This is a genomic window from Herbaspirillum sp., assembly GCF_035644555.1.
Lineage (GTDB): Bacteria > Pseudomonadota > Gammaproteobacteria > Burkholderiales > Burkholderiaceae_D > Herbaspirillum.
Window position 1 is genome coordinate 1 of sequence record NZ_DASQOH010000041.1, and the last position, 46,142, is coordinate 46,142.

Genomic DNA, 46,142 nt, shown 5'->3' on the forward strand with positions numbered 1-46,142 from the left:
GAAGGCCTGGGACTGGGTCTCTTCATTGCCCAGCAGATCGTCAAGGCACATGGCGGCAGCATCAGCATGTCCTCCGATGACCAGGTGCAGACCATGGTGACGGTGCGCTTGCCGCGTCGTTGAGCCGTACCGATATTTTCCAATCGAGACGGGGCAGACTTGGAAGAACCGGCATTGGCTTCGGGGCGCCAATGCCGTTCAACTGGCAGGGTTTTTCGTTTTCGCTACTCGAAATATCCGGATCACGCAAAGGTCAACATTTGGGTGGTACATCTTTTGCCCAAAGCAAGGCATTCAGCGCGGGGTCAGCTTCGCCTTTCCAATCTTTGATTTCCATTTTCGGATCGTCAGGATAATCGCCTCGCTGCGTGGCAAGCACGGTGTCGCCCCAGCCAATTGGAGTATTCCCGCGGGGCTCATCGTAGGGGTCGTCAGGTTCAATGAGGCTGACGTCCTTTACTGCCTGTGGCCAGACCGGATCGCGACAAGTCCATAGCGCCATCAAGCGGTAGCCTGTCATGATCAAGATGTGCGGCATCAATGCGATGCGATAAGCAACGGGGGCGCGCGTGCCAATGTCGTAAAGGCAGAATAGGAAGCTTTCCAGCGCGTTTTCATGTTCTTTAAAGAAAAGTGGCGGCTTGGGTAATTCGGCTGGTCCATGATTCATGTAACTGCACCAATAGTTCCACTGGGCCAGAAGATCCTGAATATTTTCTTTGGAAACCCATTTACGACCAATGGAAAAGGCGCGTATGACATTTCCTGCCTCGTCGACTTCGTAGTGCCGGATGTGATAGGTGTACTTGGCGGCGCCTGCGGCCTGGGGCGCGTCTTCGATGCGGAAATTGCCGGATAGCCCCGGTACGCCGTCCGCGCCATAGGGACTGGCAACGGCGTAGCGGACCGGGTAGATCAGCAGGCCTTTCTTGTGGCAGAAATTACAGTTGGTCATCGTGCAGTTCCTCTGGAAGGGGACATGAGACGGTGCAGCTCTTCCATCTGCCGGTAATCGACGTGGTCGAGCCGGGCAAGGAGCGCGCTCCAGTTGGTTGCGCCGCTGGACAGCGCGGTCCATGCGTCGCTTGATGCGGGATGCTCAGGAAAGGCTGCGCCGTGGGGCAGACGAGAATTGCAGGATGCGGTGGGGCTGTGGCTGAGGGGCGGCGATGGCCCAGCCGATGTGGCGTCGATGCATGCGAGTCTTTCTACGGGAGGGGATGGTTTCCCGTGGAAAGCGGATGCGGTTCAAGCAGGGCCAGATCGGGAAAGCGCAGATGGTTGCATGGCGCCAGCACGACGTCTGTTGAAATGCTTCGATAAATGATGTGTTTTTGCCGTGGCAGAAGCCATCGAAGCACAGTGCAATAAAGAAGACGGCGATGCGCACGTCAAGCGCGCATCGCCGTCTTTGTGGAATTGAATGTGGACCTTAGCGTGGCACCAGTTTCATTGAACTGCCTTTTTGCCGGCCGCGACCTGGCCTATTGCCAGCCATACCGCCGCGCATACCAGCCCTTCATCACCTGGATCAGCACCGCATAGGCCACCAGGATCGCCACCAGCCACGGGAAGTAGGACAGCGGCAACGCTTCCAGCTTGAAGTAGTGCGCCAGCAGCGTCATCGGGATGGCGATGCCGATGGCCATGATCACCAGCGTCATTCCCATCAGCGGCCAGGAGGCGTGGCTCTGGAAGAAGGGGATGCGACGGGTGCGGATCATGTGCACGATCAGGGTCTGCGAGAGCAGGCCTTCGATGAACCAGCCGGACTGGAACAGGGTCTGGTGTTCCGGCGAGCTGGCGCCGAAGACGAACCACATCAGTGCGAAGGTGCTGATGTCGAAGATCGAGCTGATCGGACCGAAGAAGACCATGAAGCGGCCGATGTCGCCGGCATCCCAGCGTTGCGGTTTTTCCAGGAACTCCTTGTCGACGTTGTCGAAGGGGATCGAGATCTGCGAGACGTCGTACAGCAGGTTCTGCACCAGCAGATGCAGGGGCAGCATCGGCAGGAAGGGCAGGAAGGCACTGGCGATCAATACCGAGAAGACATTGCCGAAGTTGGAGCTGGCCGTCATCTTGATGTACTTGAGCATGTTGGCGAAGGTCTTGCGGCCTTCCAGCACGCCTTCTTCGAGCACCATCAGGCTCTTTTCCAGCAGGATCAGGTCGGCCGCTTCCTTGGCGATATCGACGGCGGTATCGACCGAGATGCCGATGTCGGCCGCGCGCAGGGCCGGGGCGTCGTTGATGCCGTCGCCCATGAAACCGACCACGTGACCACGGTCATGCAGCACGCGCACGATGCGCTCCTTGTGGGCCGGCGAGAGCTTGGCGAAGACGGTCACGGTTTCCACCGCTTCGGACAATTCGGCGTCGCTCATCTTTTCCACATAGGAACCGAGCAGCATGCCCTTGACCTCCAGCCCGACCTCGCGGCAGATCTTGGCAGTCACCAGTTCGTTGTCGCCGGTGAGGATCTTGACCTTCACGCCATGGGCGCGCAGGGCGGCCAGCGCCGGTGCGGTGGATTCCTTGGGCGGGTCGAGGAAGGCGATGTAGCCGATCAGGACCAGCTCCGATTCATCGGCCAGGCTATAGACCTCCTTGGTCGGCGGCAGATCGCGGGCGGCCACGCCGACCACGCGCAGGCCTTCGGCGTTGAGGCTGCCGGTGGTGGCGCGGATTTCCTCCAGCAGTTCGGCGGTGAGCGGTACGATCTGGCCGTTCACGCGGGCGTGCGAGCAGACCGAGACGATCTCTTCCACCGCGCCCTTGCAGATCAGCTCATGGTGGTCTTCGCGCTCGGAGACCACTACCGACATGCGGCGGCGCTGGAAGTCGAAGGGAATCTCATCGACCTTGCGATAGGCCGAGGCGATCGACATCTCGCGCTGCAGTTCTGCGTGTTCCAGCACGGCCACGTCCAGCAGGTTCTTCAGGCCGGTCTGGTAGTAGCTGTTGAGGTAGGCGTACTGCAGCACTTCGTCATCGGGCTCGCCGTGGATGTCGGTGTGGCGTTCCAGGAAGATCTTGTCCTGGGTCAGGGTGCCGGTCTTGTCGGTACACAGTACGTCCATGGCGCCGAAGTTCTGGATCGCATCGAGCCGCTTGACGATCACCTTCTTGCGCGACAGCGCCACCGCGCCCTTGGCCAGGGTCGAGGTCACGATCATGGGCAGCATTTCGGGCGTCAGTCCCACCGCCACCGACAGGCCGAACAGGAAGGCCTCGACCCAGTCACCCTTGGTGAAACCGTTGATGAAGAACACCACCGGGGTCATCACCAGCATGAAGCGGATCAGCAGCCAACTGACCTTGTTCACGCCCGCCTGGAAGGCAGTGGGTGTGCGGTCGGTGGCGGTGACGCGCTCGGCCAGGGCACCGAAATAGGTGCGTTTGCCGGTGGTCAGGACCACGCCGCTGGCCGAACCACTGACCACGTTGCTGCCCATGAAGCACAGGTTGTCCAGCTCCAGCGGGCTGCTGGTGTTGAGGTTGCTGGGAGTGACGAACTTTTCCACCGGCAGCGATTCACCGGTCATCGCCGCCTGGCTGACGAACAGGTCCTTGGCCGACAGCAGGCGCAGGTCGGCCGGGATCATGTCGCCGGCCGAGAGCAGCACGATGTCGCCCGGCACCAGGTCGCGGATCGGTACTTCGACGCGCCGCGCGCCCTTCGGATGCAGGGTTACGTCGAAGTAGCGCTGGGCTTCGGCGGCGATCTCCTCGACCTGGTCGTGACGCATCACCGTGGCGGTGTTGCTGACCATGGCCTTGAGCTTGTCGGCGGCGGTGTTGGAGCGGGCTTCCTGGACGAAGCGCAGCAGCGTGGAGACCACCACCATGGTGCCAATCACGATGGCCGCCTTCATGTCCTCGGTATAGAAGGACACCGCCGCCAGCAGGGTCAGCAGCAGGTTGAAGGGGTTCTTGTAGCAGTGCCACAGGTGGACTGGCCAGGTCAGCGGCTTTTCGTGTTCGACTTCATTGGGGCCGCTGTGGACGCGGATGGCGTCGGCTTCGGCCTCGGTGAGCCCATCCGGGCGCGATTGCAGGCGCTGCAACAGGGCCTGTGCCTCGCTGCGGGAGGCCTCGCTCAGTTGTTCGGCCAGGGTCTGCGGGACTTCGCGGGTGACCGGGGCGCTGCGGAACATGTCCATGCCCAGGCGGCGGAAGTGACGATCCATGCCGCGTGCGCGGATGAAGCTGGCAAAGGTTTCTTTCAGCAGGTTCAGATTCATGACGTGCTTCTTTTCTTGTTGGTCTTCGTCCCGGGGACGAAGGATGTGCATCGCACCGGCAAGCGCTTGGACTTGCCGGCCTCGGATCAGCGCCGTGGCCGGTCCCCGCCCGCAAGGGCGCGGGCGAACGGGCAGGGCGCGCTGGGTCTTCGCGTGTTCATGGAATGTGCATAGCCTCCGCCTGGTTGAGCGGAGCCCCTGTCATCGGCGCCTGATGGCGCAAGCAGAGCAGGCCGCGCATGGCGATGAGCCAGGCGGGCATGCATGCGGCAGGCGGCAGGCAAAAGCCATCCAGGCACTGCGCAGGGCAGGCAAGGCGTGGTGATGCATGCGTTGTGCCGCCGTGTCTGTGGCGGTCGATCGTCGATCTGTCGTTGTGAGGGAATATCGCTGTCGCCAGGGCGCGGGGAAACCCGTCAAACAGGCTGCGCGCTACCGACATGAGATGCCGTCATCTGCCTTGTGCAAGATGACGACAGGAAGAAGTCCTGCTGAAATCCTTGCTGAGGCTTAACCCGGAATTAACCGGCAACAACTGTCACCCGAACAAGTGCCCATGAGAGGGACTCCAGAAAATGAGAACGGGCGAATTCTACGCCCGGGCAGAAAACAGGGTCAAGGCAAATCGCCCGATATTGGCGACAATTTGTGCACGTGCAACACGTGACGGTCTGACTGTCAGCTCCTTGTCAGGGCCGCCCGGCGCGACGTTGCGCCGGGTACCTGCGCTGCTGTGCAACAACGATTGTTGGCGACCACGCCTTGTCTTCCCCTATGGGCGACCTATACTCCAGACGTGGCAAGCCCCATCAAGAGTACGCGCGCAGCACAGGCGCAAGACCAATAAACTCGACCAGGAGACGCATCATGCCCAACCTCATCATGAACAACCTCATGTTCTTCATCCCGATGGCCCTGGCGGGCTTGTTGTTGTGCGGGGAGGTCCCGGTGGCGTCACGGATGGTCCGTACCAGTTTGAGGGCAGTGGGCGCGGTCTTTGGCGCACTGCTCGCGCTTTTAGTACTGGAGGCACTGCCAGTGCTAATTTAGCGGGCTTTCTGCGGCCCGCTTTGCCGCTCGTTGCGGCAATGGCCGGGGCATCGGCGCAGGCACTTTCCAGGAAATCCGCCTATCGTTGAGTTTGCCGATCGCCCCGCCTTGATTTCCCTAGGTCGATGTTTTCACAGTGGTCTCGTGGCGGCCCCGAAAACATCGGCCTTTTTTGCGTCCGTCTTCCTCTCCCTGGCGGATCGTCTTTTTCCTCTTTCCCGATCCCATCCGTCTGCGCTCACGCGGCAGTGTTCCTGCGCGCCAGGCTGGCTTCCCAGACCACCAGCCGGTCACGTCCGCTTTCCTTGGCACAGTACATGGCATGGTCGGCGCGCTGCAGCCAGACGAAATGCGCTTCCATGTCGCGCGAGAAGGGCACCAGGCCGGCGCTGACGGTACAACCGTATAAATTGTTTTTGTCATCGGCAGCGCGGGCGGTCTCGACCAGGCGCTGCGACAGCCGCAGCGCTTCGTCCTGGGTGATGTCGCGCAGGATCACCACGAATTCCTCGCCTCCGTAGCGGCCGATGAGATCAGCTGCACGTAGTGCGCCGCGCAGCAGGCGCGCGAAGTTGCGCAGCACTTCGTCGCCGATCAGGTGGCCATGGGTATCGTTGATGCTCTTGAAGTGGTCCAGGTCCAGCAACAGCAGGAAGGCCTGCTGCGGCCCGGCATCGCCCTGGCTGCGCCGTGCGAATTCGGCCATGAGCAGGCTTTCCCAGTAGCGCCGGTTGAACAGCCGGGTGAGACCATCGGTCTGGCTGACGATCTCGAACTGGCGTGAACGCTCGGCCAGTTTCTTGGACATCTCGTAGGTCGACTTGCCCAGCGCCAGCGGATACAACGCCATCATCGGCAGGCAGGCGAGGATGGTAGCCAGGTCGGACTGCGGCAGGAAATGTGCATCCAGCAGCCACCAGCCCAGCGCGCAGGCGATCAGGCTGGCATACAGACCGCGCATGAACAGACGCAGGCCACCGGCGGCGATATTGTCCATCGACAGCATCGAGAGGATCACTGCGCTGGGGACCAGATTGCCGTTGAGGGCTGCGATCCAGAACCCGCCGACGGCGGCGTCGATGATCAGGTTGCGACGTTCGGCGCGATAGGGGATGGCGCTTCGCAGGGCCCAGTAGCGCGCCAGATGCGGCCAGACGTAACCATGCGCGAACAGGCCCAGCCACAGCGGCCAGGCTACCGGATGCTGCAGGAAACCGGCCGCCACGCAAAAAAAGCCGATACCCAGGCCGATCACGCGCAGGCGATAGATGCGCTGCACGAAGCGCACGCCCTTGCCGATCAGCGCCTCCGGCGGGACGTCGTCGGCGCGCCCCGGACGCCGGCGATAGAGCATTACCGGGTCCAGCAGCTCGCGCAGCGCGCGCAGCCTGGCCGGCCACGAGCGCGGTCGGGCCGCCTCGCCGTCGTCTGGGTGGTCGGCAGGATCGGCGTGATCGGGATGATCGACGTGGTCGGCATTGCGGCGGCCCTGGCTGTCATGGTCGCCATTGGCGTGTCGGGAACGACTGAAACGGGATGACATGATGTGCTGTTATTCTTTCTGTCCGCTCCGCTCGGAGGTGGCCGGGCGGGGCCGTTGCCTGCCCTGGGCCATCGGGCAGGGCTGGGTCCAACGAAGCAGTGCGCAAGCGTACGCCGCCGATACGCACCAGGCAAGCCGGAAACCCGCCACCCTGCGCAAGCCTTGATCTGGCGCAGCCGGGGAACCCCCGGCAATGCCGCATTGTCACTGGAGCGGCATTGTCGCACAGCGGCGTGACGCCCTGATGTCCCGCAGTTGACGGCGACATGCGCGGCTCAAGCGGCCATGCCCATCCCCTATAATGCCTGCTTGCTCCCGATACCTTGACCATGTTCCGCCTTTCCTGCCTGGCACTGCGCCACCGTTCCCTGTCTTCCCTCTCCCTGGCCGTGGCGCTGCTGGCCACCGGACCCGCCGCGCTGGCGCAGGGCCTGCCGCCACCGGTGGTGGGCGCGCTGCGCGTGGCGCATATTCCGCAGCAGAACACCGGCGTGGTGGTGGTCGATGCCGAGAGCGGCAAGCGCCTGCTGGCCGCCAACAATACCGGCCAGCCCTTCAACCCGGCCTCGGTGATGAAGCTGGTGACCACCGATGCCGCGCTGGAGATGCTGGGTCCCACCTACACGTGGAAGACCCAGGCCTACATCGATGGCAGCCTGGCCGGCGGTGTACTCAATGGCGACCTGATCCTCAAGGGCGGCGGCGATCCCAAGCTGGTGCTGGAAAATTTCTGGCTGTTCCTGCGCCAGCTGCGGGCGCGCGGCATCAAGGATATCCGCGGCAATCTGGTGCTGGACCGCAGCTATTTCGCCGAGTCCAGTTATGACCCGGCGCAGTTCGACGGCGATCCGCAGAAGCCCTACAACGCCGGCCCCGACGCTTTGTTGCTGAATTACCGCACCCAGGCCTTCCGCTTCGAGCCGGATGCCGCCGCCGGAGTGGTCAATGTCAGCATGGACCCGCCCATGGCCGGTTTCACCATCGCTCCCCCGCGCCTGTCGCAGGAGCCTTGCGGTGACTGGCAGGGCAAGCTGATGCTCAACAACGACATCAATGGTGCCAGCTTCGGTGGCACCTACGCTGCCGATTGCGGGCCGCGGGTGTGGTACGTGCACCCCTACCGCATGAACAATGCGCAGTATGTCGGCGCCAGTTTTGTCCAGATGTGGGCCGAGATGGGGGGCAGTTTTTCCGGGCGCGTGGTCAACGGAGTGGTCACGCCCTCGGCGCGGCTGATGGTGGAGGTGCAATCGCCGGCGCTACCGGAAGTCATCCGCGACATCAACAAGTACAGCAACAACGTGATGGCGCGCCAGGTGCTGCTCACGCTGGGCGCCGAGATGACCGGGCAGCCGGGCGACACGGTCAATGCCGCACGCGTCGTGCGCGGCTGGCTCAACGACAAGGGCATCGATACCAATGGACTGGCCATCGAGAACGGTGCCGGCCTGTCGCGGGTGGAACGGGTCACGCCCGCACTGCTGGCCAGTGTGCTGGTGCAGGCCTACCGCTCGCCGCTGATGCCGGAGTTCGTTTCCTCGCTGCCGCTGGTGGGCTATGACGGCACTATGCGTCGTCGTCTGAAGACGCAGAGCGTGGCCGGCCAGGCCCACATCAAGACCGGTACGCTGAACGACGTGCGCTCGATCGCCGGCTACGTGCAGGCGGCCTCGGGCAAGACCTATGTGGTGGTGTTCCTGATCAACCATCCTGCGGCGCCCAACGGTCAGAGGGCGCAGGATGCCTTGCTGCAGTGGGTGTACGAGAACGGCTGAGGCGTCAGCCCCAACGCCGCTTGTCTACAGCAGCAGGGGTTTGTCGGAGAGTTCGTTGTGGTCGCGGTCGTCATCCTGGCGCGGCATTGCCGTCTGTAGCAGCGCATGCAGGGTGGCCAGCGCTTGCAGGGTACTGGCTTCGTAATCACCCCTGGCATAACCCGCCGTCATCAGGCGGCACACCTCTTGCCACTGCTCGCGGGTGACATGCCGATTGATGCCGCGATCGGCGACGATTTCCACCTTGCGGTCGGCCAGGTTGATGTAGACCAGCACGCCGCAGTTTTCTTCGGTATCCCAGATGCGGTAGTGCGAAAACAGTTCGTGGGCGCGCTGCCTGGCGCTTTCGCCGCGTCGCACGGCGCCCGGTGACAATGCCGCTTCGACAATCACGCGGACCTGCCCCCGGTGCCGTTGCTCTCCTTCGCCGATGCTGGCCTGGATGGCCTTGAGCGTGGTCGAGGGGAAGGCACGCCGCGCCGTGGTACGGGTGCTGCGCAGATGACGCAGCAGGCGCACCGGCAGGGAAGGGGATGGGGTGTTGTGAGGCATGTCACCAGTCTCCTGAAGCGCCGCCACCATCGAAGCTGCCACCACCGCCGGAGAACCCGCCCCCGCCGGAGGAGCCGCCAAAGCCACCACCACCGCCACCTCCCGAGCGCGGCCAGCCGCGTCCGGCGGCGGCCTGGCGTGCCGCTTCGTCGAGGATGCTGCCGATGATGACGCCAGCCGTGGTGGCGCGTCCCCGGCCTCGGCCCCAGTCGTTGTTGTCCAGTGTGTTGCGGGCGCCGCGGCGCGACTTCAGCAGCATGGCAAAGAACACCACCAGGAACAGCAAGATCACCATCAGCGTCAACCAGCCACCACCGTCATCGGTCTGCACAGGCCCGGTGTGGCGCTGAGCGGCGGGCAGTTTTTCCTGTTCCAGCAAGGTGGTGATGGCGGTCACGCCGGCGGCCAGGCCGCCGTAGAAATCGTTCTGGCGGAAATGCGGTGCGATCACGTCTTCCAGGATGCGCTTGGATTGGGCATCGGTGAGGCTGCCCTGCACGCCGCGTCCGGCTTCGATGCGCAGGCGCCGCAGCGACTTGGGATTGTCGCGGGCGACGATGAGCAGCACACCGTCATCCACGCCCTTGCGGCCGAGTTGCCAGGCATCGGCCACGCGGATGCTGTATTGCTCGATGGCTTCCGGCGCGGTGGAGGACATCAGCAGTACCGCAATCTGGCTGCCGGTGCGCTGCTCGATCTCGGCCAGCACGCCTTCCAGGGCCTGTTGCTGTTGCGGCTGCAGCAGGTGGATCTGGTCGATGACGTGGGACGACAAGGGCGGCACGGCCACCAGGCCGTCATCGGCCCGGGCCAGACCAGCCAGGGGCAGGAGGATCAACAGCCAGCAGGTGATGAGCAGCTTGCGCATGGGCGGACCGGGGTGGGCAGATTACTTGCCGAAGTTGACCGCAGGGGCGGTGGAGATGGCTTTTTCGTTATCCACCGTGAAGGACGGCTTGACTTCATAGCTGAACAGCTTGGCGGTGATGTTGGTGGGGAAGCTGCGCGCCAGGATGTTGTAGTCCTTGACCGCCGCGATATAGCGCTGGCGGGCTACGGTGATGCGGTTCTCGGTGCCCTCCAGTTGCGATTGCAGGTCGCGGAAGCTGGCGTCGGCCTTCAGTTGCGGGTAGTTCTCCGACACCACCATCAGGCGCGACAGCGCCGAGGACAGCTCGCCCTGCACCTGCTGGAACTTGGCGAAGGCCTGCGGATCGTTGAGCACCTCCGGCGTGATCTGGAAGCTGGTGGCAGCGGCGCGGGCGCGGGTGACGGCTTCCAGCGTGTCCTTCTCGTGCGAGGCGTAGCCCTTGACGGTGTTGACCAGGTTGGGGATCAGGTCGGCGCGGCGCTGGTACTGGTTGACCACTTCGCCCCACGCGGCCTTGGTGGCCTCGTCCTTGGCCTGGAACTCGTTGTAGCCGCAGCCGGAGAGGGTCAGTGCCGTCATGGCGACGGCCAGCCAGGCGAAGAGTTTTTTCATGTTGTCTTTCCTCGTAGCAAAAGTGAAGCAATGAGAGCGCATGGGACCGGAAAATCCACGCCAAGTGCCCGATGTTCCGGGAAAACCGCTGAACATCAGTCAAATATGGAGATCGGGCCATGCCGGCGCGCTACAATAGCGCATCTTTCAGCTAAAGGCACCACCGTGACATTCATCCAGAAACTTAATGCAGCATGGACTTCGCGCAATTCCCTGCTGTGCGTGGGCCTGGACCCCGACCTCAAGAAATTCCCGGCCGAGCTGCAAGGCCGCCCGGACGCGATCTTCGAATTCTGTCGCGCCATCATCGATGCCACCGCCGAGGCCGCCTGCGCCTTCAAGCCGCAGATCGCCTATTTCGCCGCGCTGGGCGCGGAAGAACAGCTGGAGCGCATCTGCGCCTACCTGCGCAGCCATTATCCAGAGATTCCCCTGGTGTTGGATGCCAAGCGCGGCGATATCGGCGCTACTGCCGAACAATACGCCCGCGAAGCCTTCGAGCGCTATGACGCCGATGTCGTCACCGTCAGCCCCTACATGGGCTGGGACTCGGTCTCGCCCTACCTGGAGTGGAAGGATCGCGGCGTGATCGTGCTGTGCCGCACCTCCAACGCCGGTGGTTCGGACCTGCAGTTCCTGGAAGTCGATGGCAAGCCGCTGTACCAGCACGTGGCGCGCCTGGTGGCCGAGAAGTGGAATACTAATGGCCAGTGCGGCCTGGTGGTAGGCGCGACCTTCCCGCACGAGCTGGCGCAGGTGCGCGCCATCATCGGTGACATGCCGCTGCTGGTCCCGGGCGTGGGCGCCCAGGGCGGGGACGTCGAAGCCACCGTGAAATCCGGCAGGACCGCCGCCGGCACCGGCATGATGATCAATTCCTCGCGCGCCATCCTGTACGCCAAGCCGCAGGAAGGTGAAGACTTCGCCGCGGCCGCGCGCCGCGTGGCCATTGAAACGCGTGATGCGATCAACCGCTTCCGCTGATCCTGAAGCGACGGTGCAATGAAAAAGGCGGCGACTCCGTTGGAGTGCCGCCTTTGTCTTGATGGGGCTGAATTCAGTCCGACCGCATTCAGTCTGCCAGCAACTTGAGCAAGCCCTTCAGCGCATGGTCCACCGTCTGCGCGCGCACCTGCTGGCGGTCGCCCTTGAAGACCAGGCGCTCGGTATAGGTCTTGTCGCCCACCCGCCAGCCGAAGCAGACGGTACCCACCGGCTTGCCCGGCACCGCGCCACCGGGGCCGGCGATGCCGGTGGTGGAGACGGCCAGGTCCGAACTGCTGTTGGCCACCGCGCCCTCGGCCATGGCGCCGGCGATCTCCTCGCTGACGGCGCCATGCTGGGCGATCAGGGCTTCGGAAATGTCCAGCAGTTCATTCTTGGAAGCGTTCGAATAGGTGACGAAACCGCAGTCGAACCATTCCGACGATCCGGCGATCTCCGTGATGGCGTGGGCAATGCCGCCGCCGGTACACGATTCTGCAGTGGCGAGCAGCAGGCCCTTGGCTTTGAGAGTCTGGCCCACGCGGGTGGCTAGGTCTATCGTGCTGTCCATGAGTGTCATCCTCGGCTGTGCCGCAGTCTCGGCCCGTCGTGCGGGGCGGACCACGGTCGGTTGATCAACTTGCGCGAACTAGCATACTCCGATGTCGGCCCTTGTTGTATCGGACAAGCGCTGATTGTTCACTTACCAGTAGGCGCGCCAGAACGCAAAGACCAGCAGGGTATAGAAGGCGGCCAGGATGTCGTCCCACATCACGCCGAAGCCGCCCTTGAAGCGGCGGTCGAACCAGGCGATCGGCGGCGGCTTGACCATGTCGAAGAAGCGGAACACCACGAAGGCCGCGAACTGCGTCTTCAGGCTGGCCGGCGTCACCAGTACCAGCACCAGCCAGAAGGCGATGATCTCGTCCCACACCATGCTGCCGTCGTCAGGCGAGTTCAGCGCCTGGCCGGTGCGATGGCAGGCCCAGATACCGATGATGAAGCCGGCCACGATGATGGCCAGCCAGTTGCTGGCCGTGAAGACATGCGGCCAGCGCGTCGAGAGCACCGCAAAGGAGAGCCAGGCGAACAGCGTGCCGGCGGTACCCGGCATGATGGGCGAGAGGCCGCTGCCGAAACCCTGGGCAATCCAGTGGGCCGGGTGGGCCAGCATGAAATGCGCGGTCGCTTTGCGTTTCTTGGGGGCGGGTGGGGGCGGCGGGGGGAAGGGCGTGGCAGCTTGGTTCATGAACGGAAATGGTCGAAGGAATCCGGCGTGTCCTGCAGGGGTTCGCCTGCCGCATCCAGCAGGCGCAGGCCGAGGGCAGCATCGATGCTGCCGATGCGGGTGACCGGCGTGCCGGCGGCCTGGGCGGCCTTGTAGACGGCGTCGCGCTGGCGTACCGGAGCGGTGAAGCAGAGTTCGTAATCGTCACCACCGGAAAGCGTGAAGCGGCGGCGCAGGTGCAGCTCGCGCTGCTGCAGCGCCGGGCCGGGCGGCAGGGCGTCCACGTCCAGCGTCGCGCCGACGCGGGAGCGCGTCAGGATGTGGCCGAGGTCGCCAGCCAGACCATCCGAGATATCGATGGCGGCGTGGGCGATGCCGCGCAGGGCCAGGCCCAGTGCCACGCGTGGCGTGGGTGCATGCATGCGGGGCGCGGCTAGGGCCAGTTCTTCCGCATTGACGGCCAGGTCTTCGCTGAATTCGCGGCGATAGCCGGCCAGTGCCAGGCGCGCATCGCCCAGGCTGCCGGAGACCCAGATATCGTCACCGACGCGCGCGGCGTCGCGGCGCAGCGCCTTGTGCGGCGGCACTTCGCCGAACACGGTGATGCTGATGGTCAGCGGCCCCTTGGTGGTGTCGCCGCCGATCAGTTCGCAGCCATGTGCGTCTGCCAGCGCCAGCATGCCCTGGGAAAATGGGGCCAGCCATTCGGCGCGGGCTTCCGGCAGGGCCAGCGCCAGCGTGAAGGCGATCGGCTGCGCACCCATGGCGGCCAGGTCGGACAGGTTCACGGCCAGGCACTTGTGGCCCAGCATGGTGGGATCGGCATCGGGGAAGAAATGGCGACCGGCGACCAGCATGTCGCTGGAAATGGCCAGTTGCATGCCCGGTGCCGGTGTCATCAGCGCGCAGTCGTCCCCCACGCCGAGCGCCGTGCGGCTGTCGGGCGCGGGTGGGCGGCTGAAATAGCGCGCAATGAGTTCGAATTCGGAAAGCATGGCGCGATTGTAACCAATCCCTCGTCGCCGCTGGCGCACAATCTCCGGCTGCCAGCAGCTTTGCTGCGATGCAGCGCAAACCGGCTGCGCGGCCGGCTGGCGGGCGCCGTGGCGGTATCGGCCGCTGTCTAGGGGTTTTCCCCAATACCAGCCATGCGAGGGCGGTGGCAGCCTGTCGGGCGCGCTGATGGCGCTGATGGCGCTGTACGCAAATGCGCACATCACACGGTAACCGGACGTCATCTGCCCGCTGAAAGCCCATGTTCGCGCGCATCATGTGCCATGGGTGAAACGCCGCAAAGCCAGTCCCGAAAAGGCTTTGCGCGGAGCAGCATAAGGCCGTCGGCCTATGATTGAGGGCCGACCTCTGCTAGAATCGACCCCCTTCGCAAGTCAACTAGAGAATACAGAGTTATGGATTCGATGATCAGTAAGAAAGAAGAAGTGCGTCAGCAACTTCGTCAGGCAGCGCTGGATTACCACGAGTTTCCGACCCCGGGCAAGATCGCGGTCACGCCCACCAAGCTGCTGACCAACCAGCGTGATCTCTCCCTCGCGTATTCTCCCGGCGTGGCCGCGGCCTGCGAAGAAATCGTGGCCGACCCGCTCAACGCCTTCCGCTACACCGCCCGTGGCAACCTGGTGGCCGTCATCAGCAACGGCACCGCCGTGCTGGGCCTGGGCAACATCGGTGCGCTGGCCTCCAAGCCGGTGATGGAAGGCAAGGGCGTGCTGTTCAAGAAGTTCGCCGGCATCGACGTCTTCGACATCGAAATCAACGAAACCGACCCGGACAAGCTGATCGACGTCATCGCGGCCCTGGAGCCGACTTTCGGCGGCATCAACCTGGAAGACATCAAGGCTCCCGAGTGCTTCTACATCGAGCGCAAGCTGCGCGAGAAGATGAAGATCCCGGTCTTCCACGATGACCAGCACGGCACCGCCATCATCGTCGGCGCCGCCATCCTGAATGGCCTGAAAGTGGTCGGCAAGGACATCAAGAACGTCAAGCTGGTGGTCTCCGGCGCGGGCGCGGCAGCGCTGGCCTGCCTGGACCTGATCGTCGACCTCGGCTTCCCGATCGAGAACATCTACGTCACCGACCTGGCCGGCGTGGTCTACAAGGGTCGCAAGGAACTGATGGACCCGGACAAGGAACGCTTCGCCCGCGATACCGAGGCGCGCACCCTGGCCGAAGTGATCCCCGAGGCCGACATCTTCCTGGGCCTGTCGGCCGCAGGCGTGCTGAAGCCCGAGATGGTCAAGCAGATGGCGGCCCGTCCGCTGGTGCTGGCCCTGGCCAACCCGACCCCGGAAATCCTGCCCGAGGAAGTCATGGCCGTGCGCGACGACGCCATCATCGCCACCGGCCGTTCGGACTATCCGAACCAGGTCAACAACGTCCTGTGCTTCCCCTACATCTTCCGTGGTGCGCTCGATTCGGGCGCCACCACCATCACCCGCGAGATGGAGATCGCCACCGTCCACGCCATCGCCGAGCTGGCCCAGGCCGAGCAGTCCGATATCGTGGCCGCCACCTATGGCATCGCCAACCTGTCCTTCGGCCCGGAATACATCATTCCCAAGCCCTTCGACCCGCGCCTGATGATCAAGATCGCGCCGGCCGTGGCGCGTGCCGCCGAAAGCTCCGGCGTGGCCGCCCGTCCGATCCAGGACATGGACGCCTACATCGAGAAGCTGGAACAGTTCGTCTACCACAGCGGCACCTTCATGCGCCCGATCTTCCAGGTCGCCAAGAAGGCCGCCGAAGCCAACAAGCGCATCGTCTACGCCGAAGGTGAAGAAGAGCGCGTGCTGCGCGCGGTGCAGGTGATCGTCGATGAAAACCTGGCCAAGCCCATCCTGGTGGGCCGTCCGGAAGTGCTGGAACAGCGCATCAAGAAGTTCGGCCTGCGCCTGCGCCCCGGCACCGACTTCGAGGTCATCAACCCCAACTTCGACAACCGCTACCGCGACTACTGGCAGACCTTCCTGGAAATGTCCCGTCGCAAGGGCGTCACCGAGCAGTACGCCAAGCTGGAAATGCGTCGCCGCCACACCCTGATCGGCTCCATGGCGATCCACAAGGGCGATGCCGACGGCATGATCTGCGGCACCTACGGCACCACCCAGCTGCACCTGCACTACATCGACCAGGTCCTGGGCAAGCGCGAAGGTGTCAATGTCTATGCCGCGATGAATGCGGTGATCCTGCCCAATCGCCAGCTGGTGATGGTGGACACCCACGTCAACGAAAACCCCAACGCCCGCGAGCTGGCCGAGATCACCATGCTGGCCGCCGAGGAAATGCGTCGCTTCGGCCTGCACCCGCGTGCCGCCCTGCTGTCGCACTCGAACTTCGGTTCCAGCAACAGCGAATCGGCCCGCAAGATGCGCGAAGCGCTGGGCATCCTGCGCGAGATTGCACCGGACCTGGAAGTGGATGGCGAAATGCACGGCGACACCGCGCTCGAATCCAAGCTGCTGCATGCAGTGATTCCGGATTCGCCGTTGAAGGGTGACGCCAACCTGCTGGTCATGCCCAACATCGATGCCGCCAACATCGCCTACAACCTGCTCAAGACCGCATCGGGCAACGGTGTGGCAATCGGCCCCATCCTGCTGGGTTGTGCCAAGCCGGTGCATATCCTGACGCCGTCGGCCACCGTCCGCCGCATCATCAACATGACCGCCCTGTGCGTCATGGATGCGCTGTCGGAGCGTTGATAGCGCGTTGATGGCACATTGATGGCGCATTGATTCAAGCGCAAGACCGCGAAAGCGGCGCATGTCGAACAGACATGCGCCGCTTTTTTTCGTCCCGTGCCGGCGGGTGGTCTGGATGGATTCCCGGACATGCGGCGCGGCAGCATTCCGGGAATCCGCCCGGACTTCTGCGCGTTTTTCCCTGTCCTGGAAATGAAAATTAAATTAAATCAATGACTTATAAATTTTCGGGGTCTTGCCTGGATGTTGGCACGAAGTCTGCAATAAGAGCCGCAAAACAAAAGCAAAAACGGAGACAGACCTCTGATGCGGGCCAGCATCGTCCACACCCTGACGGCTGCTTGCGTCGCTCTCCTGATTGCCTTGTTCCAGTTCCACCAAAAGCAAGATGACCCGCCGCACGACCGACGCGCCAGCGCCGGAAGGAGCGGCCCACACAGGAGATATCCATGAGCGACAACGTCAAACTGAGCGCGGCAGAGTACCGCAAGCGCATCTTCGCCATCCTCGGCGCATCCTCGGGCAACCTGGTCGAATGGTTCGACTTCTATGTCTATTCCTTCTGCGCGATCTACTTCGCCCCGGCCTTCTTCCCCAAGGGCGACGCCACCAGCCAGTTGCTCAACACGGCGGGCGTGTTCGCCGCCGGCTTCCTGATGCGTCCCATCGGCGGCTGGCTGTTCGGCCGCATCGCCGACAAGCATGGCCGCAAGACCTCCATGCTGATCTCGGTGCTGATGATGTGCGGCGGCTCGCTGGCCGTGGCCGTGATGCCGACCTACGCCACCATCGGCGCCTGGGCCCCGGCCCTGCTGCTGCTGGCACGCCTGTTCCAGGGCCTGTCGGTGGGCGGTGAATACGGCACCTCGGCTACCTACATGAGTGAAGTGGCGCCCAATGGTCGTCGCGGCTTCTTCGCCTCCTTCCAGTACGTGACCCTGATCGGCGGCCAGTTGCTGGCGGTGCTGGTGCTGTTCGGCATGCAGCAATGGCTGACCAAGGCCGAGCTGATGGCCTGGGGCTGGCGCGTGCCCTTCGTGCTGGGCGCGGTCGGTGCGCTGGTGGCGATGTACCTGCGTAGCTCGCTGGCCGAGACCTCGTCAGCCGGTGCCCGCAAGAAGAAGGATGCCGGCACCTTGAAGGGCTTGCTGCAGCACAAGCGCGCCTTCCTGAACGTGGTCGGCTTCACCGCCGGTGGGTCGCTGATGTTCTACACCTTCACCACCTACATGCAGAAATACCTGGTCAACACCGCCGGCATGGACCCCAAGGTCGCCAACGGCGTCATGACCGGCGCACTGTTCGTCTACATGATCCTGCAACCGATCTTCGGCGCCATCTCGGACAAGATCGGCCGTCGCAATTCCATGCTCTGCTTCGCTTTCTTCGGCATGGTCGGCACCTTCCCCATCCTGCACTTCCTGAAGGACGTGAGCAGCCCGGGTGTGGCCATGGCGCTGGCCATCCTGGCCCTGACCATCGTCAGTTTCTACACCTCCATCAGCGGCCTGATCAAGGCCGAGATGTTCCCGCCCGAAGTGCGCGCCCTGGGCGTGGGCCTGTCCTATGCGGTGGGTAACGCCATCTTCGGCGGTTCGGCCGAGTTCGTGGCGCTGTCGCTGAAGTCGGCCGGTGTCGAATCGGCCTTCTACTGGTATGTCAGCGCCCTGTGTCTGGTGGCCCTGATCATCAGCCTGCGCATGCCCGACCCGCAACGCCACGGCCACCTCAAGGGGGATGTCGCCATGAATCCGGACCAGCACGACGCCGTCGACGAGACCGGCAAGCTGCACAAGCCGGCCTGATCCAGCTGGACACGCGGCAGCCAACGGCTGTCGCGTTATCATGTGGTCTTCAACGCGGCGCCCAGCGGGCGCCGCGCTGCTTTTATCGCTCCCGACCGATTTCTCCGAACGCATGCGAGCCAGACGCAATCTGCTGATCCTGATCCTGTTCCTCGCCACCACGCTGCTGGTGTGCGGGATCACCTATCGCGTGGCCCTGCGCAAAGCCGAGATGGATCAGCGCAACATGGGCGCGGCGCAGTTGCAGATCGCCGCGCTGGACCTGGAATCGATCCTGCAGAAGTACGAGGCCTTGCCCTTCGCCCTGGGCTTCCAGAGCGATGTGCGCCAGGTCTTGCAGCATCCCGAGGACGCCCTGGCGGTGGATCGTCTGAACCGCGCCTTCAAGACCATCCAGCAGCAATCCCGGGCAGTCAATATCTTCATGCTGGACCGCCGTGGACTGACGCTGGCTTCCAGCAACTGGGACGATGAATTCAGCTTCGTCGGGCGCGACTTCGGCTTTCGCCCTTATTTCCGCGAGGCGGTACAGGGGCGGGCAGGGCGCTTCTACGGCATCGGTAACATCTCCAGCGAGCCGGGCTATTTCATCGCGCAACCGATCTACCGGCGCCAGGACCAGGCCGAGGGTGACCTGCCCATCGGCGTCATGGTGGTCAAGGTGGACCTGGCCGAATTCGAACATACCTGGCGCAGCAGCAGCGATCCGATCACGCTGACCGATGCCGGCGGCGTGGTCTTCCTCTCCAATCGGCCGGAATGGAAATACCACAGCCTGCAGGCCCTGAGCGCGCCGGTGCAGCAGGAGCTGGCCGGCACCCACCAATATGCGGACCTGCCCATCACCCCGGTGACGGCGCTGCCACCGGCCCTGCAGCGCGGCTTCGGCACCCACGTCTCGCGCACGGTGGGGCGGCTGGGCTGGCAGCTGATGCTGTTCCCTTCGCAGGCGCGCATGCAGCGCACGGCCATGCTCTCCACCATGGCCGCCGCCCTGTTCATGCTGGCGCTGGCCATTTCGCTGCTGGCCTGGTACCAGCACCGGCGCCGCCTGCAGGAGCGGCTGGAGTCCCGCGATGCCCTGCGTCGCGCCGCCGAGGAACTGGACCAGCGCATCGCCCAGCGCACCGAAGAACTGACCGCCGCCAACCAGGCCATCGCCACCAAGTACGCCAAGCTGCAGCAGACCGAAAGCCTCTTGCGCAGCACCCAGGACGAGCTGGTCCAGGCCGGCAAGCTGGCCATGCTGGGCCAGATGGCCGCTGGCGTCACGCACGAGCTGAACCAGCCGCTGGCGGCGATCCGCGCCTTTGCCGACAATTCGGTGAAGTTCCTGGCCCGTGGCCAGCAGGCCCAGGTGGCGGAAAACCTGCAACACATCAGCAGCGCCAGCGCCCACATGGGTCGCATCATCGGCCAGTTGAAGGGCTTTGCGCGCAAGAGCGGCGATGCGCCGGTGGCGGTCGATCTGCGCCAGGCCATCGAGGCCTCGGTGCTGCTGCTGTCGGGCGACTTCGAGAAGCAGGGCGTCGAGGTGCGCATCGAACTGCGCGAAGCCGTCCACGTCACCGGCGACGTGGTGCGCACCGAGCAGGTCCTGATCAATCTCTTGCGCAATGCCCTGGATGCCGTCGAAGAGGCGCCGCGCAAATGCGTCTGCGTGCTGCTGGAGGTCGATCACGGCCAGCGCCAGGCGGTGCTGCGCATCCGCGATTCCGGCACCGGCATCGCCGACGAGGTGGCCCCGCACCTGTTCGAACCCTTCTTTACCACCAAGTCTTCCAGCAAGGGCCTGGGGCTGGGACTGGCGATTTCCTCATCGATCGTGCAAGCCATGAATGGTCACTTGAGCGCGCATAATCATGAACAAGGCGGCGCCGAATTCGTGGTGCGACTGCCCCTGTTGAAGACGGAGATTTGATGGACAGACCAAGCGGCGCCCAGAGCGCCATCCTGATCGAGGACGAGCAGGCCGTGCGCCACGCCACCGCCCAGGCGCTGGAACTGGAGGGTTTTACGGTGACCGCCTGCGCCAGCGCCGAGCAGGCCCTGCCTTTGCTGACCCGTGACTTTGCCGGCGTACTGGTGACCGATGTGCGCCTGCCGGGCTGGTCCGGCCTGCAGGTGCTGGCGCATGTGGTGGCCATCGACCCCGACCTGCCGGTGATCGTGGTCACCGGCCATGGCGATGTCGGCATGGCGGTGGAGGCCATGCGTGCCGGAGCCTATGACTTCGTCGAAAAACCCTTCAGTTCGGACGGCCTGCTGGAGATCGCCCTGCGCGCCCAGGAAAAGCGCAGCCTGGTGCTGGAAAACCGCCGCCTGCGCGAAGCCTGGGCGCATGACCCGGAACTGCCACCGCTGGTCGGCCAGTCGCCTGCCATCGAACGCGTGCGCACGCTCATCCGCAGCCTGGGGCCGGCCGACGTCGATGTCCTGATCAACGGCCAGACCGGCACCGGCAAGGAAGTCGTGGCGCGCCAGCTGCATGCTGCCAGCGGCCGCAAGGGGCCGTTCGTGGCCCTCAATTGCGGCGCCTTGCCGGAAACCGTGTTCGAGAGCGAAATCTTCGGCCACGAAGCCGGCGCCTTCACCGGCGCGCAAAAGCGTCGCATCGGCAAGCTGGAATATGCCGACGGCGGCACGATCTTCCTCGACGAAATCGAAAGCATGCCGCTGGCCTTGCAGGTCAAGCTGCTGCGCGTGTTGCAGGAGCGGCGCCTGGAGCGCCTGGGCGGCAACGAGTCGGTCGCCATCGATTGCCGCGTGATTGCCGCCAGCAAGGCCGACCTGCTGAAGCTGGCTGGCGAGGGCCAGTTCCGCGAAGACCTGTATTACCGCATCGGCGTAGTCTCCATCGACCTGCCGGCGCTGAACCAGCGCAGCAGTGACATCCCGCTGCTGCTGGCGCATTTCTGCCAGGCGGCGGCGGTGCGTTACCGGCGCGAGTCGCCACCCTGGACGGCAGCGCAGATGCAGCAGTGGCAGCAGCGCGACTGGCCCGGCAACGTGCGCGAGCTGCGCAATTTCGCCGACCGCTGGGTGCTGGGCGTGGAGCAGATCGCCGGCCTCGGTACGCGCGCCGGCGACCTGCCGGCGTCCCCCTTGCCGGAGCAGGTGGAACAGTTCGAAGCCGGCCTCATCGCCGCCGCCCTGAAGGATAGCGAGGGCAGTGTGGCGGTGGCCGCCGAACGATTGGGGATTCCCCGCAAGACGCTCTACGACAAGATCCGCAAGTACCAGCTGGCCGCGGTCTAGCTGGACCCGAGGGCTCGCCCTGCAGTGCCGGGCGCAAGAAAAAACCGCAGCGACGTGTTTAGGGCCTGTTCATTCACGCCGCTGCGGCTTTTTGTTCCTCATGTTGGCTGCAGCGCCACGGCGCGCAAGGTGCCGCGCTTCAGTCCTTCTGGTATTGCGGCGAACGCGGGCCATACAGCAGGCCATTCTGCACACCCGCCGACAGCAGCCGATGGCTGGTGATGCCGGCGATCTTGTAGCTGGCATCGGTGCTGGTACTGATGATCTGGTTGATCACTGCCGAAAGCAGGATGCCCACCAGCCCGCCGCCGGAATTCTGCTGCTGCTCGCGGCTGGAGGCCCGCGCCGAACCCTCCCACAGCAGCATGCCGCTGCGCAGATCCACCAGCTTGGCATCGGCGGCCACCACGGTTTCGCTCTGCACCACCTGGTAGGCGGTGCCGTAGTCCTTGATGCTCATGTACAGCGCGGCGTCGGCACCGAAGATCTGGTGCAACTGCCGGGCCGGCAACTCGTGGATGTCGGCGGCGTTGCTCAGCCCGTTCTGGCGGAAGGTCTCGGCGGCCAGCGAGACCGGGATCACGTAATAGCCGGATTCCGACAGCGGTCGGGTCGCCTGGGCCAGCATGCCGGCCGGAGCGATCACCTCGGTCGACGCGTTCAGTGGCGGGAGCACCAGAATGGAGGCCGGGCGGGCCGCCTTGTAGGCGGTGTAGTCATGGGGCGCGCGCTGCGTGGCGCAGCCGGAGAGCACGGCCAGCAACAGCGGCAGCAGCAGGCTGCGGAGGGACAGGCGGGAGATCATTTGGTGGCTCCTCGGGGGTAGTTGCGCATCAGAAAGTCGAGGTAGGCGGACGATTCGGGAAACAGGCGCTGCTCGATGCGCCACTGCTCGATCATCTGGTCTTCCTTGCCGAGGGTGGCGTACAGCATGCCCAGATGGGCGTGGTAACCGGGCGGTATCGCCTGTCCGTCGGCGCGCAGTTTTTGCAGGTTCTCTTCCAGGGCTGTGAGCTGCTCCGACGCGCTGCTGCCGTCGCCCTTGAAGTGTTCGTAGAGCTGGTCCTGGTAGTTGCCCCAGCCGTAGAGGGACTGCGGCGGGCGACCGGCGCAGCCGCTCAGGACCAGGCCGAGCAGGAGGCAGAGGAGGGGTTTGCGGTGCATGATCGGTTCTTTCGCAAAGGGGATCAGGGTTTCCAGTTGCCGCCATCGATACCGGCCACCAGTTTTTGCACCGCTTCGCGGATGGCCAGGTCCAGTACCTTGCCGGTGAGCGTGGCGTCATAGCTGGCGGTGCCGCCGAAGCCGATGATTTCGCGATTGTCCAGGCTCATCTCGCCGGCCCCCTGCACCGCGTGGACCACCTGCGCGCTGGAGACCTCGACGATGTTCAGCGTCACCTTGGCATAGGCCAGCTGCGACTTGCCGCGCCCGAGGATGCCGAACAGATGGCGGTCGCCGGTTTCACGCCGGCCGAATTCGGTGACATCGCCGGTGATCACGTAGCTGGCGCCGCGCAGCGCCTGGGCGCGGCCGTTGAATTGCGCTTCCTGGCTCAGTTCGGCCAGGTTGTCGCGGTCCATCACGGCGAAGCGGTTGCTCTGCTGCAGGTGCGCGATCAGGATGGTCTTGGCCTGGCCACCCAGTCGGTCCACGCCATCGTTAAATACCCCGCGCAGGTAGCTGGAACGGTTGTCGAACCTGCCTACTGCGATAGGGCTGCGAGGACCCTGATAGGCCTGGCCGGCGCTGGCCACCTGGGCCACCGGCAGGCTGCGCGAGGTCTCGGTGGCGCAACCGCCGAGAAGCGCCAGGGCGGCCACTGCGAGCAGGGCCCGGTGAGAATTGCTGATCATGATTGTCTTTCGCGGAATGGTTGAGAATGGCGACCTGAGGTGCGCCGCTTGTATTCCGGATTTGCCCGGTATGGCCCGGTATGGCCCGGAAAGCGCAGCCAGCAGGCCGTTTCGAGCGGTCGTCGAGAAGACGGCCGGATTGTCGAAAGGGGAAGCTTATTGAGCGGGAATAGGCCGGTCTCTAGAAATCCGACGATTTTTGAGGCGATGAAAAAGGCATGTAGCCCCGCAATGGACGTGCTGCCCTCCATGGCCGACATGCCGGGGCGGTCTTTGCGATTCCGGGCGATAATGCCGGCTGTTGATCATCCAGACCGAGGCATTTCCACCATGCGTGACATCATCAATGGCTTCCTGCGGTTCCAGCAGGACGTTTTCCCTTCCCGCAAAGAGCTGTTCAAGAGCCTGGCTACCGGTCAGACACCCAAGGCCCTGTTCATCTCCTGTTCGGATAGCCGCATGGTGCCGGAGCTGGTCACCCAGCGCGAACCGGGCGACCTGTTCGTCATCCGCAACGCCGGCAACATCGTGCCGTCCTTCGGCCCCGAGCCGGGCGGCGTGAGCGCCACGGTGGAATACGCGGTGGCGCAGCTGAAGGTGTCCGACATCGTCATCTGCGGCCACTCCGACTGCGGCGCCATGACCGCCGTGGCCACCTGTGCCTGCCTGGACCACATGCCGGCCGTGCGCAACTGGCTGCACCATACCGACGCCGCCCGCATGATCAACGAATCCCGTCCGCATGCCACCGAAAAGGACCGCATCGATGGCATGGTGCGCGAGAACGTGATCGCCCAGCTCAACAACATCCGCACCCATCCCTCGGTCGCGGTAGCCCTGGCGCAGGGCCGCCTGGCGCTGCACGGCTGGGTCTATGACATCGAATCCGGCTCCATCCTGGCGCTGGATGCCGCCAGCAATACCTTCGTTCCGCTGGCCGAACATCCTTCCGCCCGCAGCGCCGACTGAGCCTGCGGCCGGCCCGCCGGGACCATGACGGGCCGCTCCTGCGACCCTGGCACCAGCAAAACTACGAGATGCCAAGTGGCGTTCGCGGTGATAGCATTCACTAAGTTGCATTATGAAAGTAAGTTGTCATCCAGGGGCTGGATGGCAACGGCAGGGGGCTGCCTGTCCGGCGGCCACCAGGTGATGAACGACTTGTGAAGAAGGAGCCAGGCCATGCAGCAGGAAATCGTGATTTGTTCGCCGCGTCGCACCGCGATCGGCAGTTTTGGCGGTAGTCTCAAGGACGTCCCGGCCGTCGAGCTGGGCGCCCAGGCGATCCGCGCGGTATTGCAGAGTACCCACATCGCCCCCGAGACCATCGACTCGGTGCTCATGGGTAACGTCATCCAGGCCGGCAACGCCATGAACCCGGCGCGCCAGGCCGCGATCAAGGGCGGCCTGCCGGTCGAGACCCCGGCCATGGCGATCAACCGCGTCTGCGGTTCCGGCGCCCAGGCGGTGGTGACGGCGCTGGGCGAGATCAGCGCCGGGCTGTCGCGCTGTGTCATCGCCGGCGGCATGGAAAACATGGAACGCGCCCCCTATCTGCTGCCCGGGGCGCGCGCCGGCATGCGCATGGGCGATGGCGCGGTGATCGACGCCATCCTCAGCGACGGCCTCAACGATGCCTTCTCCGGCAAGCATTCCGGCTGGCATACCGAAGACCTGGTGCAGCAGTTCAGCCTCAGCCGCGAGCAGCAGGACCGCTACGCCGCCCAGAGCCAGCAGCGCTTCGCCGCCGCCCAGGCGGCCGGCTACTTCAGCCGCGAGATCCTGCCCATTACCCTGACCAGCAAGAAAGGTGAACGGATCTTCGACCAGGACGAGTCCGTGCGCCCGGACACCACGGTCGAATCGCTGGCCCGCCTGAAGCCGGCCTTCCGCAAGGAGGGCAGCATCACCGCCGGCAATGCGCCCGGTGTGAATGCCGGGGCGGCTGCCATGATCGTCTGTGCCCGCGACACTGCCGATACGCTGGGCCTGGCCCCGCTGGTGGCGGTGCGCGCAGCGGCCGTCAGCGGCGTGGAGCCGGGCATGTTCGGCCTGGGACCGGTGCCGGCGATCCGCCAGGCGCTGGCTCGCGCCGGCTGGAGCCTGGGCGAGGTGGACCGCTTCGAGATCAACGAAGCCTTTGCCGCCATCGCCCTGGCGGTGCAGCGTGAGCTGGACATTCCCTCCGACATCCTCAACATCGACGGTGGCGCCATCGCCCACGGTCACCCCATCGGCGCCACCGGGGCCATCCTCATCACCAAGGCCGCCCACGCACTGCAGCGCACCGGCCAGCGGCGCGCCGTGGTGTCGCTGTGCATCGGCGGTGGTCAGGGTATCGCCCTGTGCCTGGAAGCGCTGGCCTGAGAACGTAACGGCCACCGGCTTCGGGGAACAAAAAAGCCGAGCCCGACCACATGGGTCGGGCTCGGCTTTTCTACGACGGGCGCCCGCAGGCGCTCGCTCAGCGCTTCAGTGCGGGTTGTGAACCCTTGCCGAAGATCAGGTTGGCGATCACGGCCACGACCACGTTGAGGGTCAGGGCGATCAGGCCGGTGTAGAGCGTGTAAGTCTCGCCACCGATGATGAAGCTATGCACCGGCTTGATGCCATCGGCAAAGGCCATCCAGCTGCCACCGACGATACCCACCGCCCAGCCGCACAGCAGGGCGCGCGCACCGAACCAGCCGACGAACAGGCCGAACACCAGGGCCGGGAAGGTCTGCAGGATCCACACGCCGCCCAGCAGCTGCAGGTCCAGCGCGAACTTGGTCGGCAGGAACAGGATGAACACCAGCGCGCCGAACTTGACCACCAGCGACACGATCTTGGCCACCTTGGCTTCGCCTTCATGGCTGATGCCAGGATTGACGTAAGGCTTCCAGAAGTTGCGGGTGAACAGGTTGGAGGCACCGATGGACATCACCGCAGCCGGCACCAGTGCGCCGATGGCGATGGCGGCGAAGGCGAAGCCGGCGAACCAGCCCGGGAACAGGCCATTGAACAGCGCTGGGACCACGTCATTGTTGGCTTGCACCTTGATGCCAGCGGCATAGGCCATGTAACCCAGCAGCGCGATCAGGCCCAGCAGCACGGTATAGGCCGGCAGGAACACCGCGTTCTTGCGGATGGTATTGGCGTCCTTGGCGGCGAAGATGCCGGTCAGCGTATGCGGATACATGAAGGCCGCCAGTGCCGAACCCAGGGCCAGCGAGGCGAAGGGCAGGAACTGCGTGGGCTTCAGGGTCAGGCCGGTAGCGCCTCCCTTGAGGGCGAAGGCATCGCGCGCCGAGCTGAACACCGCACCGTAGCCGCCCAGCTTGGCCGGCACCACCACCACTGCCACGATCACCACGATGTAGATCATGATGTCCTTGACGAAGGCGATCAGCGCCGGCGCCCGCAGGCCGGCCGAGTAGGTGTACAGCGCCAGGATCACGAAGGCCGCCAGCAGCGGCAGTTCACCGGTCAGGCCCAGGGCCTTGATGACCACTTCCATGCCGATCAGCTGCAGCGCGATGTAGGGCATGGTGGCGACCACGCCGGTCAGGGCGATGGCGAACTCCAGCGGACGCGACTGGTAGCGACCCCAGACCACGTCGGCGGCGGTCACGTGACCGGCCTTGTGGGCGGCATGCCACAGCTTGGGCATGATCACGAACACGATGGGATAGACCAGGATGGTGTAGGGCAGGGCGAAGAAGCCATAGGCCCCCACCGCATAGACCAGCGCCGGCACGGCGATGACGGTATAGGCGGTATAGAAGTCGCCGCCGACCAGGAACCAGGTGATCCAGGTGCCGAAGTTGCGGCCACCCAGGCCCCATTCATCGAGGTGGGCACCCTTGTTGCTGGAGCCGGCCATCCATTTCGAAGCCATGAAGCCCAGCACGGTGACCAGGACGAAGAAGAACAGGAAGACCCAGAGGGCGGTCCAGTGGATGTTGGAGGTCTCCATCACTCGACTCCCTTTTTCAGGCCATCACGATAGACCAGCCAGATGATCAGGGAAGTCAGCGGCACCCACGCCAGCTGATACCAGTAGAAGAAGGGGAAGCCGAACAGGCTGGGCAGTTCCTGGTTGTAGAACGGTACCCAGAGCAGGGCGATGAAAGGCAGCAACAGCAATAGGCGCAAAGGACTCTTTGCGGATGGGGCAGCGACGGACATCTGTTCTCCTCTGTCGTTTTGAAGGTGGTAGGGCGTTTTTGACGCCCTGTTTTTTTATCCCCCGGACAGGTCATGTCCGGGTGTTGATACTGAACCTGTGCGCAGCGGCAGCCTGCCGACGGATGCGCTCAGCCGGCTGGCTGCAGCCTGTTGGTGAATGTCCCTGATCGTGGATTGTCGGCACGCGGATGCGGCTTTTTTTGTTGGTCGTAGTATTGGCATTTACGACAAGCAGAACAAGCGGGGCACCACGTAGAGCGACTCAGTAGGACTACGTAGGGGGGCGGAAGGTCGGTGGTTCGGGGAGGTCGCCGGCCCGGCGCCGAGGTCGGCGCCGGTGCGGGGTCTGCTGCGGGGATCGGCCAGGGGGTGGCCAGGAAATCAGCCGTTGAGCAGTTTCATGCTGGCTTCGGTATAGCGCTCACCGGCGGCGGCGCCGCGTGGGAAGACCGCGTCCAGGTTCTGCAGATCCTGGGCGGAAAGCTTCACATTGCAGGCGCCGGCATTTTCTTCCAGATAGTGCCGGCGCTTGGTGCCGGGGATGGGCACCAGATGCGGGTCCTGGGCCATCACCCAGGCCAGTGCCAGCTGGCTCGGCGTGCAGCCGTGCTGGCTGGCGATTTCCTTCACTTTTGCCACCAATTGCAGGTTGCGCTGGAAATTCTCGCCCTGGAACCGCGGATTGCTGCGCCGGAAATCATCCTCGGCCAGGTCCTCCACGCGCTGGATGGCGCCGCTCAGGAAGCCCCGGCCCAGCGGGCTGTAGGCCACGAAGCCGATGCCCAGTGCGCGGCAGGTGGCCAGCACGTCGCTTTCCGGGTCGCGCGTCCACAGCGAATATTCGCTCTGCAGCGCGGTCACCGGGTGCACCCGGTGCGCCCGCTCCAGCGTGGCCGACGAGGCCTCGGACAAGCCGATGTAGCGGATCTTGCCGGCCCGCACCAGATCGGCCAGCACGCCCATGCTGGCTTCGATGGGCGTATTGGGATCGATGCGGTGCTGATAATAGAGATCGATGGCCTCGATGCCCAGGCGCTTCAGGCTGCCCTCGACCGCTTGCCGGATATAGGCCGGGCTGCCGTCCACGCCGCGCACGGTGGGATCGGCCGGGTCGCGCTTGAAGCCGAACTTGGTGGCGATGAAGAACTTGTCGCGGCGCCCCTTGATGGCACGACCGACCAGCTCTTCATTGGTGTAGGGACCATACATGTCGGCCGTGTCCAGCAGGTTGATGCCCAGCTCCAGGGCGCGGTCGATGGTGGCCAGCGATTCCTGGTCGTCGCGCCGGGCGTAGAAATCGCTCATGCCCATGCAGCCCAGGCCGATGGCCGAGACCAGCGGGCCGTTGCTGCCCAGGCGGCGGGTGCCGACGGCGGATTCCGGTTGCAGGTGGGAGGTGATGGGTTCGGTCATGGTGCAATCCTTTCTTTGGTTGAGGCTGGTCGCGGCAAGCCTGCCGGAATGGCCGGCGCCATGCGCGCCTGCTGTTCCAGGGTGTCGTACAGCGCCAGCTTGTGGTGCAGCACGGCCAGGTTTTCCTGCAGTTCGGCCAGGGTTTGCTGGACGCTTAGCGTATGGGCCTGCAGCATCGCCTTGCGTTCCATGACACTCTCCACGGTATTGCCGTCGCGCCGCAGCTCGGCGTAGCGCAGCATGGCGCGCACCGGCAGGCCGGTGGCCTTGAGCTTCTTCAGGAAGGCGATCCAGTTCAGGTCTTCCTGGGTATAGCGCCGATGCCGGTTGTCGCGCCGCTCGACCGGATCGAGCAGGCCTATCCTCTCGTAATAGCGCAGGGTATGCACCGACAGGCCGGTGGCTGCAGCAGCTTGGGCAATGGTCAGGGAAGAGGTCATGGCAGCCAGTCTAGAAGTTGGAGTGCGCTCGAAGTCAAGCGGGTATCGCTGCATTATCGGCCTGTCAGGATCGGCGCGCTGATCGTGCCCGAGACCGGGCCGCGAAGCTGTGCCTTGGGCGCTGGCCGCACCAGACAGTACAATGCGCGCTGCCCATTCCCTCTCATTGCCGGAGCCCCTCATGCACATCGACGCCGCCACCCAACTTCTGCTCGACGCCCGCCACAGCGGCCTGGCCCTGGACTGGCGCCGGCTGGCGGTGGGCGACGCCGAGACCGCCTACGCGGTGCAGGATGCGCAACTGCACCGGCTGGGGCCGGTGGGCGGGTGGAAGGTGGGCAGCAAGGGCGATGGCAGCACGCCCGGCTGCGCGCCGCTGCCGCTGTCGGGCATCCTGCCCTCGGGCGCACAACTGGCCGGGCCGCAGTGGCGCATGCGCGGACTGGAAGTGGAATTGGCCTTGCGGGTGGGGCGCGATTTCGATCCCGGCGCGCAACAGCCCGACGAGGCCGAACTGCGCACCGTCTTCGACGCCATCCTGCCGGCCATCGAAGTGGTGGAGACGCGCCTGGGACATCCACCCTGCGGCAATCCCTGGGCCGGCATGGCCGACCTGCAGAGCCATGGCGCGCTGGTGACCGGCCAGCCCCAGCCGCTGCCGCCGCAGTTGTCATTGCGCACGGTCGAGGCCAGCCTGGTCATCGATGGCCAGTCCATCATCCGCACCAGCGGCGGCAACCCGGCCGACCTGTGGCCCATGCTGGGCTGGCTGGCGCAGCATTGCGCCCAGCGCGGCCAGCCCTGGCGCCGGGGTCAGATCATCACCACCGGCTCCTGTACCGGCCTGCAACTGGCGCGCGGCGGTCTGCTGGTGGAAGCCGCGCTGGAAGGCGTGGGTGCGGTGTCGCTGCAGTTTGCCAACTGAGCCTCAATTGAACCTCAACTGAGCACGGACGCGCTCAGCCCATCACCTGCGCAATCAGACGACCGACTTCGGCATGCACGGCGTCGCGCCGGGCCGCTTCGGCCGTGTTCTCGGTGAGATAGACCGCAAACAGCAGTGGCGCGCCCTGCGGCGTCCACACCACGCCTACGTCGTTGGCGGTGCCGCGGTCGCCGGTCCCGGTCTTGTCTCCCACCTTCCAGCCCGCCGGCAGGCCGGCGCGCACGCGCTTGTCGCCGGTCTGGTTGGCCAGCAGCCACTGCGTGATCTGCTCGCGCGAGGCTGGTGCCAGGGCATTGCCCAGCACCACCTGGCGCAGGTCGGCGGTCATGGCGGCCGGGGTGGTGGTGTCACGCGGGTCGCCGGGGATGGCTTCGTTGAGCGTGGGTTCGTTGCGGTCCAGGCGCGTGAGATCGTCGCCCAGCGTCCGCACGAAACCGGTCAGCCCGGCCGGGCCACCCATGCTGGCCAGCATCAGGTTGGCGGCAGTATTGTCGGACAGCGTGATGGCCGCCTCGCACAACTGCGCCATGGACAGGCCGGCGCCGCCGGTGTGCTTGCCGGTGGTGGGCGAGTAGGGGACCAGGTCCTGCTTGCGATAGACGATGCGCCGTGCCAGGCGCTCCCGGCCTTCATCGACCCGGCGCAGCACCGCTGCCGCCGCCAGGAACTTGAAGGTGCTGCACATGGGGAAGCGCTCGTCGGCGCGATAGCCCCACTGCCGGCCATGGACGGTATCCACCAGCGACACGCCCAGGCGGCCGCCGATATCGGCTTCCAGCCGCGCCAGTTTCTGGACGACACTGGACGAGTCCATAGTTTTACTTGCGCCTTGTACGTCGCCAGCCCAGCTGCGGCTGATCAGACCCCCGGCCGCCAGGGCTGTCAGGGCCAGGAAATTGCGTCTTCCGGACATGTTTTCTCCTAGTAATTTGTTGATTGCGGGTTTGCGACAGGCCAGATCATAGGCAGTGGCGGCGATGACCACAATTCATGATAATTGGCCGTAGACCCAAGAAAATCTGATGCCTGGAGACTCCATGTATTTGCCGTTGAATGCCTTGCGCGCCTTCGAGATGTCGGCCCGCCACCTGTCCTTCACCCGCGCCGCCGAGCAATTGAGCGTGACCCAGACCGCCGTCAGCATGCAGGTCAAGAACCTGGAGCAACGGCTCGGCGTGGCCCTGTTCCGGCGCTTGCCGCGTGGCCTGGCACTGACCGACGAGGGCCTGGCGCTGTTGCCGGTGGTGGCGCAGTCCTTCGGGCGCATCGCCGACGTGCTGGGCCAGTTCGAACATGGCCGTCGCCGCGAAGTGCTCACCGTGGGCGTGGTCGGCACCTTTGCCGTGGGCTGGCTGATGCCGCGCCTGCGCGAATTCCAGCAGAACCATCCCTTCGTCGACCTGCGCCTGCTGACCAACAACAATCGTGTTGACCTGGCCGGCGAGGGTCTCGATTATGCGATCCGCTTTGGCGATGGTGCATGGCACGGCACCGAGGCTGAACGTTTGTTCGAGGCGCCGCTGGCGCCGATGTGCGCGCCAGCCCTGGCCGCGCAATTGCGCAGCCCTGCCGACCTGGCGAGCCAGACCCTGCTGCGTTCCTACCGCAGCGACGAGTGGAACCAGTGGTTCGCCGCCGCTGGTGCGCCTTGCCCGCCCTTGCGCGGCTTCGTGTTCGACTCCTCGCTGGCGCTGGCCGAAGCGGCCGCCCAGCAGGCCGGTGTAGCGCTGCTGCCGGTGCTGATGTTCGAGCGGGAGCTGCGCCAGGGGCGGCTGGTCTGCCCCTTCGAGACCGGCATCGTCACCGGTGCCTACTGGCTCACCCGCCTCAAATCCCGGCCGCAGGGGCCGGCCATGACAGCGTTTCGCGACTGGCTGCAGGGACATGCGGCCGGGATGTAGGCGCGCCGGAAGTGATGATTACCTGCAACAGGAAGCCAATGTCAGAAAATTCCCGATAGACGCGGCCGCCGCATGCAAATAGAATAAATCATATAAACAATTTATACGGTTCGTGCCGGGCCGTGAAGCGGGTGATGTGGGTGGGGTGATAAAGCCGGCATGGGTGGTTCGTCAAGCACGGACACCATCCGCCAACAGACAGCCAACAGAGGCACATTGAAAGGGGGTTAGTCATGCACTACTTCGCAAAGCTCTATCGCAAGCTGGTCGATTACCTGAACGATTCCAGCGAACTGGACACCGGTTCCCATCGTGGCGCGCCGCATAGCTGCAGCCTGTACTCGGGTTTGTCGACAATGTCGCGCGACAACTCTTCCCGCTGATCCTCCCGCCGGCGGCCCCTGGTCGCCGGTTACGGAGCGGGACTTCGCTGCCCGCACCGCCTGCCTCCTCCTGCCTCCCACCACGCTCCATTCCACCGCATCTCGCAAAAAAAGGCCGCATCATCGATGCGGCCCAAGTACTGCTACTTACCGGAAGTGTTTCAGTGCCGCACCTGGCGGTCACTGCATAAAGGTTTGATCTAGTCGGGAATCACCGCAGTGGCATCCACCTCGACCAGATATTCCGGACGGGCGAAGGCAGTCACCACGATCCCCGTCGAGACCGGATAGACGCCCTTTAGCCACTTGCCCACCACCGTATAGACATCCTCGCGGAAACGCGGGTCGGAGATATAGATGGTGAGCTTGCAGATATGGTCCAGCTGGCTGCCGGCTTCCTTGAGCAGCATGTCGATGTTCTTCATGGCCTGTTCGGTCTGTCCCTTGACGTCGCCGATGCAGACGCTCTCGGAGGTATCGAGGTCCTGGCCGATCTGTCCGCGCAGGAAGACCATGGTGCCGCGGGCCACCACGGCCTGGCAGAGGTCGTTGTCCAGCTTCTGTTCGGGATAGGTTTCACGGGTGTTGAACTTGCGGATGCGGGTATGGGCCATGGTGGTTCCGGAAATGGGTGGTTGGGATAGTGAGCGGGGCTTGTTACTTCTTGTCGAAATAACCGGCGCGGATGGTGGCGCCGATGAGATTGACGATCAGGCGGCCGGCGGTGACGCCACTGATCTTGCTGGCATTGTCCTTGGCCGGCTGGATTTCCACGATGTCCATGCCCACCACGCGGCCCTTGCGCACCAGGCCGTGGATCAGCTTGCGCGCCTGCAGGAAGGTGACGCCGCCCGGCGCGGGGCCATCGACGGCCGGCATGATGGCGCAGTCCAGGCCATCGGCATCGATGGTCAGGTAGTAGTTGCCGCCATCGGGAATGCGCGCCAGCACCGCATCCATGCCGATGTCGTGCAATTCATAGGCACTGATCAGGTCGGCACCCCATTCCTTGGCGGCGCGATAGTCGGCCGGCCGCCCGCTGCCCTGGGCGCGCAGGCCGATCTGCACGATGTGCTTGACGTAGTGCAGTTCCGAGGCACGGCGGATCACGCTGGACAGGCCATCGCGCACGCCGTTGACCTCGTCGCGCCAGTCGAGGTGGGCATCGATGTGAACCAGCGTGATCGGCCCGACTTCATCAAAGCCGCGCAGCACCGGATTGGTGATGCCATGGTCGCCACCCAACACGATGGGCAGGGCGCCGCCGCGCAGGATCTGGCGCACCGCGCTCTCGGCACGCTGCTTGTGCAGCTCCGGCTGGGCCAGGTCGGGCAGGACATCGCCGCAGTCGACGAAGCGGATATCCTCGCGCTCCTGCAGCAGCGGGCCATCGATATCGAAGTCATAGTGGCTGGGATGGCGCACCATGCGGTCGCTCAGGTCGCGCAGCGCCTGCGGTGCATTGGTCTGGTCGTTGCTGTACTGGCGCGGTCCATAGGCGGCGCCGAAGGGGACCCCCAGGACCGCGATGTCGGCCTTGAAGTCGGTGAGGTCGGTGACCAGCTCCGAATACAGCAGGGTCTTGTGGCCGGTGCGCGGTGCGGTGAGATTGTCCATGAAGGGGTCCAGGTTGGGGAAGGGCGGCGGGCCGGCGTGGCCATGGTGGCCGCTGTGAATGCCCTTACTCTAGTGAGTCGCAGAGACGATAAAAAATGATTCTTTTGGAGGTATAGTTTCATTTTTCGAGACTTTGCAATTTCACCGTATTTCACCGCAACGGTGCAGGCAGACAGGAGCGTCATGATCAGACTGGATTTCGATGAGCGCGACCTGCGCTCGCTGCGGGTCTTCTGCAACGTCGCCGAGGCCGGTGGTTTTGCCGCCGCCGAGCGGGTATTGCTGATGTCCAAGGCCTCCATCAGCCGCCACGTGCGCGAGGTGGAGGAACGCCTGGGCGTGCGCCTGTGCGAACGCGGGCCGGCCGGTTTCCGGCTTACGCCCGAGGGCGAGGTGGCGCTCAAGCTGGCTACCACCGCCCTGCGTTCGCTGGAGCGCATCCGCCCCGAGATCGATGCCGTGCATGGTGTGCTGTCCGGGCCGCTGGCGCTGGGGGTGGTGGAGCACGCCCTGAGTCATCCCGATTGCAAGTTGCCGCAGGCCATCGCCGCGCTCAGGCGGCGCGCGCCCCAGGTGCAGCCGCGCATCGAGGTGATGACCTTTCCCGAACTGAACCAGGCGCTGCGCGAGCAACGGGTCGATATCGCCATTCGCGGCCGTTATCCGGGCGATGATGAATTCGATTACCTGCCGCTGTTCGTCGAGAGCCATCGCCTCTATGGCGCCGTGCGCAAGGAGGGCAGCGAGCCACGCAAGGCGGTCTGGCCCCTGGTCTACCGGCCCCATCCCTATGTCGATCAGGTGCTGGCCGGCGATGGATACGAGCGCGGGCCGGAGGCCGGTGGACTGGAAGCCATCGCCCTGCTGGTGGCCAGCGGTGACTATGTCGGCCTGCTGCCCACCCACTACGCGCAATTGATCGGCAAGCGTTATGCCCTGCGCGCGCGCCGCGCCAGTCCCACCTTCGTCCATCCCATCTGTGCCGTGACCGACCCGCACCGTCCTTCCACGCACCGCGCCGAACTGTTCCTCTCCCTGTTGCGCGAATTGCACACGCGTTCCGCCGCCCATCTGGCGAGCTGAGGGAGCCGCATCGCCCTCGGCTTTGCGTCGGCATGGGGCGTGATGTCCCATGACGGGGCGCTGCGCCGCGGCTGACACGGTCCGGCCGCCGCGCCATCCCCATGGCGCGGGAGAGGCGGTCGATACAGCAAGGGCCGATTTCTGTTTCGTTTGTATCGCCCCCGGTCGTCCCCGTGGTGGGGCGATCCCGGTGGCAGGCCCATGCTGACGCAGGCCAAGCGCGGCCACAAATGGTTCATTTGTATCGTTTGCATAGCCAATTGGCACACATGTTGCTCATGCAGGGCTATCTTCCGCCCCTTGCCCTGCATCGTGAACCAAGCTGCGCTGACCGCCCTCATCAAGGAACGCTTCGACCGCCTGCCGCGCCAGGTGCGGGAGGTGGCTGCCTTCGTGCTGGATCACCCGCATGAGGTGGCGGTGCTGTCCATGCGCGAACAGGCGCGCCTGATCGAGCTGCCACCGTCCACCATGACGCGCTTTGCCAAGGCGCTCGGGCTGTCCGGCTACGACGCCGTGCGCGAAGTGTTCAAGGCCAGCCTGCGCAGCCATGGCAGCGAATTCGGTTCGCGCGCCCAGGGCCTGGTGGAGTTGCACCAGCGCATCGGCGAGGAAGCCCTGGCCATGGACCTGGTGCAGACCGCCGAGGCGCAGATACGCTCCTTCGCCAGCGGCTCCACCATGCCGGCCATCATGCGCGCGGCCAAGCTGCTGTCGGCGGCACGTGACATCTTTTGCCTGGGCCTGCGCGGTTCCTTCCCGGTGGCCTTCCAGTTCGCCCATGTGTGTGAATTCTTTGCGCGCAATGTCACGCTGGTGGATGGCGCCGGCGAGAGCGGCATCATGAAGCTGATGCACCAGCCCTCCTCGCGCGACGTGGCGCTGATCTGCAGCATGGCGCCGCATTCGCGCCGGGCCATGTCGATCGCCACCCATCTGCAGAAGGCCGGCGTGCGGCTGGTGGTCATCACCGACAGCGCCAGCTCGCCCATGGCGCGCATGGCCAGCGAAGCCATCATCGTGCCCAACAAGGGCGCGTCGTTCTTCGATACCCTGCTGCCGGCCTTTCTGGTGGCGGAAATCCTGGCGGCCCTCATGGCCGCCACCGCAAAGATCAACATCAAGTCACAGATCGCCGACACCGAGAGAAAACTCTGGGGCGTGGGCGAATGGTGGGGCAGCCAGGGCGAGCAAGCCCCCGCGCTGGAACCGCGCGCGGCTGCGCCCACCCGCAACAGACGACGCCGCACCTGAAGAGGCAGCAGCGCAAAAAGCATTACCGGAGCGGCGCATGCCCGAGACATGCGACGGACAACACGCACGCCATAAGGCGGCAGGGGCTCGCCCCAGGTTCTCGAACTTTCTTACTGCGTATCGACGGAGCTTGGCTCCAGAAAGGTTTTCCATGAAACGCCGCTCCCTACTTGCCATGCTGACCCTCGCAGCTGGCCTGGCCGTGGCCAGCTCGCCCGTGCTGGCCGACGATCTCTACAGCACCATCATGGCGCGCAAGTCCATCCGCGTGGCCGTACCGACCGACTACCCGCCCTACGGCTCGGTGGGTAGTGACATGACGCCGCGTGGCTACGACATCGACATGGCGCAATTGATCGGCAAGAAACTCGGCGTGAAGGTGGAACTGGTCCCGGTGACCGCGCCCAACCGCATCGCCTACCTGCAGACCAACAAGGCCGACATCACCATCTCCTCGCTGGGCAAGACCGCCGAGCGCGCCAAGGTGGTGGACTTCAGCCTGGCCTATGCTCCATTCTTCGATGCGGTGTTCGGCACCAAGAAGGTCAAGGCCACCAGCTTCGCCGAACTCAACGGCAAGACCATCTCGGTGACCCGTGGCTCGATGCAGGACCAGGAACTTGAACAGCTGGCCCCCGGCGCCGTGGTCAAGCGCTTCGAGGACAACAACTCCACGCTCTCCGCCTTCCTCGCCGGGCATGTGCAGATGTTCGCCACCGGCACCACGGTCGCGGCCGCGCTGCAGAAGATGAACCCGTCGCTGGACATGGAACTGAAGGTGATCCTGGCCAATGCGCCTTGCTACGTGGCCATGCCCAAGGGTGAATCGACCCTGCTGGCGAAGATCAACATGATCATCCGCGAAGCCCGCGCCGACGGCACCATCGACAAGTTCTCGCAGACCTGGCTGGGCGCGCCGGCCGGCCAACTGCCGGATTGAGCGGGCCGCACTCCGCCGTGACAGGCGATGCGCCGGGTGTGAGCCTTGCCATCCCGGCCATGGCGCGATGGCTGGTGCGGCAGGAGGCGGGGAGCATCCCGCCGCGCATCCGCCGCATCGCCCTGCACAGCCTCATCGATACCCTCGGCGTGATCAGCGCCGGTGGTCGCACCCGCGTGGCGGCCCATGCCCGCCGGCTGGTGCAGGGCGATGGCGCGGCCGGAGCCTGTGGCCTGGCCGGAGCCTCTGGCCTGGCCGGCAGCGACCAGCGCAGGCAGGCGCGCCATGCCGCGCTGGTCAATGCGGTGGCCGCGCATGCGCTGGACTTCGACGACAACTGCTATGCCGGTTTCGTCCACGGTTCGGCGGTGATCGTGCCGGCCGCGCTGGCGGTGGCGCAGGAGGTCGATGCCGATGGCCAGGCCCTGTTGACGGCCCTGGTGGTCGGCGCCGAATGCCAGTACACGCTGGGACTGGCGACCGACAACCGGCTCTACCGGCGCGGCTGGTGGAGCAGCGGGATACTTGGCCCCATCGGCGCCTGCGCGGCGGCCGCCTGGCTGCTGCGGCTGGATGAGCAACAGGCCGCGCATGCACTCGGCCTGGCCGCTGCCGGTGCGGCCGGCATCAAGGCCGGCTTCGGCACCGATGCCAAAGCCCTGCTGGCCGGACGCGCCGCAGAGGCCGGGGTGATGGCGGCCTGGCTGGCACAGGCCGGCGCGACCGGCCCGATCGATGCCTTCGAGCATCGCCATGGCGTTGCGCATCTGTTCAATGACGATCATTTCGACGGCAGCGTCTTCAGCGCGCTGGGGCAACGCTGGACGCTCGAAGATCCGGGGCTGGACGTCAAGCGCATCCCGGTCTGCCTGTCTTCGCATGCCGCCGTCGATGTGGTGGTGGAGTTGATCGCAGCACATGGTGTGCGCAGCGAGGAGATTCTTGCCATCCGCTGCGACGTGCCACCCATCGTGATCGCCAACCTGATCCATGATCGTCCACAGACGCCGCAGCAGGCACAGTTCAGCATGCCCTTCGCCATTGCGGCGGCGGTGCTGCACGACGGGCCGCGCCTGCAGGACCTGGAGGCGGCGCGGCTGGCGCAGGCCGACATGATGGCGCTCATGGCCAGGGTGAGCATGTGGAGCAGCACGCTGTGGCAGGACCCGGCCCGACAGCAGCAGGCCCCCGAGGGGGCGGAGGTCTGTATCGAATTGAGTGATGGCCGGCAGTTGCGTGGCCGGCGCGATGCCCCGCGTGGCGCAGCACGCGAGCCGTTGACGCCGGACCAGCGGCGCGAGAAATTCCTGGAATGCCTGCGCTACGGTGGCATCGATGAGCACATCGCCCACGAGCGGCTGGCACAGCTGGAGGGGATGGAGGCGCTCACTGGCGTACGCACCCTGTTCCCCTTCTCGGCCTGAACGGATCAGCGCGCCCCGAGGATGTGGGCAATCCGTTCGTCGTTGGCGGGATGGCTGGACAGATAGGGTGACACGCCGCCGTCGGCACCGCCACCGGCCTGTTCCAGCTTTTCGAACACCTTCGCCAGCTTCTGGCGCGGCAGGCCGTTGGCCTGGAACAGGGCGATGGCGTAGTCGTCGGCCTCGCGCTCGATGTCGCGTGAATACTTCAGGTCCAGCAAGACCGTCGGGATATTGGCCAGCACCGCCGAGACGTCGCCGAACAGCACCGTCGCCGTGGCCGCCATGGCCGAACTCTGGATCAGTCGGCGCATCAGGTGGCGTCGGTGGACGTGGCCCAGCTCATGGGCCAGCACGCCCATGAGCGCATCGTCATCGTCCAGCAGGCGCACGATCTCGTCAGTCACCACGATCTGCCCAGAGGGCAGGGCAAAGGCATTGGGACCGATGCGACTCTTGCGGAACACGATGTCATAGGCCGGCGCATCCGCCATGGGCGCCGTCAATGCCCGGAAGCGCGACTTGATGGCGGCCGCCCGGCGAGCCTCCAGCTGGCTGGGGGCCAGCACATGCTGGTCGAGGAATTCCAGCGTGCCGCGTCCGATCTGCTGATCCACCTGCACCGGCAGCGCCGCCGCGATACCGCGCGCAGCCAGCGGCAGCAGATAGAGATAACCCAGTGCCACCACCGCGATCAGGACTGCGCAGGCGGCCAGGGCATGGCGCCAGCTCTGTTGCAGCTTCACCACCAGCGTATCGCGGTGACCGGTCTGCTGCAGCAGCTCGCGGAAGGCCTGGGCATCGATGATTTCCAGATAGGCGCCGTCGGCGAAGCTGACCTTGCGCGCCGCCTTCTTGAAGCGCTCGGACACGCGCAATTGCGAGATCGGGCAATCGCGTTCGACCTCGCCGCGCACCTGCGCCACGCCATCGACCACGGTCAGCGTCACCTGGTGACGCCGCGAGGTCTTGCCGTCGTAATAGGAAGCCTTGACCATGCCGGGCCTACATCGACAGGTCGAAGTCGAGCAGATCACCCAGGCCTTCGCCGGTGGCCGAACCATGGGCTTCGCTGGAGGCGATGAAATCATCCAGGCCACTGGCCGGCAACAGCGTCAGCGATTCGATGCGATAACGCAGCAGGCGGATCTGCGCGAAGGGAGTGAACAGGCCCAGCGTGAAGGCGATGCCCAGGATATTGGTGAAGACGATGAAGGCGGTGCGGCCCCAACGCATCCTGCTCTGGAAGCGATGCTCGCCCAGGCGGGTGTTGTTCCAGACCAGGTTCTGCAGCAAGATCATCCACAGCGGAATGGCCAGGAAGCTCCAGGCATACAGGGACAGGGACATCAGTACCAGCTTGAACGCGATCATGCCGCCAAGCGGGAAGAGGTGGATCAGCATGACGCCGCCGAAGGCGACGAAGATCGCCACCAGCCCGCCCAGCCATAGCCCCAGACCGATCAGGAAGGTCTTGTAGAACGCGCCCACCGAACCATGGAAGGAAAAGTGCGTCGCCCCGAAGCGCGCTTCGCTGTGCTGGTAACGCTTGAAGCGCTGGTAGGCCAGCGGCGCCAGCAGGCCCAGGGAAATACCGGCCAGCGTCGGCCACATCAGGAAGTTGCGGACTGCGCCGCCGAGGCTACCGCGAAATCCGAAGCGGATGCCGCGATAGCTGGTGTTGTAGAGCTTGAACTGCAGGCTGCGCCAGATCAGCCAGGGGCCAGCCAGCACCATCACCAGCGCCGCCGCCAGGCCCAGCAGTGGATTGGTCGCGCCGGCGAAGTGGTAGAGCGCCAGCAACACCACCGCGATGATGCGGCCCTTGAGGATGGAGAGGGGATTGCCGTGGTAGTCGAAGCTGCCCTCGGCCACCGAGGTGTTGTCGTAGAAGTAGCGCAGGCGACGTACCTTGGCCCAGGCCGAATAGATGCCCAGGGTGAGGATGGACAGCAACAGGTTGACGATCCAGATGCGGAAATATTCGGAACCGCGCCCGCTGAAGACAAAGGGTTGCGGGGAGGGAGGTGGGGCGATGATCCCGGCCGGCACTGGCTCGGGAGATGGTTCGGACGGGAAGGGCAGGTCGATGGTGTCGTTCATGGGAGCTCTGGTTTGGATTTGTCTGAGAGAGAGGCTACCGACGGGTCGGGCAAGAATCTATTGCTCGCAGACAAATGTCAAGCCAAGCCCTTATCCATGCGGCTTGTATGGGGATTGTAGGGGCGCACCTCGCATTATGACGAGGTCAAGTGGTATGACCTCCTGCAGAAATGCACTGTTTGTGCGAACATTGTGCCCCTGATGCGGTCAAGGTGATGACATTGCTGAGCTGGCTGCCGGCTTGCGTTGTCGATCTGCGGCCGCAATCCGCGCCTAAATAAAAGTTTCCTGAGCGCCGGCTGGTCTCCACACCGGCCGGCGTTTTCCACCCAAAGGAGCCTCCATGTCCACGTCCTGGAACACCGCCGCCATTGCCGCCAAGCTTGGCATTGCGGTGACCGATCTTGCCCTCGAAACGATTTCCCACAGCGCCGACGGCGTCGATTACGAAAGCGTCCTGCTCTACAACAAGGCCCAGCCGCCGGTCTCCGGCGTGCTGTCGGTGCCCAATTATTTCGGCCTGCGTCAGCAGGCGCTGGAAATCGCCGCCACCACCATCGGTGCCGGTCATGCCATCTTCGTGGCCGACGTGTTCGGCAAGTCGCTGCGCCCTACCGACGGTGACCAGGCCCTGGCCGCCATCATTCCCCTCAAGAAGGACCGCGCCGAGTTGCGCCGCCGTATGCACGGCGCCCTGAAAGCCTTCCGCGAGCAGGCGTTCGTGAAGATCGCCGCCGATCATTTCGGTGCCTGCGGTTTCTGCTTCGGTGGCACTGCCGCGCTGGAACTGGCGCGCGACGGCGCCGACCTGCGCGGCACGGTCTCGCTGCACGGTGCGCTCGATACCCCGGCCCCCGCTGACAGCAAGATCAAGGGCGCGGTGCTGGTGCTGCACGGCGTGCAGGACCCTTCGGTCCCGCGTGAGCAGGTCAATGGCTTCATCGATGAAATGAGTGCGCTCAAGATCGACTGGCAACTGGTCAACTATGGTCAGGCCGGCCACTCCTTCACCGATCCGGATGCCAACAACCCCGGCTTCTTCTATCACCGTCAGACCGCCGAGCGCGCCGCCGTAGCGCTGCAGGCCTTCTTCGGCGAAGTGCTGGCCTGAGTTCTACGTGTTCCTGACCCTGCCGGCGGGCGCCAGGAGCCGGCCGGCAGGGGGCATCACCACAACAAGAAGAGACAAGCGTCCATCAAGGGGGCAGGGTGCGCATTCCTGCTTCCGGCCTTGGCGTAGCGTCCGTGTTTTCCCTCGTCAAATCCCACGTCCAAAGGATAGTCATGTCACAAGATAAAGAGCCGAGGCGGCGTTTCCTGCGCCAGGTATTGGCCATCGTCCCAGCAGCAACAACGCTAGGTGGTGCCACTACCGTCGCAGTCAGCCAGCAGGCAATCGCCGACAGCAGCTCACCGGGAAAGCCCCGCGCCTATACTCCTACCTACTTCAACGCGGCCGAATGGGCCTTCATCAACGCCGCCGTCGATCACCTGATTCCCTCCGACCAGTACGGTGCCGGTGCCCTCGAAACGGGCGTGCCGGAGTTCATCGACCGCCAGATGGAAACCCCCTATGGCGCCGGCAAGCTGTGGTACATGCAAGGTCCTTTCCATCCTGACAGCGCCCCCGAACTGGGTTACCAGCTTTCGCTGGTACCGCGTGACATCTATCGCCAGGGCATCGCCGCCTGCAACGACTGGTGCAGCAAGAACCACGGCAAGGTCTTCGCCGAACTGGACAAGGCCAAGCAGCTGGAAGTGCTGAAGATGATGGAAGGCGGCAAGATCGCCTTCGAGACCGTCCCGGCCAAGACCTTCTTCAGCTTCATGCTGGGCAATACCAAGGAAGGCTACTTCGCCGACCCGATGTACGGCGGCAACCAGAAGATGGGCGGCTGGAAGATGGTCGGCTTCCCCGGCGCGCGTGCCGACTACGCCGACTGGGTCGATCAATACAACGTTAAATATCCATACGGCCCCGTGTCGATTCTGGGAGAGAAGGGCTGATCATGGCTATCAAAAAAGACAAAGTGGATGTAGTGATGGTGGGTCTGGGCTGGACCGGTTCCATCCTGGGCATGGAGCTCACCGAAGCCGGCCTGAACGTGCTGGCGCTGGAACGTGGCGACATGCGCGATACCAATACCGACACGCCCTATCCCAAGGCGGTCGATGAACTGAAATACTCCGTGCGCGGCGCACTGTTCCAGGACCTCTCGCGCGAGACCGTGACCATCCGTCACACCCTCTCCGACGTGGCCGTCCCGTATCGCCAGCATGGTTCCTTCCTGCTCGGCGATGGCGTGGGCGGTGCCGGTTTCCACTGGAACGGCATGATGTACCGCAACCTGCCCGAAGAGTTGGAGATGCGTACCCACCACGAGCAGAAGTACGGCAAGAAATTCATTCCCGAGGACATGACCATCCAGGATCACGGCGTGACCTACAAGGAACTGGAGCCGTTCTACGACTTCTCGGAAAAGGTCATGGCCGTCTCCGGCAAGGCCGGCAACCTCAAGGGCAAGATCGTCCCCGGCGGCAACCCGCTGGAAGGCGAGCGCACCGACGAATTCCCGACCCCGCCGCTGCAATACCAGTACAGCGCTTCGCTGGTGGAAAAGGCCATGCGCGATGTCGGTTACCACCCGTATCCGGCGCCCGCTGCCAATGCTTCCCAGCCTTTCACCAACCCGTATGGCGTGCGCATCGGCCCCTGCAACTACTGCGGCTTCTGCGAAAACTACGGCTGCTACATGTATTCCAAGGCCTCGCCGCAGACCACCATCCTGCCGGTGCTGTTGAAGCGCAAGAACTTCGAGGTGCGCACCAAGGCCCAGGTGATCAAGGTCAACCTGGACGCCTCCGGCAAGCGCGCCACCGGCGTCACCTACATCGACGCCCAGGGCCGCGAAGTGGAACAGCCGGCCGATCTGGTGCTGCTGACCGCCTTCCAGACCCACAACGTGCGCCTGCTGCTGCTGTCCGGCATCGGCAAGCCCTATGACCCGGTCACCGGCGAAGGCGTGGTGGGCAAGAACTTCGCCTACCAGTACAACGGCGGCATCAACGTGATCATGCCCAAGGGCACCCAGTTCAACCCCTTCATCGGCACCGGTGCCGGTGGCGTGGGCATGGACGACCTCAACGCCGACCAGTTCGACCACGGTCCGCTGGGCTTCATCGGCGGCGCTTCGATCCGTCACGTGCGCTATGGCGGTCGCCCCATCAAGCAGGCCGGTACCATGCCGGGCGAGAAGGTCCCCAACTGGGGTTCCGAGTGGAAGGCCAGCGTGCAGGACGCCTACCAGCGCACCCTGACCATCGGCATGTCCGGTTCGGTGATGGCCTATCGCGACAACTACCTGTCGCTGGACCCGACCTACAAGGATGCCAACGGCCAGCCGCTGTTGCGCATGACCCTGAACTGGAAGGAAAACGAAGGCAAGATGCTGACCTACATCGCCGGCCAGATGGAAAAGGTCGGCCAGGCCATGAATCCGGAGAAGGTGGTCAAGGCGGTCCGCAAGACCGGTTCGTCCTGGGATACCCGGGTCTACCAGTCCACCCACCTGACCGGTGGCGCGATCATGGGCACCACGCCCAAGAACAGCGTGGTCAACAAGTACCTGCAGAGCTGGGATGTGCCTAACGTGTTCGTGTATGGCGCCTGCGCCTTCCCGCAGAACATGGGCTACAACCCGACCGGGCTGGTCACGGCGCTGGCGTATCACTCCGCCAAGGCGATCCGCGAGCAGTATCTGAAAAACCCCGGCCCGCTGGTGCAGGCATAAGGATAACGACCATGATCAAGCACTATTTCATCGCCGCCTGCGCGGCAGTCATGTCGCTGTCCGCGTTCACCGCAGCAGCGCAAGGCACGACAGCGGCGCCGTCGGTCGACCAGCAACTGGTACAGCGCGGCGAATACCTGGCCAAGGCCGGCGACTGTGTGGCCTGCCACACGGCCAAGGGTGGCAAGCCCTTCGCTGGCGGCTTGCCCATCGCTACGCCCATCGGCACGGTGTATTCGTCCAACATCACGCCCGACAAGGAACAGGGTATCGGCAGCTACAGCGAGGCCGATTTCGACCAGGCCCTGCGCCACGGCATCCGCAAGGATGGCGCGTCGCTCTATCCGGCCATGCCCTATCCGTCCTACGCCAAGGTCAAGCCGGCCGATGTGAAGGCCTTGTATGCCTACTTCATGAACGGGGTGCAGGCTGATCCGACCCCCAACCGCGGGGTGGACATCACCTGGCCGCTGTCGATGCGCTGGCCGCTGTCGATCTGGCGCAAGGTATTCGCACCGGCGGTAGCGGTCGATGGTCCCGAGGACAACAGTCCTCTGGTTCGCGGCCAATACTTGGTCGAGGGCCTGGGCCACTGCGGCGCCTGCCACACTCCGCGAGGCGTGGGCATGCAGGAGAAGGCGCTGAGCAATGACAGCAGCGCGTTCCTCTCCGGCGGTGTGATCGATGGCTATCTGGCCAACAACCTGCGCGGCGATGCCCGCGACGGTCTGGGCAACTGGAGCGAGGCCGACATCGTGGCCTTCCTCAAGACCGGCCGCAACAGCCATTCCGCAGCCTTTGGCGGCATGGCCGATGTGGTCGCCAACAGTACCCAGTACATGACCGAGCAGGATCTGGCGGCCATGGCCACGTACCTGAAGTCGCTGAAGCCGGTGAAGGAAGGCACGGCCGCGCTGGCCTATGACGACAAGACCCACCAGGCCTTGCGCAAGGGCAGCGACCAGAGTCCGGGCGCGATGGCCTTCCTGAACAACTGCGCGGCCTGCCACCGCAGCAGCGGCAAGGGTTATGACGAGACCTTCCCGACCCTGGCGCTGTCGCCCACGGTGAATGCGGAAAATCCGGCATCGCTGATCCGCATCGTGCTGGAAGGCGCCGAAATGCCCTGGACCCACAAGGCCCCGACGCAATTCGCCATGCCGGCCTTCGGCAG

At 64.6% G+C, this 46,142-nt stretch carries 42 protein-coding genes; 21 read left to right on the top strand and 21 right to left on the bottom strand.

Annotation, left to right across the window (positions count from 1 at the left end; translation table 11 throughout):
* Positions 1-12: 12 nt before the first annotated feature.
* The gene (locus VE092_RS09875; protein WP_324876279.1) at positions 13-123 is read left to right on the top strand and encodes an ATP-binding protein; all 111 of its coding nucleotides are present in this window, start codon (positions 13-15) and stop codon (positions 121-123) included.
* A gap of 130 nt (positions 124-253) precedes the next feature.
* Here the strand turns inward: VE092_RS09875 and VE092_RS09880 are convergent, their stop codons facing one another.
* Together VE092_RS09880 and mgtA are read right to left on the bottom strand one after the other, a co-directional pair.
* Entirely contained in the window at positions 254-955 is a 702-nt protein-coding gene (locus VE092_RS09880) for a DUF6708 domain-containing protein (RefSeq protein ID WP_324876208.1), read from the bottom strand.
* Positions 956-1,484: 529 nt separating this feature from the next.
* The gene (gene mgtA / locus VE092_RS09885) at positions 1,485-4,247 is read right to left on the bottom strand and encodes a magnesium-translocating P-type ATPase (RefSeq protein WP_324876210.1); all 2,763 of its coding nucleotides are present in this window, start codon (positions 4,245-4,247) and stop codon (positions 1,485-1,487) included.
* Positions 4,248-5,114: 867 nt separating this feature from the next.
* On the opposite strand from mgtA, the gene VE092_RS09890 reads away from it, so the two are divergent.
* Positions 5,115-5,297 (top strand): hypothetical protein, encoded by a 183-nt coding sequence (locus tag VE092_RS09890; protein WP_006462830.1) that lies wholly within the window; start codon positions 5,115-5,117, stop codon positions 5,295-5,297.
* A 238-nt stretch (positions 5,298-5,535) separates the two neighbouring features.
* Here the strand turns inward: VE092_RS09890 and VE092_RS09895 are convergent, their stop codons facing one another.
* Positions 5,536-6,840, bottom strand: a complete 1,305-nt coding sequence (locus VE092_RS09895; RefSeq protein WP_414653453.1) for a diguanylate cyclase — start codon at positions 6,838-6,840, stop codon at positions 5,536-5,538.
* A gap of 329 nt (positions 6,841-7,169) precedes the next feature.
* Here VE092_RS09895 and dacB point away from each other — a divergent pair, with 329 nt between their 5' ends.
* Positions 7,170-8,615, top strand: a complete 1,446-nt coding sequence (gene dacB / locus VE092_RS09900) for a D-alanyl-D-alanine carboxypeptidase/D-alanyl-D-alanine endopeptidase (protein WP_324876214.1) — start codon at positions 7,170-7,172, stop codon at positions 8,613-8,615.
* 24 nt (positions 8,616-8,639) lie between these two features.
* On the opposite strand, the gene VE092_RS09905 is transcribed toward dacB, so the two are convergent.
* From VE092_RS09905 to VE092_RS09915, 3 genes are read right to left on the bottom strand one after another with little or no spacing between them, the layout of a single operon-like run.
* Positions 8,640-9,167, bottom strand: coding sequence for a TPM domain-containing protein (locus VE092_RS09905; RefSeq protein ID WP_324876216.1), 528 nt, complete (start codon positions 9,165-9,167; stop codon positions 8,640-8,642).
* 1 nt (position 9,168) lies between these two features.
* Complete coding sequence (locus VE092_RS09910) at positions 9,169-10,035, bottom strand: TPM domain-containing protein (protein ID WP_324876218.1); 867 nt, start codon at positions 10,033-10,035, stop codon at positions 9,169-9,171.
* A 21-nt stretch (positions 10,036-10,056) separates the two neighbouring features.
* Complete coding sequence (locus VE092_RS09915) at positions 10,057-10,650, bottom strand: LemA family protein (protein WP_180669089.1); 594 nt, start codon at positions 10,648-10,650, stop codon at positions 10,057-10,059.
* 165 nt (positions 10,651-10,815) lie between these two features.
* Between VE092_RS09915 and pyrF the strand changes: the two genes are divergently transcribed.
* The gene (pyrF, locus tag VE092_RS09920; protein WP_324876221.1) at positions 10,816-11,634 is read left to right on the top strand and encodes an orotidine-5'-phosphate decarboxylase; all 819 of its coding nucleotides are present in this window, start codon (positions 10,816-10,818) and stop codon (positions 11,632-11,634) included.
* Positions 11,635-11,722: 88 nt separating this feature from the next.
* Here pyrF and VE092_RS09925 read toward each other — a convergent pair whose 3' ends face one another.
* The 3 genes from VE092_RS09925 to thiL all read right to left on the bottom strand — a co-directional run bounded on the left by VE092_RS09925 (position 11,723) and on the right by thiL (position 13,857).
* Positions 11,723-12,205: a CinA family protein gene (locus VE092_RS09925; protein ID WP_006462823.1), complete on the bottom strand. Its 483-nt coding sequence runs from the start codon at positions 12,203-12,205 to the stop codon at positions 11,723-11,725.
* 132 nt (positions 12,206-12,337) lie between these two features.
* Positions 12,338-12,883 carry a phosphatidylglycerophosphatase A gene (locus tag VE092_RS09930; protein ID WP_324876223.1) on the bottom strand — a complete coding sequence of 182 codons (546 nt, stop codon included), beginning with the start codon at positions 12,881-12,883 and terminating at the stop codon, positions 12,338-12,340.
* Positions 12,880-13,857 (bottom strand): thiamine-phosphate kinase, encoded by a 978-nt coding sequence (gene thiL, locus VE092_RS09935; protein ID WP_324876225.1) that lies wholly within the window; start codon positions 13,855-13,857, stop codon positions 12,880-12,882. The genes VE092_RS09930 and thiL overlap by 4 nt, the downstream gene beginning before the upstream one ends.
* 414 nt (positions 13,858-14,271) lie before the next feature.
* Between thiL and VE092_RS09940 the strand changes: the two genes are divergently transcribed.
* From VE092_RS09940 to VE092_RS09955, 4 genes are all read left to right on the top strand, one after another.
* The gene (locus VE092_RS09940; protein ID WP_324876228.1) at positions 14,272-16,584 is read left to right on the top strand and encodes an NADP-dependent malic enzyme; all 2,313 of its coding nucleotides are present in this window, start codon (positions 14,272-14,274) and stop codon (positions 16,582-16,584) included.
* Between the two features lie 449 nt (positions 16,585-17,033).
* Positions 17,034-18,389 (top strand): MFS family transporter, encoded by a 1,356-nt coding sequence (locus VE092_RS09945; RefSeq protein WP_324876230.1) that lies wholly within the window; start codon positions 17,034-17,036, stop codon positions 18,387-18,389.
* 112 nt (positions 18,390-18,501) lie between these two features.
* A complete protein-coding gene (locus VE092_RS09950; protein ID WP_324876232.1) occupies positions 18,502-20,310 on the top strand; it encodes a sensor histidine kinase in 1,809 nt (602 codons plus the stop codon).
* Positions 20,310-21,647, top strand: coding sequence for a sigma-54 dependent transcriptional regulator (locus tag VE092_RS09955; RefSeq protein ID WP_324876234.1), 1,338 nt, complete (start codon positions 20,310-20,312; stop codon positions 21,645-21,647). Before VE092_RS09950 ends, VE092_RS09955 begins: the two co-directional genes overlap by 1 nt.
* Before the next feature lie 139 nt (positions 21,648-21,786).
* On the opposite strand, the gene VE092_RS09960 is transcribed toward VE092_RS09955, so the two are convergent.
* The 3 genes from VE092_RS09960 to VE092_RS09970 are packed head-to-tail and all read right to left on the bottom strand — an operon-like array spanning position 21,787 to position 23,503.
* Positions 21,787-22,452 carry a DUF799 domain-containing protein gene (locus VE092_RS09960; protein ID WP_324876236.1) on the bottom strand — a complete coding sequence of 222 codons (666 nt, stop codon included), beginning with the start codon at positions 22,450-22,452 and terminating at the stop codon, positions 21,787-21,789.
* Entirely contained in the window at positions 22,449-22,811 is a 363-nt protein-coding gene (locus tag VE092_RS09965) for a DUF4810 domain-containing protein (RefSeq protein WP_324876238.1), read from the bottom strand. Before VE092_RS09965 ends, VE092_RS09960 begins: the two co-directional genes overlap by 4 nt.
* 23 nt (positions 22,812-22,834) lie before the next feature.
* On the bottom strand, positions 22,835-23,503 hold the full coding sequence (locus tag VE092_RS09970) for a CsgG/HfaB family protein (protein WP_324876240.1): 669 nt from the start codon (positions 23,501-23,503) through the stop codon (positions 22,835-22,837).
* Positions 23,504-23,833: 330 nt separating this feature from the next.
* Here VE092_RS09970 and VE092_RS09975 point away from each other — a divergent pair, with 330 nt between their 5' ends.
* Positions 23,834-24,472 (top strand): carbonic anhydrase, encoded by a 639-nt coding sequence (locus VE092_RS09975; RefSeq protein WP_324876242.1) that lies wholly within the window; start codon positions 23,834-23,836, stop codon positions 24,470-24,472.
* A 213-nt stretch (positions 24,473-24,685) separates the two neighbouring features.
* Complete coding sequence (locus tag VE092_RS09980; RefSeq protein ID WP_324876244.1) at positions 24,686-25,870, top strand: thiolase family protein; 1,185 nt, start codon at positions 24,686-24,688, stop codon at positions 25,868-25,870.
* A 97-nt stretch (positions 25,871-25,967) separates the two neighbouring features.
* Here the strand turns inward: VE092_RS09980 and mctP are convergent, their stop codons facing one another.
* From mctP to VE092_RS10000, 4 genes are all read right to left on the bottom strand, one after another.
* Positions 25,968-27,461, bottom strand: a complete 1,494-nt coding sequence (mctP, locus tag VE092_RS09985) for a monocarboxylate uptake permease MctP (protein WP_324876246.1) — start codon at positions 27,459-27,461, stop codon at positions 25,968-25,970.
* Positions 27,461-27,640: a DUF3311 domain-containing protein gene (locus VE092_RS09990; protein WP_102663322.1), complete on the bottom strand. Its 180-nt coding sequence runs from the start codon at positions 27,638-27,640 to the stop codon at positions 27,461-27,463. The genes mctP and VE092_RS09990 overlap by 1 nt, the downstream gene beginning before the upstream one ends.
* Before the next feature lie 414 nt (positions 27,641-28,054).
* Complete coding sequence (locus VE092_RS09995) at positions 28,055-29,086, bottom strand: aldo/keto reductase (RefSeq protein WP_006462812.1); 1,032 nt, start codon at positions 29,084-29,086, stop codon at positions 28,055-28,057.
* Positions 29,083-29,526, bottom strand: coding sequence for a MerR family transcriptional regulator (locus VE092_RS10000; protein WP_006462811.1), 444 nt, complete (start codon positions 29,524-29,526; stop codon positions 29,083-29,085). Before VE092_RS10000 ends, VE092_RS09995 begins: the two co-directional genes overlap by 4 nt.
* A gap of 181 nt (positions 29,527-29,707) precedes the next feature.
* Between VE092_RS10000 and VE092_RS10005 the strand changes: the two genes are divergently transcribed.
* Positions 29,708-30,451, top strand: a complete 744-nt coding sequence (locus VE092_RS10005; RefSeq protein ID WP_324876250.1) for a hydratase — start codon at positions 29,708-29,710, stop codon at positions 30,449-30,451.
* A gap of 34 nt (positions 30,452-30,485) precedes the next feature.
* On the opposite strand, the gene bla is transcribed toward VE092_RS10005, so the two are convergent.
* Entirely contained in the window at positions 30,486-31,385 is a 900-nt protein-coding gene (bla, locus tag VE092_RS10010) for a class A beta-lactamase (RefSeq protein WP_324876252.1), read from the bottom strand.
* A 124-nt stretch (positions 31,386-31,509) separates the two neighbouring features.
* Between bla and VE092_RS10015 the strand changes: the two genes are divergently transcribed.
* Together VE092_RS10015 and VE092_RS10020 are read left to right on the top strand one after the other, a co-directional pair.
* A complete protein-coding gene (locus tag VE092_RS10015; protein WP_324876254.1) occupies positions 31,510-32,373 on the top strand; it encodes a LysR family transcriptional regulator in 864 nt (287 codons plus the stop codon).
* A gap of 233 nt (positions 32,374-32,606) precedes the next feature.
* Positions 32,607-32,756: a hypothetical protein gene (locus VE092_RS10020; protein WP_006462807.1), complete on the top strand. Its 150-nt coding sequence runs from the start codon at positions 32,607-32,609 to the stop codon at positions 32,754-32,756.
* A gap of 200 nt (positions 32,757-32,956) precedes the next feature.
* On the opposite strand, the gene VE092_RS10025 is transcribed toward VE092_RS10020, so the two are convergent.
* Together VE092_RS10025 and VE092_RS10030 are read right to left on the bottom strand one after the other, a co-directional pair.
* Complete coding sequence (locus VE092_RS10025; protein WP_006462806.1) at positions 32,957-33,370, bottom strand: RidA family protein; 414 nt, start codon at positions 33,368-33,370, stop codon at positions 32,957-32,959.
* A 43-nt stretch (positions 33,371-33,413) separates the two neighbouring features.
* Positions 33,414-34,373 (bottom strand): agmatinase, encoded by a 960-nt coding sequence (locus tag VE092_RS10030; protein ID WP_324876257.1) that lies wholly within the window; start codon positions 34,371-34,373, stop codon positions 33,414-33,416.
* 183 nt (positions 34,374-34,556) lie between these two features.
* Here VE092_RS10030 and VE092_RS10035 point away from each other — a divergent pair, with 183 nt between their 5' ends.
* The 4 genes from VE092_RS10035 (at position 34,557) to VE092_RS10050 (ending at position 39,074) form a co-directional block, all read left to right on the top strand.
* On the top strand, positions 34,557-35,456 hold the full coding sequence (locus VE092_RS10035) for a LysR family transcriptional regulator (protein WP_324876259.1): 900 nt from the start codon (positions 34,557-34,559) through the stop codon (positions 35,454-35,456).
* 312 nt (positions 35,457-35,768) lie between these two features.
* A complete protein-coding gene (locus tag VE092_RS10040) occupies positions 35,769-36,710 on the top strand; it encodes a MurR/RpiR family transcriptional regulator (RefSeq protein ID WP_324876261.1) in 942 nt (313 codons plus the stop codon).
* Positions 36,711-36,861: 151 nt separating this feature from the next.
* Complete coding sequence (locus VE092_RS10045; RefSeq protein WP_324876263.1) at positions 36,862-37,650, top strand: transporter substrate-binding domain-containing protein; 789 nt, start codon at positions 36,862-36,864, stop codon at positions 37,648-37,650.
* A 38-nt stretch (positions 37,651-37,688) separates the two neighbouring features.
* Positions 37,689-39,074 (top strand): MmgE/PrpD family protein, encoded by a 1,386-nt coding sequence (locus VE092_RS10050; protein WP_324876265.1) that lies wholly within the window; start codon positions 37,689-37,691, stop codon positions 39,072-39,074.
* A gap of 5 nt (positions 39,075-39,079) precedes the next feature.
* Here VE092_RS10050 and VE092_RS10055 read toward each other — a convergent pair whose 3' ends face one another.
* Entirely contained in the window at positions 39,080-40,072 is a 993-nt protein-coding gene (locus tag VE092_RS10055; RefSeq protein ID WP_324876267.1) for a M48 family metallopeptidase, read from the bottom strand.
* Positions 40,073-40,079: 7 nt separating this feature from the next.
* Positions 40,080-41,177, bottom strand: coding sequence for a YjgN family protein (locus tag VE092_RS10060; RefSeq protein WP_324876269.1), 1,098 nt, complete (start codon positions 41,175-41,177; stop codon positions 40,080-40,082).
* Positions 41,178-41,520: 343 nt separating this feature from the next.
* On the opposite strand from VE092_RS10060, the gene VE092_RS10065 reads away from it, so the two are divergent.
* The 4 genes from VE092_RS10065 to VE092_RS10080 form a co-directional block, all read left to right on the top strand.
* Positions 41,521-42,288: a dienelactone hydrolase family protein gene (locus VE092_RS10065; RefSeq protein WP_324876271.1), complete on the top strand. Its 768-nt coding sequence runs from the start codon at positions 41,521-41,523 to the stop codon at positions 42,286-42,288.
* 173 nt (positions 42,289-42,461) lie between these two features.
* Positions 42,462-43,184 (top strand): gluconate 2-dehydrogenase subunit 3 family protein, encoded by a 723-nt coding sequence (locus VE092_RS10070; protein ID WP_324876273.1) that lies wholly within the window; start codon positions 42,462-42,464, stop codon positions 43,182-43,184.
* Positions 43,185-43,186: 2 nt separating this feature from the next.
* The gene (locus VE092_RS10075) at positions 43,187-44,968 is read left to right on the top strand and encodes a GMC family oxidoreductase (RefSeq protein WP_324876275.1); all 1,782 of its coding nucleotides are present in this window, start codon (positions 43,187-43,189) and stop codon (positions 44,966-44,968) included.
* An 11-nt stretch (positions 44,969-44,979) separates the two neighbouring features.
* Positions 44,980-46,142: cytochrome c (locus tag VE092_RS10080; RefSeq protein ID WP_324876277.1), on the top strand; the 1,163-nt coding region annotated here is incomplete at its 3' end.

Coding starts and splice junctions, on each gene's coding strand:
- VE092_RS09880 (WP_324876208.1), bottom strand. CDS start 955: ATGACCAACTGTAATTTCTGCCACAAGAAAGGCCTGCTGATCTACCCG.
- mgtA (WP_324876210.1), bottom strand. CDS start 4,247: ATGAATCTGAACCTGCTGAAAGAAACCTTTGCCAGCTTCATCCGCGCA.
- VE092_RS09890 (WP_006462830.1), top strand. CDS start 5,115: ATGCCCAACCTCATCATGAACAACCTCATGTTCTTCATCCCGATGGCC.
- VE092_RS09895 (WP_414653453.1), bottom strand. CDS start 6,840: ATGTCATCCCGTTTCAGTCGTTCCCGACACGCCAATGGCGACCATGAC.
- dacB (WP_324876214.1), top strand. CDS start 7,170: ATGTTCCGCCTTTCCTGCCTGGCACTGCGCCACCGTTCCCTGTCTTCC.
- VE092_RS09905 (WP_324876216.1), bottom strand. CDS start 9,167: ATGCCTCACAACACCCCATCCCCTTCCCTGCCGGTGCGCCTGCTGCGT.
- VE092_RS09910 (WP_324876218.1), bottom strand. CDS start 10,035: ATGCGCAAGCTGCTCATCACCTGCTGGCTGTTGATCCTCCTGCCCCTG.
- VE092_RS09915 (WP_180669089.1), bottom strand. CDS start 10,650: ATGAAAAAACTCTTCGCCTGGCTGGCCGTCGCCATGACGGCACTGACC.
- VE092_RS09925 (WP_006462823.1), bottom strand. CDS start 12,205: ATGGACAGCACGATAGACCTAGCCACCCGCGTGGGCCAGACTCTCAAA.
- VE092_RS09930 (WP_324876223.1), bottom strand. CDS start 12,883: ATGAACCAAGCTGCCACGCCCTTCCCCCCGCCGCCCCCACCCGCCCCC.
- thiL (WP_324876225.1), bottom strand. CDS start 13,857: ATGCTTTCCGAATTCGAACTCATTGCGCGCTATTTCAGCCGCCCACCC.
- VE092_RS09940 (WP_324876228.1), top strand. CDS start 14,272: ATGGATTCGATGATCAGTAAGAAAGAAGAAGTGCGTCAGCAACTTCGT.
- VE092_RS09945 (WP_324876230.1), top strand. CDS start 17,034: ATGAGCGACAACGTCAAACTGAGCGCGGCAGAGTACCGCAAGCGCATC.
- VE092_RS09950 (WP_324876232.1), top strand. CDS start 18,502: ATGCGAGCCAGACGCAATCTGCTGATCCTGATCCTGTTCCTCGCCACC.
- VE092_RS09955 (WP_324876234.1), top strand. CDS start 20,310: ATGGACAGACCAAGCGGCGCCCAGAGCGCCATCCTGATCGAGGACGAG.
- VE092_RS09960 (WP_324876236.1), bottom strand. CDS start 22,452: ATGATCTCCCGCCTGTCCCTCCGCAGCCTGCTGCTGCCGCTGTTGCTG.
- VE092_RS09965 (WP_324876238.1), bottom strand. CDS start 22,811: ATGCACCGCAAACCCCTCCTCTGCCTCCTGCTCGGCCTGGTCCTGAGC.
- VE092_RS09970 (WP_324876240.1), bottom strand. CDS start 23,503: ATGATCAGCAATTCTCACCGGGCCCTGCTCGCAGTGGCCGCCCTGGCG.
- VE092_RS09975 (WP_324876242.1), top strand. CDS start 23,834: ATGCGTGACATCATCAATGGCTTCCTGCGGTTCCAGCAGGACGTTTTC.
- VE092_RS09980 (WP_324876244.1), top strand. CDS start 24,686: ATGCAGCAGGAAATCGTGATTTGTTCGCCGCGTCGCACCGCGATCGGC.
- mctP (WP_324876246.1), bottom strand. CDS start 27,461: ATGGAGACCTCCAACATCCACTGGACCGCCCTCTGGGTCTTCCTGTTC.
- VE092_RS09995 (WP_006462812.1), bottom strand. CDS start 29,086: ATGACCGAACCCATCACCTCCCACCTGCAACCGGAATCCGCCGTCGGC.
- VE092_RS10000 (WP_006462811.1), bottom strand. CDS start 29,526: ATGACCTCTTCCCTGACCATTGCCCAAGCTGCTGCAGCCACCGGCCTG.
- VE092_RS10005 (WP_324876250.1), top strand. CDS start 29,708: ATGCACATCGACGCCGCCACCCAACTTCTGCTCGACGCCCGCCACAGC.
- bla (WP_324876252.1), bottom strand. CDS start 31,385: ATGTCCGGAAGACGCAATTTCCTGGCCCTGACAGCCCTGGCGGCCGGG.
- VE092_RS10015 (WP_324876254.1), top strand. CDS start 31,510: ATGTATTTGCCGTTGAATGCCTTGCGCGCCTTCGAGATGTCGGCCCGC.
- VE092_RS10020 (WP_006462807.1), top strand. CDS start 32,607: ATGCACTACTTCGCAAAGCTCTATCGCAAGCTGGTCGATTACCTGAAC.
- VE092_RS10025 (WP_006462806.1), bottom strand. CDS start 33,370: ATGGCCCATACCCGCATCCGCAAGTTCAACACCCGTGAAACCTATCCC.
- VE092_RS10030 (WP_324876257.1), bottom strand. CDS start 34,373: ATGGACAATCTCACCGCACCGCGCACCGGCCACAAGACCCTGCTGTAT.
- VE092_RS10035 (WP_324876259.1), top strand. CDS start 34,557: ATGATCAGACTGGATTTCGATGAGCGCGACCTGCGCTCGCTGCGGGTC.
- VE092_RS10045 (WP_324876263.1), top strand. CDS start 36,862: ATGAAACGCCGCTCCCTACTTGCCATGCTGACCCTCGCAGCTGGCCTG.
- VE092_RS10055 (WP_324876267.1), bottom strand. CDS start 40,072: ATGGTCAAGGCTTCCTATTACGACGGCAAGACCTCGCGGCGTCACCAG.
- VE092_RS10060 (WP_324876269.1), bottom strand. CDS start 41,177: ATGAACGACACCATCGACCTGCCCTTCCCGTCCGAACCATCTCCCGAG.
- VE092_RS10065 (WP_324876271.1), top strand. CDS start 41,521: ATGTCCACGTCCTGGAACACCGCCGCCATTGCCGCCAAGCTTGGCATT.
- VE092_RS10070 (WP_324876273.1), top strand. CDS start 42,462: ATGTCACAAGATAAAGAGCCGAGGCGGCGTTTCCTGCGCCAGGTATTG.
- VE092_RS10075 (WP_324876275.1), top strand. CDS start 43,187: ATGGCTATCAAAAAAGACAAAGTGGATGTAGTGATGGTGGGTCTGGGC.